The organism is Nakamurella leprariae, from assembly GCF_016918035.1.
GTDB lineage: Bacteria > Actinomycetota > Actinomycetes > Mycobacteriales > Nakamurellaceae > Nakamurella > Nakamurella leprariae.
The window spans coordinates 115,344-172,234 of sequence record NZ_JAERWK010000025.1 but is presented as its reverse complement, the minus strand read 5'-3'; the positions used below and the strand labels follow the sequence as shown (position 1 = coordinate 172,234).

General features: G+C 73.0%; 50 protein-coding genes, 1 pseudogene and 3 riboswitches (2 of these 54 cut by a window edge). Of the genes and pseudogenes, 16 read left to right on the top strand and 35 right to left on the bottom strand.

Annotated elements, in window-relative coordinates; genetic code table 11:
- On the bottom strand, positions 1 to 192 hold the 5' portion of the coding sequence (gene rpmB, locus JL106_RS18685) for a 50S ribosomal protein L28 (protein ID WP_205262267.1). It extends 45 nt beyond the left edge of the window; only the first 192 of its 237 coding nucleotides appear in the window; its start codon is at positions 190 to 192; its stop codon lies beyond the left edge, outside the window.
- Positions 193 to 354 carry a 50S ribosomal protein L32 gene (rpmF, locus tag JL106_RS18680; RefSeq protein WP_205262266.1) on the bottom strand — a complete coding sequence of 54 codons (162 nt, stop codon included), beginning with the start codon at positions 352 to 354 and terminating at the stop codon, positions 193 to 195. It abuts the gene before it with no gap.
- Between the two features lie 128 nt (positions 355 to 482).
- Here rpmF and rpmG point away from each other — a divergent pair, with 128 nt between their 5' ends.
- Both rpmG and rpsR read left to right on the top strand, forming a co-directional pair.
- Positions 483 to 647, top strand: a complete 165-nt coding sequence (rpmG, locus tag JL106_RS18675) for a 50S ribosomal protein L33 (RefSeq protein ID WP_205262265.1) — start codon at positions 483 to 485, stop codon at positions 645 to 647.
- The gene (gene rpsR / locus JL106_RS18670) at positions 647 to 904 is read left to right on the top strand and encodes a 30S ribosomal protein S18 (protein WP_205262264.1); all 258 of its coding nucleotides are present in this window, start codon (positions 647 to 649) and stop codon (positions 902 to 904) included. Before rpmG ends, rpsR begins: the two co-directional genes overlap by 1 nt.
- On the opposite strand, the gene JL106_RS18665 is transcribed toward rpsR, so the two are convergent.
- From JL106_RS18665 to JL106_RS18655, 3 genes are all read right to left on the bottom strand, one after another.
- A complete protein-coding gene (locus tag JL106_RS18665; protein WP_205262263.1) occupies positions 852 to 2,135 on the bottom strand; it encodes an MFS transporter in 1,284 nt (427 codons plus the stop codon). The two genes, rpsR and JL106_RS18665, sit on opposite strands and share 53 nt — an antisense overlap.
- A gap of 136 nt (positions 2,136 to 2,271) precedes the next feature.
- A complete protein-coding gene (locus JL106_RS18660; RefSeq protein ID WP_205262262.1) occupies positions 2,272 to 2,463 on the bottom strand; it encodes a hypothetical protein in 192 nt (63 codons plus the stop codon).
- 77 nt (positions 2,464 to 2,540) lie between these two features.
- Positions 2,541 to 3,227 carry an SDR family NAD(P)-dependent oxidoreductase gene (locus tag JL106_RS18655; protein ID WP_205262261.1) on the bottom strand — a complete coding sequence of 229 codons (687 nt, stop codon included), beginning with the start codon at positions 3,225 to 3,227 and terminating at the stop codon, positions 2,541 to 2,543.
- A gap of 110 nt (positions 3,228 to 3,337) precedes the next feature.
- On the opposite strand from JL106_RS18655, the gene otnK reads away from it, so the two are divergent.
- Positions 3,338 to 4,615 (top strand): 3-oxo-tetronate kinase, encoded by a 1,278-nt coding sequence (otnK, locus tag JL106_RS18650; protein ID WP_205262260.1) that lies wholly within the window; start codon positions 3,338 to 3,340, stop codon positions 4,613 to 4,615.
- 3 nt (positions 4,616 to 4,618) lie between these two features.
- Here the strand turns inward: otnK and JL106_RS18645 are convergent, their stop codons facing one another.
- The 3 genes from JL106_RS18645 to JL106_RS18635 all read right to left on the bottom strand — a co-directional run bounded on the left by JL106_RS18645 (position 4,619) and on the right by JL106_RS18635 (position 8,098).
- Entirely contained in the window at positions 4,619 to 6,856 is a 2,238-nt protein-coding gene (locus JL106_RS18645) for an MMPL family transporter (RefSeq protein WP_205262259.1), read from the bottom strand.
- A gap of 4 nt (positions 6,857 to 6,860) precedes the next feature.
- On the bottom strand, positions 6,861 to 7,454 hold the full coding sequence (locus JL106_RS18640; RefSeq protein WP_205262258.1) for a TetR/AcrR family transcriptional regulator: 594 nt from the start codon (positions 7,452 to 7,454) through the stop codon (positions 6,861 to 6,863).
- A gap of 125 nt (positions 7,455 to 7,579) precedes the next feature.
- Positions 7,580 to 8,098 (bottom strand): hypothetical protein, encoded by a 519-nt coding sequence (locus tag JL106_RS18635; protein ID WP_205262257.1) that lies wholly within the window; start codon positions 8,096 to 8,098, stop codon positions 7,580 to 7,582.
- Between the two features lie 161 nt (positions 8,099 to 8,259).
- On the opposite strand from JL106_RS18635, the gene JL106_RS22255 reads away from it, so the two are divergent.
- Positions 8,260 to 11,073, top strand: coding sequence for a helix-turn-helix transcriptional regulator (locus tag JL106_RS22255; RefSeq protein ID WP_205262256.1), 2,814 nt, complete (start codon positions 8,260 to 8,262; stop codon positions 11,071 to 11,073).
- Between the two features lie 15 nt (positions 11,074 to 11,088).
- Here JL106_RS22255 and JL106_RS18625 read toward each other — a convergent pair whose 3' ends face one another.
- Positions 11,089 to 11,694 (bottom strand): TetR/AcrR family transcriptional regulator, encoded by a 606-nt coding sequence (locus JL106_RS18625; RefSeq protein WP_205262255.1) that lies wholly within the window; start codon positions 11,692 to 11,694, stop codon positions 11,089 to 11,091.
- Positions 11,695 to 11,773: 79 nt separating this feature from the next.
- Here JL106_RS18625 and JL106_RS18620 point away from each other — a divergent pair, with 79 nt between their 5' ends.
- Entirely contained in the window at positions 11,774 to 13,309 is a 1,536-nt protein-coding gene (locus tag JL106_RS18620) for an MFS transporter (RefSeq protein ID WP_328842584.1), read from the top strand.
- Between the two features lie 19 nt (positions 13,310 to 13,328).
- Here the strand turns inward: JL106_RS18620 and JL106_RS22250 are convergent, their stop codons facing one another.
- Complete coding sequence (locus JL106_RS22250) at positions 13,329 to 15,416, bottom strand: S9 family peptidase (protein ID WP_328842583.1); 2,088 nt, start codon at positions 15,414 to 15,416, stop codon at positions 13,329 to 13,331.
- 116 nt (positions 15,417 to 15,532) lie between these two features.
- Between JL106_RS22250 and JL106_RS22625 the strand changes: the two are divergent.
- Positions 15,533 to 16,299 (top strand): annotated as a pseudogene (locus JL106_RS22625) (MFS transporter); the annotation flags it as partial.
- A 390-nt stretch (positions 16,300 to 16,689) separates the two neighbouring features.
- Positions 16,690 to 18,213: an HNH endonuclease signature motif containing protein gene (locus JL106_RS18600; protein WP_205262251.1), complete on the top strand. Its 1,524-nt coding sequence runs from the start codon at positions 16,690 to 16,692 to the stop codon at positions 18,211 to 18,213.
- Here JL106_RS18600 and JL106_RS18595 read toward each other — a convergent pair whose 3' ends face one another.
- From JL106_RS18595 to JL106_RS18560, 8 genes are all read right to left on the bottom strand, one after another.
- The gene (locus JL106_RS18595; protein WP_205262250.1) at positions 18,214 to 19,848 is read right to left on the bottom strand and encodes an ABC transporter permease; all 1,635 of its coding nucleotides are present in this window, start codon (positions 19,846 to 19,848) and stop codon (positions 18,214 to 18,216) included.
- On the bottom strand, positions 19,845 to 20,756 hold the full coding sequence (locus JL106_RS18590; protein WP_205262249.1) for an ABC transporter ATP-binding protein: 912 nt from the start codon (positions 20,754 to 20,756) through the stop codon (positions 19,845 to 19,847). The genes JL106_RS18595 and JL106_RS18590 overlap by 4 nt, the downstream gene beginning before the upstream one ends.
- Before the next feature lie 154 nt (positions 20,757 to 20,910).
- Positions 20,911 to 22,236, bottom strand: a complete 1,326-nt coding sequence (locus JL106_RS18585) for an NtaA/DmoA family FMN-dependent monooxygenase (protein ID WP_205262248.1) — start codon at positions 22,234 to 22,236, stop codon at positions 20,911 to 20,913.
- 6 nt (positions 22,237 to 22,242) lie between these two features.
- Positions 22,243 to 23,412 carry an MFS transporter gene (locus tag JL106_RS18580; RefSeq protein WP_205262247.1) on the bottom strand — a complete coding sequence of 390 codons (1,170 nt, stop codon included), beginning with the start codon at positions 23,410 to 23,412 and terminating at the stop codon, positions 22,243 to 22,245.
- Positions 23,413 to 23,464: 52 nt separating this feature from the next.
- Complete coding sequence (locus tag JL106_RS18575; protein ID WP_205262246.1) at positions 23,465 to 25,027, bottom strand: ABC transporter ATP-binding protein; 1,563 nt, start codon at positions 25,025 to 25,027, stop codon at positions 23,465 to 23,467.
- A 3-nt stretch (positions 25,028 to 25,030) separates the two neighbouring features.
- Positions 25,031 to 26,212, bottom strand: coding sequence for a BMP family lipoprotein (locus JL106_RS18570; protein ID WP_205262245.1), 1,182 nt, complete (start codon positions 26,210 to 26,212; stop codon positions 25,031 to 25,033).
- Between the two features lie 47 nt (positions 26,213 to 26,259).
- A complete protein-coding gene (locus JL106_RS18565) occupies positions 26,260 to 27,177 on the bottom strand; it encodes an ABC transporter permease (RefSeq protein WP_205262244.1) in 918 nt (305 codons plus the stop codon).
- The gene (locus JL106_RS18560; RefSeq protein WP_205262243.1) at positions 27,174 to 28,196 is read right to left on the bottom strand and encodes an ABC transporter permease; all 1,023 of its coding nucleotides are present in this window, start codon (positions 28,194 to 28,196) and stop codon (positions 27,174 to 27,176) included. Before JL106_RS18560 ends, JL106_RS18565 begins: the two co-directional genes overlap by 4 nt.
- A 152-nt stretch (positions 28,197 to 28,348) precedes the next feature.
- Between JL106_RS18560 and JL106_RS18555 the strand changes: the two genes are divergently transcribed.
- Positions 28,349 to 29,029, top strand: coding sequence for a GntR family transcriptional regulator (locus JL106_RS18555; RefSeq protein WP_205262241.1), 681 nt, complete (start codon positions 28,349 to 28,351; stop codon positions 29,027 to 29,029).
- A 12-nt stretch (positions 29,030 to 29,041) separates the two neighbouring features.
- Here JL106_RS18555 and JL106_RS18550 read toward each other — a convergent pair whose 3' ends face one another.
- Genes JL106_RS18550 through JL106_RS18540 form a run of 3 tightly spaced genes read right to left on the bottom strand, consistent with a single transcriptional unit; the run spans position 29,042 to position 33,951 of the window.
- Entirely contained in the window at positions 29,042 to 31,318 is a 2,277-nt protein-coding gene (locus JL106_RS18550) for an ABC transporter ATP-binding protein/permease (protein WP_205262240.1), read from the bottom strand.
- Positions 31,315 to 32,292 (bottom strand): ABC transporter permease, encoded by a 978-nt coding sequence (locus JL106_RS18545; RefSeq protein WP_205262239.1) that lies wholly within the window; start codon positions 32,290 to 32,292, stop codon positions 31,315 to 31,317. The genes JL106_RS18550 and JL106_RS18545 overlap by 4 nt, the downstream gene beginning before the upstream one ends.
- A gap of 27 nt (positions 32,293 to 32,319) precedes the next feature.
- Positions 32,320 to 33,951: an ABC transporter substrate-binding protein gene (locus JL106_RS18540; protein ID WP_205262238.1), complete on the bottom strand. Its 1,632-nt coding sequence runs from the start codon at positions 33,949 to 33,951 to the stop codon at positions 32,320 to 32,322.
- Positions 33,952 to 34,125: 174 nt separating this feature from the next.
- A riboswitch (cobalamin riboswitch) is annotated at positions 34,126 to 34,293 on the bottom strand.
- Positions 34,294 to 34,325: 32 nt separating this feature from the next.
- Here JL106_RS18540 and JL106_RS18535 point away from each other — a divergent pair.
- Together JL106_RS18535 and JL106_RS18530 are read left to right on the top strand one after the other, a co-directional pair.
- Positions 34,326 to 35,021 (top strand): dienelactone hydrolase family protein, encoded by a 696-nt coding sequence (locus JL106_RS18535; RefSeq protein WP_205262237.1) that lies wholly within the window; start codon positions 34,326 to 34,328, stop codon positions 35,019 to 35,021.
- A 57-nt stretch (positions 35,022 to 35,078) separates the two neighbouring features.
- Complete coding sequence (locus JL106_RS18530) at positions 35,079 to 35,900, top strand: spermidine synthase (RefSeq protein WP_205262236.1); 822 nt, start codon at positions 35,079 to 35,081, stop codon at positions 35,898 to 35,900.
- A 356-nt stretch (positions 35,901 to 36,256) separates the two neighbouring features.
- Here the strand turns inward: JL106_RS18530 and JL106_RS18525 are convergent, their stop codons facing one another.
- Positions 36,257 to 36,859 carry a TetR/AcrR family transcriptional regulator gene (locus JL106_RS18525; protein ID WP_268928282.1) on the bottom strand — a complete coding sequence of 201 codons (603 nt, stop codon included), beginning with the start codon at positions 36,857 to 36,859 and terminating at the stop codon, positions 36,257 to 36,259.
- 304 nt (positions 36,860 to 37,163) lie between these two features.
- On the opposite strand from JL106_RS18525, the gene JL106_RS18520 reads away from it, so the two are divergent.
- Complete coding sequence (locus tag JL106_RS18520; protein ID WP_205262234.1) at positions 37,164 to 37,682, top strand: hypothetical protein; 519 nt, start codon at positions 37,164 to 37,166, stop codon at positions 37,680 to 37,682.
- A gap of 121 nt (positions 37,683 to 37,803) precedes the next feature.
- Here the strand turns inward: JL106_RS18520 and JL106_RS18515 are convergent, their stop codons facing one another.
- Positions 37,804 to 38,259 (bottom strand): MarR family winged helix-turn-helix transcriptional regulator, encoded by a 456-nt coding sequence (locus tag JL106_RS18515; protein WP_205262233.1) that lies wholly within the window; start codon positions 38,257 to 38,259, stop codon positions 37,804 to 37,806.
- Between the two features lie 62 nt (positions 38,260 to 38,321).
- Between JL106_RS18515 and JL106_RS18510 the strand changes: the two genes are divergently transcribed.
- Positions 38,322 to 38,696: a VOC family protein gene (locus JL106_RS18510; RefSeq protein WP_205262232.1), complete on the top strand. Its 375-nt coding sequence runs from the start codon at positions 38,322 to 38,324 to the stop codon at positions 38,694 to 38,696.
- 22 nt (positions 38,697 to 38,718) lie between these two features.
- On the opposite strand, the gene JL106_RS18505 is transcribed toward JL106_RS18510, so the two are convergent.
- From JL106_RS18505 to JL106_RS18470, 8 genes are all read right to left on the bottom strand, one after another.
- Positions 38,719 to 39,063 carry a hypothetical protein gene (locus JL106_RS18505; protein ID WP_205262231.1) on the bottom strand — a complete coding sequence of 115 codons (345 nt, stop codon included), beginning with the start codon at positions 39,061 to 39,063 and terminating at the stop codon, positions 38,719 to 38,721.
- Between the two features lie 95 nt (positions 39,064 to 39,158).
- On the bottom strand, positions 39,159 to 40,238 hold the full coding sequence (locus JL106_RS18500; protein ID WP_205262230.1) for a DNA topoisomerase IB: 1,080 nt from the start codon (positions 40,236 to 40,238) through the stop codon (positions 39,159 to 39,161).
- 233 nt (positions 40,239 to 40,471) lie between these two features.
- Positions 40,472 to 42,439, bottom strand: coding sequence for an FAD/NAD(P)-binding protein (locus JL106_RS18495; protein ID WP_205262229.1), 1,968 nt, complete (start codon positions 42,437 to 42,439; stop codon positions 40,472 to 40,474).
- A gap of 8 nt (positions 42,440 to 42,447) precedes the next feature.
- Positions 42,448 to 43,629, bottom strand: a complete 1,182-nt coding sequence (locus JL106_RS22245; RefSeq protein ID WP_205262228.1) for a GNAT family N-acetyltransferase — start codon at positions 43,627 to 43,629, stop codon at positions 42,448 to 42,450.
- A gap of 54 nt (positions 43,630 to 43,683) precedes the next feature.
- The gene (locus JL106_RS18485) at positions 43,684 to 44,856 is read right to left on the bottom strand and encodes an FAD-dependent oxidoreductase (protein ID WP_205262227.1); all 1,173 of its coding nucleotides are present in this window, start codon (positions 44,854 to 44,856) and stop codon (positions 43,684 to 43,686) included.
- 1 nt (position 44,857) lies between these two features.
- Entirely contained in the window at positions 44,858 to 45,907 is a 1,050-nt protein-coding gene (locus tag JL106_RS18480; protein ID WP_205262226.1) for an ABC transporter substrate-binding protein, read from the bottom strand.
- A gap of 119 nt (positions 45,908 to 46,026) precedes the next feature.
- On the bottom strand, positions 46,027 to 46,815 hold the full coding sequence (locus JL106_RS18475) for an amino acid ABC transporter ATP-binding protein (RefSeq protein WP_205262225.1): 789 nt from the start codon (positions 46,813 to 46,815) through the stop codon (positions 46,027 to 46,029).
- A complete protein-coding gene (locus tag JL106_RS18470; protein WP_236007971.1) occupies positions 46,812 to 47,777 on the bottom strand; it encodes an amino acid ABC transporter permease in 966 nt (321 codons plus the stop codon). Before JL106_RS18470 ends, JL106_RS18475 begins: the two co-directional genes overlap by 4 nt.
- A 339-nt stretch (positions 47,778 to 48,116) precedes the next feature.
- A riboswitch (SAM riboswitch) is annotated at positions 48,117 to 48,230 on the bottom strand.
- Between the two features lie 150 nt (positions 48,231 to 48,380).
- Positions 48,381 to 48,493, top strand: a riboswitch (SAM riboswitch).
- Positions 48,494 to 48,694: 201 nt separating this feature from the next.
- Here JL106_RS18470 and JL106_RS18465 point away from each other — a divergent pair.
- Positions 48,695 to 49,816: an LLM class flavin-dependent oxidoreductase gene (locus JL106_RS18465; RefSeq protein ID WP_205262223.1), complete on the top strand. Its 1,122-nt coding sequence runs from the start codon at positions 48,695 to 48,697 to the stop codon at positions 49,814 to 49,816.
- Complete coding sequence (locus tag JL106_RS18460) at positions 49,813 to 51,186, top strand: NtaA/DmoA family FMN-dependent monooxygenase (protein ID WP_205262222.1); 1,374 nt, start codon at positions 49,813 to 49,815, stop codon at positions 51,184 to 51,186. Before JL106_RS18465 ends, JL106_RS18460 begins: the two co-directional genes overlap by 4 nt.
- Before the next feature lie 59 nt (positions 51,187 to 51,245).
- Here JL106_RS18460 and JL106_RS18455 read toward each other — a convergent pair whose 3' ends face one another.
- Complete coding sequence (locus JL106_RS18455; protein WP_205262221.1) at positions 51,246 to 51,878, bottom strand: NADPH-dependent F420 reductase; 633 nt, start codon at positions 51,876 to 51,878, stop codon at positions 51,246 to 51,248.
- Between the two features lie 384 nt (positions 51,879 to 52,262).
- The gene (locus tag JL106_RS18450; protein WP_205262220.1) at positions 52,263 to 52,931 is read right to left on the bottom strand and encodes a TetR/AcrR family transcriptional regulator; all 669 of its coding nucleotides are present in this window, start codon (positions 52,929 to 52,931) and stop codon (positions 52,263 to 52,265) included.
- 89 nt (positions 52,932 to 53,020) lie between these two features.
- Between JL106_RS18450 and JL106_RS18445 the strand changes: the two genes are divergently transcribed.
- Entirely contained in the window at positions 53,021 to 54,490 is a 1,470-nt protein-coding gene (locus tag JL106_RS18445) for an MFS transporter (protein ID WP_205262219.1), read from the top strand.
- 6 nt (positions 54,491 to 54,496) lie between these two features.
- On the opposite strand, the gene JL106_RS18440 is transcribed toward JL106_RS18445, so the two are convergent.
- Positions 54,497 to 55,453: a D-2-hydroxyacid dehydrogenase family protein gene (locus JL106_RS18440; protein ID WP_407940202.1), complete on the bottom strand. Its 957-nt coding sequence runs from the start codon at positions 55,451 to 55,453 to the stop codon at positions 54,497 to 54,499.
- A gap of 117 nt (positions 55,454 to 55,570) precedes the next feature.
- Entirely contained in the window at positions 55,571 to 56,050 is a 480-nt protein-coding gene (locus JL106_RS18435) for a winged helix-turn-helix transcriptional regulator (RefSeq protein WP_205262217.1), read from the bottom strand.
- A gap of 105 nt (positions 56,051 to 56,155) precedes the next feature.
- Between JL106_RS18435 and JL106_RS18430 the strand changes: the two genes are divergently transcribed.
- Positions 56,156 to 56,891 carry the 5' portion of an MFS transporter gene (locus tag JL106_RS18430; RefSeq protein WP_205262216.1) on the top strand. Its footprint extends 647 nt past the window's final position, so the window shows 736 of its 1,383 coding nt (coding positions 1-736); its start codon is at positions 56,156 to 56,158; its stop codon lies off the right edge, out of view.

The window sequence follows — 56,891 nt, the reverse complement described above, 5'->3', positions numbered from 1 at the left end:
GATACCCCGGGCGTCGATCACCTTCATGCCCTTGGCCGAGACGGTGAGCCGCACGGTGCGGCCGAGCGACGGCACGAAGTACCGCTTGTGCTGGATGTTCGGATCGAACCGGCGGTTCGTCCGCCGGTGCGAGTGCGACACCGACTTCCCGAATCCGGGCCGGGCTCCGGTGACCTGGCACGTGGCCGACATCTACAGACCTCCCACGCGGTGCGCGTACTTCACCAGACGTCGGGGGACCAGCTGCCGCCGGCCCTCGACGACGATCTCGACCAGGTCCGGCGCGGTGGCCTTCCACTGGGACCGTCGCGATCGGGTCCGCGATCGCGACATCCGGCGCTTCGGGACCGCCATCAGTGCCTCACCCCTTCGCCTGCTGTGTGCACGCCACTCACCTCTCCATCGACCGGCCGGGGAATCCCGCCGCGACGAGCGAGGTTACAGTATTGAGAATCATTCGCATCCATCCGGAGGGATCACCTGTGGCACGCAACGACGTCCGACCCATCGTCAAGCTGCGCTCGACGGCCGGCACCGGTCACACCTACGTCACCCGCAAGAACCGGCGGAACGACCCGGACCGCCTGGTGCTGCGCAAGTTCGACCCGATCGCGCGGGCGCACGTCGACTTCCGCGAGGAGCGCTGATGGCCGGCCGGTCCCGGGCCGAGTCCGGTGTTGCCGCGCGGCGGCCCAAGCGCCGGTCCAACCCGCTGATCGAACTGGGCCTCACCACGGTCGACTACAAGGACGTGGCGCTGCTGCGCCGCTTCATCTCCGACCGCGGCAAGATCCGCTCGCGCCGGGTCACCGGACTCACCGGTCAGCAGCAGCGGCAAGTGGCCGCAGCGATCAAGACCGCCCGCGAGATGGCCCTGCTGCCGAGTGCCCCGCACGCCCGCTGACGGCCCCGGCGGGACGGGTGGCCGGGCTGACCAGCACGGCCACCCCCAGCAGGACGGCGACCACCACGGTGGCCCGCAGCACGCCCCACTCGTGGCCGAGGAAGCCGATGAGCGGCGGCCCGGCCAGGAAGGCGCAGTAGCCGATCGAGGCGACCACGCTGACCCGGGTGGCCGCGCGCAGCGGGTCGTCCGCAGCGGCGCTCATCCCGACCGGGAACCCGAGGGACGTGCCGAAGCCCCACAGCAGACCGCCGACGGCGGCCAGCACCGGGGACGGGGCGAAGACGAACACCACGACTCCGGCGATGCCGACGAGCGACAGCACCCGCAGCACCGCCACCCGCCCCCACCGGTCGAGCCAGGCGGGTCCGAACCAGCGGCCGGCGGTCATGGCCGCCAGGAAGAGGGCGAACACCAGCGTGCCGATCGCGGCCGGGGCGCCGTAGCCGTCGATGAGCGCGACGCTGATCCAGTCGTTGCCGACGCCCTCGGCGAACGCGAAACACAGCACCAGCACACCGATGAGCAGCGTCCGCGGTTCCCGCCAGGCCTGCAGCACCGAGAACCGGGCCGCAATCTGTCGACCCGCGGCTGTGTCATCCGGAGCACCGTCGGGATCAGCGGCCGTGTCGGGCACGAATCGGCGGGTGGCCATCGGCACCACCACCGCGACCAGGCCGGCCACCACCACCAGGTGCAGCCACACCGGGACTGCCAGCGCCACCAGGCCGGCCCCCACCAGGGCACCGCCCACGGTGCCCACACTGAAGGCCGCGTGGAAGCGGGACATGATGGAGCGTCCGGAGAGTCGTTCCACGACGGCACCCTGGACGTTCATGGCCACGTCCCAGGCGCCGTTGCCGAAGCCGAGCAGCACCAGCCCGGCGACCACCGCCACGACGCTCACCTCCGCCCCGAAGGCGGCCACCACCAGGCCGGCGGCCAGCAGCAGGGACATCGCGGCGACGACCCGGCGGGAGCCGAACCGGGCCACGATGGGGCCGGCTGACGGCAGCGAGACGATCGAGCCTGCGGCGATGGCCAGCAACACCAGTCCGAGGGCGGACGAGCTCAACGACAGCTGGTCCCGGACCTGCGCGATGCGGGACGCCCAGCTGGCGAAGGCGAACCCGGAGGCGGCGAACACGGTGGCGGTGGCCACGGTGGCCGCACGGATCTCCAGGACCGCACCGGCGACCACCGGACTCGACGGCGGCGCTGGATCGGACACGTCGTCCACTCCTCGCTCCTCTGAGTTCGGTTGGCCCCGGCCGACCCGGGACCGCCCGAGCCTAGAGAACGACGACCCGCAGCCTGGTCGGCCGCGCGCCGCACTGCCCCGGGGTGGCTGCCCCGCCGGTACTCGTTCAACAGGTCCAGGAACGAGTGGTGCTCATGGACGACCACCCACGCCCGTCCCGCTTGACCAGACCAACGGTGACCCGGAGCCGCAGGTCCGGGTCCTGCTCGACGCCCTCGAGATCGTCCGACCGGATGGCGGCGACCCATCGCTCGATCAGCTCGCGGATGAGCTGTTGGTCCTGCAGTGACCCGGGCATGGCGGTTCCTGACGTCCGACGACGGTCCACCGGGACCGACCCACCCCGGCGCCGCAGGTCCTCGGTCCGTCACCCGTCTAGTGCCCGGACACCCCCCGCACCCGGTGCCCGACCACCAGCGACTCGCCCGACAGCACCGCACGCGGCGACACCAGGAAGGTGACCAGATCGGCGATCTGCGCCGGGCTGGAGTCGCCCGGCCGGCCGGCGTCGACCTCGGAGGCCGGTTCGTGCTTGACCAGGCCCGGATTCACCGTGTTCACCGTGATGCCGGTGCCGGCCAGCTCGTCGGCCAGGTTCTTGCCGATCAGGTTGAGCGCCGCGTTGCGCACCGAGCCGGTGATGTTGCCGGTCAGGAACGCGTTCTGACCGCTGATGCCGACGATGCGGCCGGACCCGGCCTCCCGCATCGCCGGGATCGCCGCGGCGGCGACCCGCAGGAACGACAGGGCCTTGGCGTCGAAGGCCTCGGCCACCTGCGCCGGGTCGGCGTTGCGAGCCGGGTCGAGGGTCTGCGCACTCGGCGCCGCCGTGACCACCACCCCGTCGAGCCGGCCGTGCTCGGCCACGATGCCGGCGACCCCGTCGCGGACCGAGGCCTCGTCCCGGGCGTCCATGACCAGACCACCGGTCGCGGGGTCGGCGTGCCGCGACGCCGGGACCACCACCGCGCCCTCCTCGCGGAGCCGTTCCACCACGGCGGTCCCGATCAGTCCGGTCCCACCGACCACCAGCACCACGCGGTCCGCCAGCATCAGGTCCACGGCGTTCTCCTTCGCACGAGCAACAGGTCGCCACATTCCAGCATCACCGGTGATCGGCGCCGGCAGTGCGCCCGTGTCGGTGGCGATCCGCGCGATGCGATGCTCACCGCGTGACTGCACCGCAGCTGGGCTGCATCGCCGACGACCACACGGGCGGCACCGATGTCGCCGCCGGGCTGCGCCGGGTCGGCATCCCGACCGCGCTGCTGTTCGGGGTGCCCGACCCGGACCAGCCGCTGCCGCGGTGCCGGGCCGTGGTGGTGGCGCTCAAGACCCGCACGGTGCCGCCCGCCGACGCGGTGGCGCAGAGCCTGGCGGCGCAGCGGTGGCTCGACGACCGCGGGGTCCCCACCACCTACTTCAAGTACTGCTCGACCTTCGACAGCACCGACGCCGGCAACATCGGGCCCGTCACCGACGCCCTGCTCGATGCGACGGGGTCCGGACTGACCCTCGTCTGCCCGGCGTCGCCCGAGCACGGGCGCACCGTGTACCAGGGCCACCACTTCGTCGGCGCCACGCTGCTGTCCGAGTCACCGATGCGGCACCACCCGCTCACCCCGATGACCGATCCTGATCTGGTCCGGGTGCTGGGCCGGCAGACGCCGCACCCCGTCGGCCTGCTGCCGCTGACCGTGGTCCGGGCCGGCGTCGCGGCGGCGCGGGAACACCTGGACGGGATGGCCGCCCGCGGCGTCCGCCATGTCGTCGTCGACGTCACCGAGGACGACGACCTGCTGGTGGCCGCGGCGGCCGGCCGGGACCTGCCCGTGCTGACCGGCGGGGCCGGGTTGGCCCGGGCGTTCGGCAGCGTGGTGCTCGGGGCCGACGCTCCCGTGCCCGCCCCGGACCTGCACGGGAGTCTGCCCGCCGGCCCGGGTCTGGTGCTGGCCGGCAGCTGCTCGGCCGCCACCCTCGAGCAGATCGACCTGGCCCGCGGCCGGTTCCCCACGCACCGCCTGGACCCGGTGGCCACCCCCGACCCGCAGCAGTTGCTGGAGACGGCCACGACCTGGCTGACCGAGCACCTGGGCCGCGGGCCGCTGCTCATCCACGCCTCTGCTCCCGCCGACGAGCAGCGGGCGGCCGTGGCCGCGATGGGGCCGGACACCGCGGCCGTGCTGGAGCGCACTCTGGGCCGGCTCGCCCGCACCGCCGTCGACCGCGGCGTGCGCCGGATCGTCGTCGCCGGTGGCGAGACCTCCGGCGCCGTCACCGCCGCGCTCGGCGTCCGCACCGTGCTGGTCGCCGGCGAGGAGGACGTGGGCGTCCCCTGGTGCCTGACCGAAGGCACGGACGGCGAGCCGGCCCTGGCCCTGCTGCTCAAGTCGGGCAACTTCGGCCGCCCGGACCTGCTGGTCCGGGCGATGGACGGCGCCACCCCCTGACCGTCAGCGGCTGCCGACCAGTTCCGGGTCCGGCACGTCGGCGGTCCGGTCGTTCCGGCCGCCCTGCCCGTCCAGCTCGCGCTCCAGGGCCGCGCCCTCGACGTCCAGCACCGGCAGCCAGCCGAGCCAGCGCGGCAGCCACCAGGCCTTCTCCCCCAGCAGCGCCAGCGCGGCGGGCACCAGGATCATCCGCACCACGAACGCGTCGAACAGGATCCCGGCGGCCAGGGCGAACGCGATCGACTTGAGCGTGGCGTCGTCGGAGGCGGCGAACCCGGCGAAGACGCCGAACATGATGAGCGCCGCCGCCACGACGACGGGCGCCGCCTGCCGGAAGCCCTTGCGGATGGCAGCGACAGGAGCTTCGCCGTGCGAGTGCGCCTCGTGCATGCGGGAGACCAGGAACACCTGGTAGTCCATGGCCAGGCCGAACAGGATGCCGATGACCAGGATCGGGGTCAGGCTGATGAGCGGGCCGGTGCTGTCCAGCCCGACGAGATCGGCCAGCCAGCCCCACTGGAACACCGCGACGGTGGCCCCCAGCGATGCCCCGAGGGTCAGGATGAACCCGACCACACCGACGAGCGGGACCAGCAGCGACCGGAACACCAGCACCAGCAGGATGAACGCCAGGCCGACGACGAGCACCAGGTAGACCGGCAGCGCGTCGTTCACGGCACGGCTGACGTCGACGCTGACCGCGGTCTGCCCGGTGATGGACACCTGCGCGCCCGGGGTGTCGGCCAGGGCTGCGCGCAGGTCGGTGACCAGTGCCTGGGTCTCGGGGGTGCTCGGGCCGGAGCGCGGGATGACGGTCATCAGCGCGGCCGAGCCGTCGGCGTTCGGCACCGCGGGCGCGACCGCGGCCACGTCGGTCAGCGCGGCGATCCGCTCGGTCGACGATGCGGCCGCCTCGAGCGCATCCGTCGATCCTGAGCCCTCGAACAGCACGATGAGCGGTCCGTTGAAGCCCTCGCCGAACGCACCGGCGAGCAGCTGCTCGGCCTTCGCCTGGGTGCTGTCGGCGGCGGGCCGCTGGGCCAGTGTGGTCTGCATCGAGAAGAACGGCAGGCTGATGACGCCGAGGGTGACGATGGTCAGCAGCAGCGAGAGCACCCGGCGCCGGGTCACCGTGGTGACCCAGCCGGCCAGGAATCCGGGGCCGGCCGGTGCGGCGTGCCGGCCGTACTCGGCCCGGCCCCCGGACACGGTCGGGTCCTGCCGCTGGCGCTTGGGCAGGGCGCGCACGCCCATCAGGCTCAGCACGGCCGGGACCAGGGTGATCGCCACGGCGACCGCCACCACGATGGTGGCCGCGGCGGCCAGGCCCATCTGGGTCAGGAACGGGATGCCGACCACGGCCAGGCCGGCCAGCGCGATGACCACCGTGACGCCCGCGGTGACCACGGCCGACCCGGCCGTGCCGACGGCGGTGGCCACGGCCGCGGGCACGGCCGCGCCGCTGCGCAGCTCCTGCCGGAACCGGTTGACGATGAACAGCGCGTAGTCGATGCCGACGGCCAGACCGAGCATGCCGGCCAGCGCGGTCGTGGTGGAGGCCAGGTCGACGAAGCCGGTGGTGATGGTGATGCCGATGACGCCCAGACCGACGCCGACCCCCGCGGTGACCAGGGTCATCCCGGCCGCGACCAGCGATCCGTAGGTGATGGCCAGCACCAGCAGCGCGACGATGACGCCGACGACCTCGCCGATCGGCTCCAGCGGGACGCCGCCCGCCACGGCCTCGCCCGTCACCTCGACGGTGAGGCCGGTGGCCCGGGCGTCGTCCAACGCGGCGAGCAGGGCGTCCTGGTCGGTCGCCGTCACCTCGCCGACTCCGGCCAGGTAGGTGACCGTGCTCGACGCGGTGCGCAGGGTCGGGTCGATGGACGGAGAAGTCTGCGACAGCGGGTCGGTGGCCGAGGCGACGCCCGACAGCTCGTTCAGGGCGGCGACGAGGTCCGCGACCTCCGCGGCGTGGGCCGGGTCGGTGAGCGTCTGGCCGTCGGGGGCCTGGACGACCACGGTGGCCGATGCCCCGCCGCCCGCCCCGAACTCGGCGTTGATCCGCTCCAGGGCCTCGGTCGACTCCTGCCCGGGGATGGAGAACGAGTTCGAGGTGGTGCCGGCCAGGGTCAGCGCCCCGACACCGCCGCCGAGCAGCAGCACCACCCAGACCACCACCACCCACCACCGGCGCCGGTGCGCGAACGCTCCGAGCCGGGCCAACACGCGTGCCATCTCGTCATGCCTCCAGATCGTCGACGGAGGCGCTGGGACGACGGTGGCCGAGCGCATCGGAACAGGTGGTGATCAGTGACCGCCGCCAGGCGGTGGTCCGGGCCTCGTCGGGGGTGGCCAGGCTCAGGACGGCGAGCCCGGCCAGGGCCACGCTCAGCCGGACGTGCCGGTCGGCGGACGCGGCTGTGGAGGCGTCGTCGAACAGCCGGAAGACGACGTCGGTGGTCATCTCGATCGGCGCGTGGCCACCCAGCGGGGACTCGCCGCGCAGTGCGGGCAGCAGCATGACGGCGACCAGGCCGGGGTGGCCCAGCGCCGCGTCGACCAGCACGGCGACGACCTCGCGGTCCCGGTCCGGACCGGCCGGCAGGTCGCGGACCTGCTCGAGCAGCGCGTCACCCAGCTGGTCGAGGCGGTCGGACAGGGCCCGATGCAGCGCATCCTTGGACGAGAAATGGTGCAGCAGGCCGGCCTTGGAGAGCCCGACGGCGTCGGCGATGTCCTGGACCGACGTCTTCGCCTCGCCCTGCCGGGCCAGCACCGCGGCGGCGCGATCGAGGATCGAGTCGTCGATCTGCTGTCGGAAGCGGGTGGACACCCGGCCGACGGTAGCAGCGTGTCCGACCGATCTGGTCGGTCACGCGACCACTGTGGTCCACCGCGACCGAGCAGCCGCCGTCCCGGTCAGTCCGGAACGGCGGCCGCGGGAACCCCGGCGCGCGGTCAGCTGCGCGGCTGGACCAGGTCCGGGGTGCCGGTGGGGTCGACCGGGTCAGTGCCGTGGTGTCGGGCACCCAGCGGCTCGGCCCGCCGCCAGATGATCTGCGCCTGGAACACCATCATCAGCGCCACCATCAGCAGGATCTCGCCGAACCCACCCGAGTCGGAGATGTCGGCGAAGTACGCCACGGTGCCCAGGCCCACCTTGGCCAGCACCATCAGCACGAACAGCGAGATCGTGAACGTGGTCCCCTGACTCAGCACCCGGCCGCCCTCGTTCCACACCTTGGTGTGGTTGCCGCGCAGCAGGCCGACGATCACCGAGAGCCCCAGGCTCGCCACCAGGAAGCCGATCTCCCAGCCGGTGTCGGGCACGTGGTAGCCGCCGACCACCAGCCCGACGATGCCGTAGACGATCGCCAGCTTGAAGCGGGTGTCACCGACCACCTCGTGGCGCTGGGTCTGGCGGTAGATGGCGTAGCCGACCATCAGGACCAGGATGATGATTTCGTTCACGGACATCGGGGACTCCTCGCCGGTCGAGCTTCGTGCGTGGCATCAGTCCATCGCGCCGGGCGCCGCCGGCGACTGGCCGGAATGGACAGTTCTGACCTGGCCTCCGACCTGGCCGTGAGCGCCGGGTCGGGCATGATCGCACCGACGCCGACGGAGGAGGTACGCACGTGCTCTGGGCCCCGGAGGTGCTCGGAACGGTCGAGGAGTCGCTCGCCCGGGCCCGCGCCGCCCACCCGTCGGTGCTGTTGGTCGAGGGCGGGTCGGGCTTCGGCAAGACCAGCCTGCTGGCCGAGGTGCGGCGCCGGGCGTCCGAGTTCCGGGTCTTGGCCGCCACCGGCGCCGAGACCGATCGGCAGCCGTACGCGACGTTGACCGGACTGGGACTGACCGTGGACCGCACGGCCGACGGCCGGTTCACCGATCCCTTCGTCGCCGCCCAGCAGCTGCGGCACGTGCTGGACCGGTACGCCGACGGGCCCGTGCTGGTCGAGGTGGACGACCTGCAGTGGGCCGATCCGGAGACCGTGGCCACCCTGCAGCAGCTGACCGCCCGGGCCGACGGCGATCGGCTGTTGCTGGCGGTCGCGACCCGTCCGGACCCCGCACAGTGGCCGCGCTGGTCGTCGATGGCACCCGAGGCCCGGCGCGTCTCGTTGGCCGGGCTGGACTTCACCACTGCCGTCGCAGTGGCCCAGCAGGCCCACCCGGGCCTGGACAGCGCGGCGGTGCGGGCCCTGTGGGAGCACACCGCCGGGCACCCGCTCTACTTCACCGCGTTGCTGGCCGAGCACGACGACGACGCCCTGCGCCGCAGCCGGGTGCTGCCCGCCCCGGCGCAGTTCGCCGCGGTGGTGCGCGCGCGGGTGACCCGGTCCGGGCCGGAGGCCACGGCGCTGCTGCGTGCGGTGGCCGTGCTCGGCACCGGCTGGGTGGCGCTGGTCGACGCCGCGGAGGTCGCCGAACTCGAGGACTCCTTCGACCAGGATGCCGCCGGCGCAGCCGCGCAGGCCCTGGCGGACGAGGGACTGGTCCGGCTCCGTGAGGTCGACGGAGCGGTGGAGCTGACCCCGGACCACTCCCTGCTCCGCTCGGCCGTCCACCAGGACACTCCGCTGCCGGAACGTCGGCGGTTGCACCTGCGGGCGGCGGCGGTGGCGCCGTCGCCGCTCGGGGCGCTGGAGCATCGCGCCGCGGCGGCGACCCGGCACGACCCGGCCGTCGCCGATCAGCTCGCCACGGCGAGCTGGGCCGCGTTCCGGGCCGGCGCCAGCCGGGAGGGGGCGCGCCTGCTGCGCTGGTCCAGCTCGATGACCCCGGACCCGGGCCTGCGCGAGGACCGCCGGCTCGACGCGATCTATCTGGGGGTGATGGCGCGCGACTTCGCCACCGTACGCAGCGATCTCCCCTCGGTGACCGCCGCGGCGCCGGGTCCGCGACGCGCCGCCGTGCTCGGCGCGTACGCAGTGCTGACCAGCGCACTGGCCGAGGCGGTGGCCGTGCTGGAACCCGCGGTGGCCGCCTGGCCGGTCGACCCGGATGCCGACACCGGCACCGGATCCGCACCGTCCGACGGCGGCGTCGAACAGGCCGTGCGGTACCGGTTGCGGGCACTGCTGGCCTGGGCCCGGGTGGGCCGCGGCAACAGCCTGGAGTTCCTCGACGGGCTGGCCGAGGTAGCGGAGCAGGGGGTGCTGGACGCGCCACTGGCCGGGGTCATCGGGTTCGCCCAGGGCCTGACCCGGGTCCGGCAGCACGGCGCCGAGGCCGAACTCGACCGGCTGGCCGGCCTACCCCGCGACCCGGCGCACGTCCCGCTGCCGTTGACCTTCGTCCTCGGGTGGCGCGGCCTGCTGCAGCTGGTCCTCGGGCTGTTCGACGACGCACTGGCCGACCAGTTGGAGGTGCAACGACGCGTCCGGGCCGGCCTGGTCACCGACACCACGGCCGGCGGCATCGGTGCCTACCTGGCCACCTCGTACTGGTCGATCGGCGAGTGGGACCTGGCCCGGGTGCAGTTCCGGGTGGCCGCCGACCAGAGCCCCGCCCTCGCCGTGTCACCGCTCATCGGACTGTTCGGCCTGGAACCGGCCGGACGGGGCGAGACCGAGGTGGCCGACCAGTGGTGCCACCGCGCCGAGCTGGCCGCCGGTGACTGGGGCTGGCCGGAGACCCCGCAGAACCTGCTGATGGCCCGGGTGGTGCGGCTGCACACCCGCGGAACCGACGCCGAGCGGGCCGAACTCTGGCCGTGGACACAGCGACGGTGGCCGGCGCCCTCCCGGGGCATCGGGCTGATCGGTGCGCCGTGGCTGATGTACGCGTCACTGGCGGCGATCTGGGCGGGTCAGCTGGACGTCGCGGACGGGTTCGTGGAGCGGATGCGGACCGCCTCCCCGCGACCGGTGTGGGCGACCGGGATCGCGCAGTGGATCAACGGTCTGACCGCCGAGGCGCGCGGTGATCGGGCCGGCGCGCGGGCGCTGGTCGAGCAGGCCGGAGCCGCCGACGCACTGCCACCGATGCACCGACTGTGGGTGCTCACCGATGTGCTGCGGCTCCGGGCGGGTGCCGACGGGCCGGCCGGCGCGGCGCCGACGGACCGGCTCTCCCGCGAAGCGGCCGAGCTCCGGCGCCGGCTCGGCGCACCGGCACCGACCGGTACGCCGCCGTCGGCGGGGCCGCAACGAACCCCCGAGCGGCCCGACGCGACCACGAGAGCTCATGTGACTGAGCCGGTTGCGGCGGATCCCGCCCCGTCCGGCCGGTATCAGCTGTCGGACCGGGAGCGGGACGTGGTCACCCTGCTGTCGGCGGGCATGAGCTACCAGCAGATCGCCCAGGAGCTGTTCATCACCCGGAGCACCGTGGCGTTCCACCTGAGCCGGGTCTACGCCAAGGCCGGGGTCACCTCACGTCACGAGCTGACCGCGCTGCTGCGGTCCGACCCGGCTGCGTTCGGCCTGGCGGCGGCCGCGAGCTGAGGCCGGCGCCGGTGGTCAGCGGGGAGCAGTGTCAGGTCCACCGTCCGGCGGGCCGCCCAGCTCGCCGCCCGGCTCAGCCATGCGCAGCAGCACGTCCCGGGCCCGCGCGATCGCCACGTCGTCGACGGTGACGTCCCACTGCTGCGCCGCCGCCAGGCCGTCCGCCGCGTACCGCACCAGCAGGATCCGGTCGGCGTCCAGCCCGTCCGCGGCGAGCAGCTCCTGCCACCGATGACCGTCCTGCTCGAGCAGCTCCGCAACCCCGGGGACGTGCTGCAGCGCGGTCCAGACCCCGCTGACCTCGAACACGTCGCGGACCAGCTGGTCGTTGCTGCTCAACGCGCGGACGTAGGCGCGCAGCGCTTTGCCGGGCCGGTTCTCGGCGAGATCGACGCTGTGCCGCACGATCTCGTGCAACTGGGTCAGCGCGTCGGCCGCCACGGCCAGCAGCAGCGCGTCCCGGTTGGGGAAATGGTGCAGCAGTCCGCTCTTGGAGACCCCGGCCGCGACGGCGATGTCGCCGAGCGCCACGCCGGTGCCGCTCTCACGCAGCAGACCCCGGGCGGCGTCCAGGATGGCGCGGCGGGTGCGCTCCGGATTCCTGTTCTGGGTGTCCGACACGAGGCCATTCCATCACGGAACACGGTCGATCGGACCAATCGGTCGCTTCGACCGACCAAATGGTCGGTACAGTGGGCCTGTGCCCACGCTGCCTACCCCCGAGCCCTCCGCCCCCCGTGCCGGCCGCCGCGAGTGGGCGGCCCTGGCCGCCGTGACGTTGGCGGTGGTACTGCTGGCGGTGGACGGCACCGTGCTGGCGCTCGCGGTCCCGTCGCTGACGGCGTCGCTGTCGCCGTCGTCCACGCAGCTGCTGTGGATCGGTGACATCTACTCGTTCGCCCTGGCCGGTCTGCTGGTGACCATGGGCAACGTCGCCGACCGCATCGGGCGACGACGCCTGCTGCTGCTCGGCTCGGTCGGATTCGGGATCGCCTCGGCCATCGCCGCGTTCGCCCCGACGCCGGAACTGCTCATCGCCGCCCGGGCGCTGCTCGGCATCAGCGGAGCGACGATCATGCCGTCCACCCTGTCGATCATCCGCAATCTGTTCGCCGACGCGCGGCAGCGCACCCGGGCCATCGCCGTGTGGTCGGCCGGCGCGACCGCGGGCGCCGCAGCGGGGCCGCTGATCGGCGGGTTCCTGCTGGAGCACTTCTGGTGGGGGTCGGTCTTCCTGATCAACGTCCCGGTGGTGCTGGTGATCGTCGCGGCCGGGATCTTCCTGATCCCGGAATCGCGGAACCCCGATCCGGGCCGCATCGACCTGGTCAGCGTGGCGCTGTCGATGGCCGCGGTCATCCCGGTCGTGTGGTTCGTGAAACAGACGGCGTCCGACGGCGTCTCAGTGATCGGCGTGTTGGTCGGGCTGGTCGGGGTCATCTCGGGGGTGCTCTTCGCGCGCCGGCAGCGCCGGCTGGACCACCCGTTGCTGGACCTGACCCTGTTCCGGCAACGCGCGTTCTCCGGGGCGGTGGCCGCCAACGGTCTGGCCATCTTCGCGTTCGTGGGAATGATCTTCTTCTTCTCGCAGTACCTGCAGCTGGTGCGGGACCTGTCGCCGCTGCAGGCCGGGCTGGTGGAACTGCCGGCCACGCTGGCGTCGATCCTGGTGATCGGATTCGTCGGGATCATCGCGGTCAGACTGGGCCGGGGACCGGCCATCGGCGCCGGCCTGGCCGTGGCCGGGATCGGCCTGGCGGTGATCGCCGTCGGCGAAGCGGTGCCCGGGCTCGCCGTGATGATCGCCGGGCTGGTCGTGGTCGGCTTCGGCAGCGCCGTCGCCATGACCGTCTCGACCGACGCGGTGATGAGCGCCGTGCCCAAGGAGCGGGCCGGTGCGGCGTCCGCCATCTCGGAGACCGCCTACGAGCTCGGCGTGGCGCTCGGCATCGCCGTCATGGGGTCGATCCACGCCGCGGTGTACCGGCTGCGCCTGGACCTGCCCGCCGACGCCGACCCTGCGGTCGCCGCCGGGCTGCGCGACTCACTGGCCGCCGGTCGGCAGCTGGTCGGGTCCGACAGCGCCGGCGCCGAGCTGCTCGAACACGGCCGGCACGCGTTCACGGTCGCCCTGCAGGCCACCTCGGTGGCCGCCGCGGTCATCGTGCTGGTCGCCGCGTTCATCGCCTGGCGCACGATCCCGGCCGACCGGCCCACCGCCCCTGTCCAGCACTGAGCCCGGCCGCCGCGGGGGCTCACCCGAGCACCTCGGGCGCCGGGCCGGGCTCGCGTCCCAGCACGTGCTCGCCCAGGAACGACTCGACCACCTGGTACCAGAGCTTCGCGTGCTGCGGCGCGAGCACCCAGTGGTGCTCGGTCGGGAAGTACAGGAACCGGTGCGGGCTGGTCCCCTGGTCGTCGGCGGGCAGTCCCGACGCGGACAGCAGCTCGTACCAGAGGCGCAGCCCCTCCCCGATCGGCACCCGGTAGTCCTTGTCGCCGTGGATGACCAGCATCGGCGTGCGGATGTCGGCGACGGAGCGGTGCGGCGAGAAGTCGTGCGCCATCTCCGGGGTCATCTCGCGCTGCCAGTAGTACGACGCATCCGTGGTCGGCCCGAACTGGTCGAGTGCCCACAGGCTGGCGTGGGTCACCACGGCCCGGAACCGGTCGGTGTGACCGGCGACCCAGTTGGCCATGTAGCCGCCGAACGACCCGCCCATGGCCGCCGTCCGCTGCTCGTCGATGTCCGGCCGGGCGACCGCGGCGTCCGTCATCGCCATCAGGTCGGTGAACGGGGCCGCACCCCAGGCACCCCAGCCGCGCTGGACGAACGAGAGCCCGTACCCGGTCGACAGGGCCGGGTCCGGCAGCAGCACCGCGTACCCGCGAGCGACCAGCAGCCACGGGTTCCACCGCCACGACCAGGCGTTCCACGAGTTCAACGGGCCGCCGTGGATCCACAGCAGCAGCGGCGCCGGCTCGTCCGGACCGGCGCCGTCCGGCAGGGCCAGCCACGCGCGCAGCGGCGTCCCGTCCTCGGCCGTGGTCCTGACCTCGGTGAGCACACCCGGCACCTCGGGCGCGGGCGCCGGCGCCGGCAGCGCTGTGACGGTGCCGCGCGCGTCACCGGACAGCTCGATGCGGACGGGATGCGGCGGGGTGAGCCAGGAGGTGCGCAGCGCGTACACCGCTGAGCCGTCCGGCGCGACCTGCAGGTCGGTGAACGTGTCCCCGGTGTCGACCGCCGGCGTCAGCCGCTGGACGGCGGCCCCGTCCACCGACACGACGAACACCGGCCCGCGGCCGTCGTCGTCGGCCGTGACCAGCAGCGCGGAACCGTCGGGCAGCCACCGCAGCGCGGACGGCCACCGGTCCCAGCCGCCGGCCAGGTCGCGCACCGACCCGTCGGCCAGGTCGACGAGGTGGAGCGTCATGGTCGGCGCCCGGTGCGGCGCCGCGTCGGTCTCCCGGACGAACGCCGCGGTGCGGCCGTCGGGGGCGATGCACGGGAGCGCCACCTCGGCGGCGTCGTCCCGCACCACCGTCCGCGGCGGCGCGCCGCGCTCGAGCACCACCAGTTCCGCCCGCTGCACGCCCCGCGCGCCCGGCCGCCGGAACGTGCTCACCACCGTCCGTCCATCGGCACTGACGTCGAACTGCACTTCGCGGTAGGCGGCGCCGGCAGCGCCGGTCAGGTCGACCGGAGCCGGGACATCGTCGGCGCGTCCAGCGGTCTCAGCGGGGTCGGTGAGGTCGACGGCCATCAGGCGCGGCTCGTCCGGACCGAGATCCTCGGCCCAGAACCGCACCGGGTACCCGCGGTGCAGGATGGCCGACACCTTGCCGTCCCGGCGCAGCTTCCGGAGCCGCGCGTCGTCGGCGAGGTCGGTCGCGTTCGGCGACACCGATGCCCCGAACACCACCGTGTCGGCGCGCCGCGCGGGGTGGACCTGGTCGACGCCCCCGGGCGGCGCGACCAGCACCCTGGCCTCACCGGAGGCCGGGAGCAGCCAGAGCGCCACGGGCTGGTCACCGTCGTCGGGCTTGCGATCGGGATCCGGGCGGGTCGCGGTGAACAGGACGTCACCGGTGGCGGTGAAGCCGGCGTGACGCTCCCCCTCCGCGCCGCGGGTGAGCCGGCGGGACGGGCGCGACCCGGTCGGGTCGACCTCCCAGACCGCGTTGCGGTACCCGGTGCCGTCGGCGTCCAGCGTCGCCACGGTGGTGACCAGCCGGGACCCGTCCGGCGACAGCGCGAGGCCGGACAGCCGGGGCATGGCCACGTACGCGTCGAGGTCGGTGAACGGGGCGGCGGTCTGGGTCTCGGGGCTCTCGGTCACCCGACGGGTCTACCACCCGGCTCCGACAGCCCGCTCGGTGCGCCGCCGCGCGATCCGGCCGACCCAGGCCGGGACCACACCGTGTCCGCCGTCGCGACCGTTGGAGGCGTGGCGGGCACGACAACGCTGATCCCGATCCGGGCGGCGCGTTCCTGTCCTGGGGATGGCGAGTGCCGTTCCTGCTCAGCGCCATCATGGTGATGATCGGCCTGTACGTGCGGTTGCGGCTGGAGGAGACCCCGGTCTTCGCCCGCGCCGTGGCCCGCGGCCAGAAGGTGAGAGCACCGCTGGCCACCGTGTTCCGCACCAGTCGGCGGCCGCTCATCCTGGGCACCTTCGTCATGGTCGGCACCTACACGCTCTTCTCCCTCATGACGACCTGGATCCTGAGCTACGCGACTGGGGCGACAGACGCCGGTCTGCTGGGTTGGAAGTACTCCGACTTCTTGGTCCTGCAACTGGTCTCGGTCCTGTTCTTCGCCGCGGGGGGTGCCGGTCTCGGGCCGGCTGGCCGACCGCTTCGGGCGACGGTCCAGTGTTCGGTCTGACGTTCGGGTTCGCCCTGGACCGGGACACCGCCAACGAGGGCACCATGCTGCTCTTCCTGTCCATCGGCATGGCGCTGATGGGGCTGACGTTCGGGCCGATGAGTGCGGTGCTGCCGGAACTGTTCCCGAGCAACGTCCGCTCGACAGGATCCGGCATCTCGTACAACGCGGCCAGCATGCTGGGCGCGGCGATCGCGCCGTTCATCCCGGTGTGGCTGGTCCGGGAGTTCGGCGTGGCCTGGGTCGGCGTGTACCTGCTCATCGCCGCCGGGCTGACGCTGATCGCGGTGCGCGTGATGAAGGAGACGCGGAACCGGGACCTCGACTCGGTCTGATCGACGGCCGCGACCGGCGACGGTCGACCTGCGGTGCCCAGCGGCGCTGGTGCGAAGGACGTGTCGCGCCGACGCCGCTGTCGTGCTCGGCGTGCCGTGACGCCGAAGGTGCGGCGGGGATTGGCGGTTCACCGAACGGCACGATCGGGGCGTCGCAGGCGGCGGTGGCGCCGTCACCGATCCGCCGCCCTGGGGCCGCGCGTCCGCCTCGTCATGCCGGTGCTCGGTGCTCACCGGTTCCACCGGTGGTGCCGCTCCGACCCTGTTCGGCGGCCCTGTCAAGCACTGCACCGATGGCTGTGCACAGTGCTGGAAGGTGTCGCTCCGTCCGATCATCTGCCACTCGATCGGCGACTGTGATCACCGCCCGCAGATGCATACGATTCGAACATGCCTCTAATCCTGGACCTCGAGTCGCGACCGTCCGTCGCGTTGCTCGAGGAGCTCACCGCGGCCCCGCCGCGGGCGCTGGCATCCGGAGACCTGGTCGCCGCGATCCGGGCCAGCGAACGCATCCTTTCCTGGCTCACCGGCCTGCAGATGCGGCTGCTGGCCGAGTTCGCCCGACCCGGCCGCGCCGGCGACCTCAGTGACATGGTCGCCGACCTCACCGACAGTCCGTTCCCCACCGCCGTCACCGGACCCCACGGCATCGACGTCGACCTGCTCGCCGCCATGGTGGCCGACAAGGCCGCCGACCTGGCCGCCGCCGAAGTCGGCGCTGCCCTGCACCTGTCACCGCTGACCGCCCGCCGCCGCGTCGACCGCGCCGTGGAACTGGTCACCGAACTCCCCGAGACCCTCGCCGCCCTGGAACTCGGCCAGATCGACCGCGCCCGCGCCGCCGTCATCGCCGACACCACCAATGGCCTGAGCCCGGAACATCGCTCGATGGTCGAACAGCAGGTGCTGCCCACGGCGACCGATCGCACCCCCGGCCGGCTCCGCCCGATCGTCGACCGCGCCGCCCTGGCCATCGACCCCGAGCTGGCCGAACGGCGCCGCAAGACCGCCCGGATCGGACGGGAAGTCACCGTCACCCCCGCCGCCGACGGCATGGCCTACCTCCGGGCCCACCTGCCCGCCGAAGCCGCCGCCACCATCATGACCCTCCTCGACGTCCTGGCCACCGGCCCCGACACCCCGGCCACCACCGCCCAGGTGGGCGGCCCGCTGGTCAAGGACGCGCGCACCGTCGGCGCCCGCCGCGCCGACGCGCTCACCGACCTCTGCGACGCGCTGCTCACCACCGGCCACGTCGACCTCCGCGGACTGCTCGACGCCGAACCAGGCCCTGCGAGCGATCCCAAGCGGCACGGCCGCCGCCCGCACCTGATCATCACCCTGCCCCTGTCCGCGCTGGCCGGCCTCGACGCGCTGCCCGGGGAACTGGCCGGGCACGGCGCCATCACCGCCGAAGTCGCCCGCGCCCTCGCCGCCTCCGCCGCCTCCCTGACCACCGTCGCGATCGACCCGGCCACCGGCACCGCCACCAGCGTCGGCGACCACGTGCCGATCAAGTACCGGCCCGGGCAACGCCTCCGCGACCGGGTCCTCATCGCGCAGGACACCTGCCGGTTCCCCGGCTGCCGCCAACCCTCCCGCCGCTGCGACCTCGACCACGCCACCGAGTTCAACCACACCGACCCCACCGCCGGCGGCCCCACCAGCGAGCAGAACCTGATCCCGCTCTGCCGCCGCCACCACCGACTCAAGACCTTCACCGACTGGACCCCACACCCCGAGAGTGCCGACGGCACCAGCGGTTCCGTCGGTCTCGTCACCTGGACCAGCCCCACCGGCGCCACCTACCCCTCACCCGCCCGCGAATTCACCCTGCCCGGCGAACTCACCGACCCGACCCTCGGCCACCCCCACCCGATGACCGGGGCGCTCGATGACTGCCCGTTCTGATCAGCTCACGTCCCGGCGCCGGAACCCGGCCAGTCCCGCCACGAACAGCGCGACGGCGATCGCGGTCAACCACAGCACCGGCGCCCAGGTCGCCGGGTCGATAGGCACCGCGGGCACGTGCGCATACGGCGAGAGGTCGATGACCGCGGTCGGCAGTTGCAGCACCGGGCCCAGCTGGCCCAGCAGCAGCGCCAGGGCGACGGCCGCCCATGCGACTCCGGTGGCCCGCGGCAGCCAGCCGAACAGGGCCGCGGCCAGCCCACCGAGCAGCGCCGCGGCCGGGGCCTGGACCAGCGCGGCGGTGAGGCCGTCCCCGAAGCCGCCGGCCAGGTTCCCGCTCACCACCCCGTGGACGAGCCCGGTCACCACACCGGCCAGCACCAGGCACAGCACCGGTCCGACCAGCACGATCACCAGGTGCCCGCCCATCCACCGGGACCGCCCCACCGCGGTGGCCAGCACCGGTTCCAGCCGCCCGGTCGTCTCCTCGGTGCGCATCCGCATCGCCAGCGACACCGACAGCAGCCCTGCCAGGATGCCCAGGAAGCCGGCCATGGCCGACAGGAACGCGTCGCTGAGCATGCCCGTGCCGCCCAGCTGCTCCAGCGCCCGGGCCATCTGGGAATTGCCCTCCAGCAGATCGCCGACGTCGTCGGCCAGGAACCCGGTGACCGTGCCGAACACCACGAACCCGGCCATCCACCCCAGCAGCGGACCGCGCTGCAGCCGCACCGCCAGCGCGAACGGCGAGCGCAGACGCGGCGAGCCGGACGGTCCCGACCGGACCGGCCACCACCCGCTGCCCAGGTCCCGCCGCGCCAGCAGGGCCAGCGCCAGCATCGTCAGGGCCACCGCCGCGGCCACGAACAGCAGCAGCACGATCCCGTTGTCGGCCCCGTACGCCCCGACGTGCTCCACCCAGCCGATCGGGCTCAGCCAGGTCAACCACTCCGCCCCGGACGCCACGTCGCCGATGGCCCGCAGGATGAACGCCGACCCGAGCACGCCGCCGGAGATCGCCACCGCCGTCCGCGCACTGTCGACCAGTTGCGCGGCGACCGCCGCCACCGCGGCGAAGACCAGCCCCGAGCCCGCCAGCATCGCGCCGAAACACAGTGACCCCGCGGCGGTCTCCCCCAGGCCGATGCCGGCGATCGCGACCAGCACCCCGGTGCCCAGCGACGCTGCCGCCGTCACCGCCAGTGCGGCGACCATCGGGGCCGCGCGGCCCACCACGGTCGACGCCAGCAGTTCGGTCCGCCCCGCCTCCTCGTCCGCGCGGGTCCGGCGCACCACGGTGAAGACCGCCATGAGACCGACCAACGTGGCTCCGAGCACGCCGAGCCGCCACGCCGTCAAGCCACCCACCGAGGTGTCCGACACCGGGCCGGTCAGCACCAGCACCGCCGGCGTCGACGCCACACCGCGGGCCAGGGAGACCCGCTCCTGCTCGTCCGGGTACAGCGACGCGAACGCCGAGATGGTGCCGGCCACCGTGCCCGCCAGGCCGATCACCCACAGCGCCAGCGACCGTCGCTCCCGGCGCAGGTCCAGCCGGACCAGCTCCCACCAGCCGGTCAACGAGCCCGCCGGGGTGGCCGACCGGAGCGCCGTCCGGTCCGCGACGGCGGTCACCGCGCCGCCGCCCTGGTGCCGTAGTGCCGCAGGAACAGTTCCTCCAGGGTCGGCGGTTGCACGGTGAGGCTGCGGATCCCGGCACCGGCCAGCAGGCCCAGCACCTCGGTGAGGGCCGCGGTGTCGACCTGCATCCGGATCCTGGTGCGGTCGACCACGAGGTCGTGGACACCGACGGCCGACCGCACCGCCTCCGGCACCCGGTCCAGCTCGCCGACCACCGCGGTCCGGGTCAGGTGCCGCAGCTCGGTCAACGTGCCGGACTCCACCACCCGACCGGCGCGGATGATGCTGACCCGGTCGCACAGCGACTCCACTTCGGAGAGCACGTGCGAGGACAGCAGCACCGTCCGGCCGCGGGCCCGCTCCTGCCGGATGCAGTCCTGGAACGCGGCCTCCATCAGCGGGTCCAGGCCGCTGGTCGGCTCGTCGAGCACCAGGAGCTCGACGTCCGAGGCCAGCGCGGCGACGATGGCCACCTTCTGCCGTTTGCCCTTGGAATACGTGCGGCTTCGCCGGCGCGGGTCCAACTCGAACCGCTGCAGCAGTTCGGCGCGCCGGGCCGGGTCCACCCCGCCACGCAACCGGCCGAGCAGGTCGATCACCTCGCCACCGGTCAGGTTCGGCCACAGCGACACGTCGCCGGGCACGTACGCCAGCCGCCGGTGCAGCGCGACCGCGTCCCGCCACGGGTCGCCACCGAGCACCCGGGCGGTGCCGGCATCGGCGCGCATCAACCCGAGCAGCACCCGGATGGCGGTCGACTTCCCGGCGCCGTTCGGCCCGAGGAACCCGTGCACCTCACCGGTGCGGACGGTCAGGTCCAGGCCGTCCAGCGCGACCACGTCGCCGAACGTCTTGACCACGTCGCGGGTCTCGATCGCGGATGTCGCGGATGCGGTCGTCACGGCGCCTCCTGACCTGGGTGGATCGGCGCTCGGCTCCGGACGGCGCCCGGACGCCGACCGGACGGATGGACAGCATGCTCCTCGCCGCCGGCCACGCAAGCGCGACGTCGCTCCCGGTGACCCGCTCCGCGGCCCCGACCGAACAGTCCATCCGTCAAGCGTTCATGTTCTCCCGCAGCGTGGTGCCCGCGTACTCCTTCTTGGACAGCCCGCGGCGCTGCAGCTCGGGCACGATGTGCTCGACGAAGTCGCGCATCTCGCCCGGCGCCTCGCCGCAGCCCTCCAGGATGAAGCCGCCGTTGGCGCCCGTCTCGTAGTGGATCCGCTCCAGCTCGTCGACGATCTCGGTGACCGACCCGGTGATGGTCATGGCCTGGTTGAGGATGTACTTGCGGCCGAACTCCTCCACCGTCATGTCCGGGCCCTCGGCCCGCACCGCGTCCTCGAAGAAGCCGAAGTGCCCCTGCTGCGCGCGCACCGCCTCGGTCACCTCACCCAGCGGCATCCGGCCGTCCAGCGTCGAGAAGTCCACGCCCAGCACGTTGGACAGCTCGATGAGCCCCGCGTTCGGCGGCACCGATTCCATCCAGCGCCGGTCCCGCTCGTCCGCGTCGCCCTTGGTCTCCTCGATCCGCGGCCGCACCGAGAACAGGCAGGCCAGTTCGCGCGGCGACCGGCCGTGCCGGGCCAGCGCTTGGTCCAGGATCGCGCGGTGCTGCTGCATGCCCTCCAGGTCGCGCCGGATGACGAACTGCAGATCGGCGAACCGACCGGCGAGATCCATGCCAGCGGCGGACATCCCGGCCTGCACCACCATCGGCCGGCCCTGTGGCGACGGCAGCACCGGCAGCGGGCCGCGCACGTCGAAGAACTCGCCGTGGTGGTGGATGAGGTGCACCTTGTCCGGGTCGGCGAAGCGTCCGGTCTCGGTGTCCAGCACGGCGACGTCCGGCTCCACCGACGACCACAGCTTGTCCACCACCGCCATGTGCTCGGCCGCCCGCCGGTACCGCAGGTCCTTGGGCTGGATCGGGTCGAAGCCCCAGTTGGCCGCCTCGTTCTTGTACCCGGAGGTCACCGAGTTCCAGGCCATCCGGCCGCCGGTGACCCAGTCCATCGACGAGAACAGCCGGGCCACGTGGAACGGATGGTGGTACGTGGTCGACATGGTCACGCCGAAGCCGACGTTCGGCGCCACCCGGGACATCAGCGGGATCATCGGCAGCATGTCGTGCTTGGGCCAGCGCACGCCCCACTCGACCGCGGCCCGGTGGTCGCCGCCGTAGTTCTCCGGGGTCTCCGCCGCCTCACCGAAGAACAGCAGGTCCAGCACCCCGCGCTGGGCCAGCCGCGCGATGTCCTCGTAGTAGGCCGGGTCCAGGTACCGCGGATAACCCCGCCAGCCGGCCCGCTGCCAGACGAAATCCGTGTGGTAGAAGGACAGGTCGACGGCCAGGTGGATCGTCTCGGACTCGGACATGTTCACTCACTTCCTGTTGGTGCTGCGGTGCTGGTTCTTCTCGGGAGAGGACGGGCGGAGCCGCGGCGGCAGTGCCGCGACCAGCAGGGCGGCGACCGCGATGGCGATGCCCAGCAGACACACGGCGGTCCAGCCGCCGGCGCCGTGGGCCACCCCGGCGGCGACCGACCCGAGGGCCGCGCCGGCGAAGTAGCCGGTGACGTACAAGCTGTTCAGCCGACCCCGCGACGAGGGATCCAGGGCCAGCGCGGCGGCCTGGTTGGCGGCGTGCGACAGACCGGTGCCGGCGTCCAGCAGGACCGCGCCGACGACGATGACGAACACGCTGGCGTGGCCCCACCAGAACAGCAGCGGCGCGGCCAGCATGAGCACCGCTCCGATGAGCAGCGCCCGGCGCAGGTGGCCGGCATCGGCCGCCCGCCCACCGAAGGGGCTGGCCAGCGCCCCGGCGATGCCGGCCACGGCCACGCCGGCCGCGGCCAGCGGCCCGAGGCCGAACTCGGCGTCCAGGTGGGCGGCGTAGGTGGTCCAGAAGACCATGAAGGCGGCTCCGGCCAGCGCGCCGGACAGCATCCGGATCCGCAGCGCGCCGACCCGCAGCATCCGGGCCAGCGAACCGAGCAGCGCGCCGTAGCCGAGCCGGGCACCGGCGGTCCGGCTCACCGGCAGCCGGAGCCGGAGCACCACCGCACACACCACCATGAGCACCGCGGCCCCGGCGTACAGCACCCGCCAGCCGACGGCCGCGGTGACCACCCCGGCCACCACCTTGCTCAGCAGCACACCCAGCAGCACCCCGCTGAGCACCAGGCTGGACGCCCGTCCCGCCGCGCCGGCCGGCGCCAGCACCGCGGCGAACGGCACCAGCAGCTGCGGGGCGATGGTCAGGATGCCGACGGCGAACCCGCTGACCATCAGCACCGGCAGGTTCGGCGCGAAGGCCGTCGCGGCCAGGGCCAGCGCCACCGCCGCCACGGTCAGCACGACCAGTCGTCGCCGTTCCAGCACGTCCCCGAGCGGGACGAGCAGCATCAGCCCGAGTATGAAGCCGATCTGGGTGACCGCCGGCAGCAGACCCATGGAACCGACGCCGACCCCGAACTGCGCGGCCATCACCGGCAGCATCGGCTGGGCGTAGTGCACGTTGGCGGCGACCACGGCCGCGGCGACGGCCATCACCGCGACCGGCGCACCGCTGCTCCTGCTGGGTCCAGCGAGCTGAGCACTGCTACGCGGCAACGCTTCCGCCGATCATGGCCAGGGCGAATCCGTCGTCGCGCAGCTCGGCCCGGGGCACGTCCAGGGTGATCCGGCCCCGGTAGATGACCAGCACCCGGTCGGCCAGGGCCAGCACCTCGTCCAGGTCCAGCGAGCTGAGCAGCACCGCGGTCCCGGCATCCCGGACGGCCCGGATGCGGTCGTGCACCGCTTCCACCGCGCCGACGTCCAGGCCCCAGGTGGGGCTGGACGCCACGACCACCCGCGGCCCGGCCGAGAGTTCCCGGGCCAGCACGAGTTTCTGCATGTTGCCCCCGGACAGCGACCCGGCGGTCGCGTCCAGGTTGCCGGGCCGGATGTCGTAGTCGGAGACCAGCTGCTGGGCCCGCCTGCGCATGGCCCGCCACTGCAGCACCCCGCCGCGCCGGTCGCGGCCGGCGGCCACCTCGTTCAGCGCCAGGTTCTCCACCAGCGTCATCTCCGGCACCACGCCCCAGCCGCGCCGATCGGCCGGGACCACGCCGAGGCCGGTGGCCCGGACCCGGCGCGGCGACCATCCGGTCACGTCCGTGCCGCCGAGCGCGATGCGGCCGGACTGCACCGGCCGCAACCCGGCGATCGCCTCGACCAGTTCGTGCTGGCCGTTGCCCTCCACCCCGGCCAGACCGACGATCTCACCGGCCCGGACGTGCAGCGAGAGGTCCTGCAACGCCGGGGTCCCGGCGTCACTGCGGGCGGAGACGCCGGACAGCTCGAGCAGCACGTCGCCGGCCGGGGCGACGGCACGGGGCGCCGTCACGGCACCACCGGCGGGCGCCCCCACCGCGGCCGGCTCGACCCGGTCCCGGCCGGTCATGGCCGCGGCCAGCACGCCCTCGTCGAACTCGCCGCGACCCAGCACCTGCCGGACCTGCCCGTGCCGGATCACGGTGACGTGGTCGGCGATGGCGGTGACCTCGCGGAGCTTGTGCGTGACCAGCACGATCGAGCAGCCGGAGGCGCGCAGCCCGTCCAGGGTCTCGAGCAGCCCGTCGATCTCGGTGGGCGACAGCAGCGCGGTCGGCTCGTCGAGCAGCAGGATCCGGGCGCCCCGGTGCAGCAGCTTGAGGATCTCCACCCGCTGCTGTCCGGACACCGCCAGCTCGCCGACCGGGCGACGGACGTCGAAGTCCCAGCCCACCCGGTCGGCGGTCGCCTGCACGGCCCGCTCCGCGGCGGCCGACTGGAGCAGGCCGCCGCGGGCGGGTTCGTCGCCGAGCACCACGTTCTGCGCCACCGTGAAGCTGTCCACCAGCGAGAAGTGCTGATGCACCATGCCGATGCCGGCCGCCAGCGCATCGGCGGGCGAGGCGAACGCGACCTCCCGTCCGTTCACCAGAATGCTGCCGGAGTCGGGACGCTGGTGCCCGTACACGGTGTTCAGCAGGGTCGACTTGCCGGCGCCGTTCTCGCCGAGCAGGACGTGCACCTCACCGGCCTCGACGCGGACGTCGATGCTGTCGTTCGCCGTGAACGAGCCGTAGCGCTTGGTGATCCCGATCAGTTCCAGCGCCAGGGGCGGACGGATGACCATGCGTCAGCAGCCGATCGAGGCCGGATCGATGGTGGAGCCGGCGCCGTTCTCGGACAGCGGCATGTCGGCACCGTCCTCGCCCGGGACGGTGATGGTGCCGTCGCGCAGCTTGCCCTCGATCTCGGCCAGCTTCGCCTCGATCTCCGGGGTGATGGCCGCGTTGCCGTGGAAGTCGGCCAGCTCGCCGACGTTGAGGTTGGCGTAGTCGTAGTTGAAGTACTGCTCGTCACCGCCGTCGGCGTCGCCCAGCTCGCCCTGCGCGCCCTTGGCGATCAGGTCGGCGGTGATGCCGTTGAGGTTGTAGAGCACGCTGGTCAGCACCGTCTCGGGGGCCTGCTCGTAGCTGTCGAAGTACGACGGGATGACGAAGGTCGGACGCGGCGCACCCTCGGCGGCGGCGTACAGGCCGCGGACCGCGGAGTCGACGGCGGACAGCAGTACGTCGGCGCCACCGGCGATCTCGGTCTGCGCCGCGGCCTGGGCCGCGCCCACGTCGGAGAAGCTGCCGGTGTACTGGATGTCGATCGTCACGTCCGGGTTCACGCAGCGCGCCCCGAGGATGAAGCCCTCCGGCTGGCGGACCACGGCCGGGAACTCGCCGCCGGCGACCGAGCCGATGACGTCGGTCTGGGTGACCAGGCCGGCGACCACACCGGCCAGGAAGGTGCCGTCCTGCTGCTTGAGGTTCCAGGCGCAGAAGTTGGACGGGAAGGACGCCAGGTCGTCCTCGGTGGGGCTAATCGGGCCCTGGCAGACGGTGACATCCGGGAACTGCTCGGCGATCTGCACCGCGGCCGAGGTCTGCCCGCCGTTGGTGATCAGGATCATGTCGAAGCCGTTGGAGGCGTACGAGGAGCCCTGCTGCTGGTACTCGTCGGCGGTGGTGAGCGGGCCGACGAAGTCCGATTCGACGTCCAGCGACGGGTCGATCTCGTTCAGGCCGTCGGCCACCGAGTTCGACCAGGACTGGTCGTTGGCGGCGCCGTCGGACAGCACCACCACCTTGAACGGCTCCCCGGAGCTCGACGAGCCGGAGGAGGCAGCCGAGTCGGACGACGAGCCGGTGGACCCGGCGTCGCTGCTGCCACCGCAGGCGGCCAGCAGCAGGGTGGCAGACAGGGCTGCGGCCGCGGCGGTCCCCCGCAGGGCTCGCCGGTGGGTGGGACGAAGACTGGTGCGAGACATGGTGATCCTCACTGACGTGGATGGAGGTGGGAGGAACTGCGGGGGGTTCAGTGGCCGGTCCAGGCGACGCCGACGGCCCTGGGGTAGCGGGTGCCGTGGGCGACGGCGACCGCGATGATCGCCACGACGTACGGGGCGGCGATCCAGACGTCGGTGGGGACACCGGAGAGCCAACCGATGGACTGGGCCTGGAACTGCAGCGCCTGCAGCAGTCCGAAGACGGCGGTGATGAGCAGGGCCAGCAGGGGGTTCCACCGGGCCAGCAGCACCACGCCCAGGGCGATGAAGCCGCGGCCGGCGCTCATGTCGAACACGAAGGATCCGGCACCCGAGGTGAGCACCAGGGTGGTGCCGCCCAGCGCGGCCAACGCCGAGCCGACCACCAGGCCACTGACCCGCAGCCGGCGCACGCTCACCCCGGCGGCGTCCAGCGCGGCCGGCGCCTCACCGGCCGCCCGCAGCCGCAAGCCCCACCGGGTCCGCTGCAGGACGAAGAACAGCGCCACCGCGGCCACGATCGAGGCGTAGACGAAGATGTTCTGGTCGAACAGCGCCTCCCCCACCACCGGGATGTCCGACAGCAGCGGGATGGGCAGTGACGGCGCGTTGCCGGAGGTCTCGTCTCCACGCAGCAGCGTCCACAGGGCGGTGGTCAGGCCCAACGCAAGCAGGTTGACCATGATGCCGCCGATGATCTGGTCGACCCGGCGCCAGACGTAGAGCACGGCCAGCAGGCCACCGGTCAGGACGCCCACGCCGATGCCGGCGACCAGCGCGACGAACAGGCTCTGCCCGTGCGACAGCACCAGCGCACTGGCCCAGGCCCCCAGCAGCAGGCAACCCTCGGTGCCGATGTTCAGCACGCCGCTGCGCTCGGCGACGATCTCGCCCAGTGACGCCCAGAGCACCGGCGCCATCAGCTGGATGGCGATGACCAGCAACGTGGCCAGCACGACGGTGTTCACGAGGCCCTCCCGCGCAGCCGGATGACGTGGGTGGCGAGCAGCGCGAGCACCAGGACCGCGACGAGCACCGAGCCCAGGTCCTTGGGCAGGCCGACGGCCACCTGCAGGTTGTTGCTGCCCACCGACAGCGCGGCGAAGAGCACCGCGCTGGGCAGGATGAACAGCGGCCGCAGCCCGGCGACCAGGGCGACGGCCACCCCGATGAAGCCGTAGTCGGCGCTCAGCCCCAGGGTGAGTTGCCCGGTGGCGCCGAGCACCAGGGCCGCGCCGCCGAGACCCGCGGCCGCACCGCCCACCGCGAACGTGCTGACCGTGACCGACCGGGTGCTGAACCCGGCCAGCCGGGCCGAGTCCCGGCCCAATCCGACGGCCCGGACGGCGAAGCCGAAGCGGGACCACCGCCACAGCACTGCGACCGCGGTGACGACCAGGACGACGAGGACCAGCGAGATGTTGACACCGCCCTCGGGCCAGATGGTCTCGAGCCGGGTGTCACGCGGCAGTCGCTGAGTTCCCTGACCGCTCGAGTCGGGCACCACGGTGGTGACGACGAACGACGCGGCGGTGATGGCGACGAAGTTGAGCAACAGCGACACGATCATCTCGCTGGCCCCGACGAAGGCGGTGAGCAGTCCCGGGATCATGGCCCAGACCGCGCCGCCGAGCGCCCCGGCCACCACGGCCAGCGCCACGACCACCCCTGACGGCAGCGAGTCGGGCAGCGACAGGCCGGTCAGCACGCTGGCCACCGCACCCATGTACAGCTGGCCCTCACCGCCGACGTTCCAGAGCTTGGCGGTGAACGGGACACAGGCGGCCAGGCCGGTGAAGGCCAGCACCGTGGCGATGGTGAGGGTCTGCCCGATCGAGTACGCGTTGCCGACGGCTCCCTGGGCCAGGGCCGAGATGGCGGCGAACGGGTTGACCCCGCTGGCCAGCAGCAACAGCACCACCAGGACCGCGCTCATCGCGACGGAGCCGACGACGGGCAGCGCCCGCGCCCTCAGCGCGTTCTCCAATCGAGGCCTCCTGACATTGTGCATAATGTTCAGGCCGGGATCCTGCCACGACGATCGGGCCCATCCAGCCGGCGAAACCAACCCGAAACACGCTGTTGCAAAGCCGAAACGACAGGCTCGATGATCAAGGCCCGCAACGGAGGGGAGAGCCCATGACAGGGGCAGCAGGGTCGACCGGATCGCTGGGCGCCGGATCGTTCGGGGCCATCACCACCCAGTCCCGCATCGTCGAGGCGTTGCGCGGCCGGATCATGTCCGGTGAGCTGCCGACCGGCGCTCGGCTGCGCCAGGTGGATCTGGCCGAGGAACTGGGCGTCTCGACCACGCCGGTGCGCGAGGCGTTCCGCACCCTGGCCGAGGAGGGACTGCTGCGCATCGACTCACACCGCGGCGCGGTGGTCCGCACCACCACCGCGGCCGAGCAGGTGGAGATCCTGGAGCTGCTGCGCGCCAACGAGTCCGACAACCTGGAACACGCCATCGCGCGGATGACGCCGGAACACCTGACCGAGGCAGGCACCGTGCACCAGGCCCTGCGCCGGGAACGCGACCCGTCCCGCTGGGCACTGGGCAACCGCGACTTCCACTGGGCGCTGGCCCGCGCCTCGCAGCGCCCGCTGGCGCTGGACATCCTGCGCCGGCTGCTGAACCAGTCGGCGTTGCACATCCGCACCGACATCGAACGCAGCCCGGCCCGGCGCAAGGAGGCACTCACCGAGCACGACCAGCTGCTGACCGCCTGCACCGAGCGGGACGTGCCGCAGGCCCGGGCCGTGCTGTGGCAGCACGTCACCACCGCGCTGGACAACGTGCGGGCGCAGGTCGGCGGGTGACCCGGCCGGCGGTCAGCGACTCGACGCCGGCCCGCCGATCGGCTCCGGCTCCGGCTCCAGCTGACCGTCACTGAGCCGCAGCACCCGGTCGGCCACCCGGGCCACCGCCCCGCTGTCGTGACTGATGAACAGCACGGCCAGGTCCCGTTGCCGACGCAGCCGGTCGAGCAGCTCCAGCACGGTGGCCTGCACGTCCGGGTCGAGGGAGGAGGTGATCTCGTCGCACACCAGCACCTGCGGGTGCGCGGCCAGCGCCCGGGCGATGGCCACCCGTTGCAGCTGTCCACCGGACAGCTCGGCGGGGCGGCGGGTCAGCAGCTCGGCGTGCAACCCGACCGCGGCGAGCAGCTCGGCCGACTCGCGTCCGACGGCCGCCCGGTCCGACCCGCGCAGCAGCCGGAGCGGGCGGGCCAGCTCGTGCGCCACCGTCCGACTGGGATTCAGTGAGCGGCGAGGGTTCTGGACGACGAACTGGACGGCCCGACGGTCCGCCACCGAACGCCGGGTGGCCCGCGGTGCCAGCGGGCGCCCGTCCAGCACCACCTGCCCGGTGCGCAGCGGGTGCAGCCCGACGAGACACCGCGCCAGGGTGGACTTGCCGGTCCCGGAGCGGCCCATCAGCGCGAGGCATTCGCCCGCGGCGAGCTCGAACGAGACGTCGCGCAGCAGCGGGTCGGTGCCGTACCCGGCGGTGAGCGCGGTGACCCGGAGCAGCGGCGCGCGCCCGGCGCGGACCACCGGGCGCCGGCGGGAGGGTCGAGCGGGAGCATCCGGCACCTGGACGAGGCGAGCCCGACCGTCCCGCACCTCGAGCACGCGATCGACCAGATCGGTCATCGCCGGCAGGTCGTGGGTCACCACCACCAGCGCGGTGCCGGCGTGCCGCAGTCGGCGCAGGACCGCCCGCAGCTCGGCCGTGGTCCGGTCGTCCAGCCCGGTGGTCGGCTCGTCGAGCACCACCACCGCCGGGTCGAGCAGCACCGCCGACGCGATCAGCACCCGCTGCTGCTGCCCGCCGGAGAGCTCGTGCGGGTAGCGGCGCAGGAACATGCGGTCACCGGGCAGCCCGACCGCGGTGAGCGCCCGGACGACGGCCTGGGCGGCGCCGACCCGGTCCCGCACCCCGTGCGCGCGCAGCACCTCGAGCAGTTGGGTGCCGATCCGCAGCGCCGGGTTCAGGCCGGTCGCCGGGTCCTGCGGCACGTACCCGAGCAAGCGGGTCCCGACCGCGCCGGCCGGCCGCGTGACCGCCACGGTCCCGGTGCGCCCGAACCCCGGCGGCACCTGGCCCAGCAGCGCCCGCGCCAGGGTGGTCTTGCCGGCCCCGGACGGACCGATCACCGCCACGCACTCCCCCGCGGCCAGGTCCAGGCCGACGCCGTCGAGCAGCACCCGGCCATCGACCGCGGCGACCCCGAGCCGGCGGACCGACAAGGCTCCGGTCGCCACCGCCACGTCCGGCGCCGCCGTCGGTCGCTCCGTGCGCGGCACCCGCGGGGTCCGGGCCAGCTCGACCCGGTCGGCCAGCAGGTTGACGCACACCACCAGCAGCATGATCAGCAGCGCCGGCGCCAGCACCGCCCACGGCTGCACGGCCAGGCCCTGCCGGTTCTCCGACACCATCAGCGCCCAGTCGGGAGTCGGCGGCGGCAGACCCAGACCCAGGAAGCTGCCCGAGGTCACGATGGCCACCGTGGCGGTGATCCGCATGCCCAGGTCGGCCAGCACCACCGCCCGCAGGTTCGGCAGCACCTCGACGAACGCGACCCGGTGGAACGGTTCGCCGCGCGCCTGCGCCGCCTCGACGTATCCGGCGCCGGCCGCGTCCTGGGCACTGGTGCGGACCACCTTGGTGATCCACGGCACCGCGGCCAGCAGCGCCGCGACCAGCACCGCCGGCGCGCCCCGGCCCAGCACGGTGGCCACCGTGGCCATCACCAGGAACCAGGGCAGCACGACCAGCACGTCGACCGGGCGCATCACCCAGCCGTCCAGTCGCCGGTGCAACCCGGCCACCAGGCCGGCGGTCACGCCGATCGCGCCGGCCACCACCAGCGCCGCCCCGGTCAGCAGGACCAGCCGCCACCCGCCGGCCAGCACCCGGGACAGCACGTCCCGGCCGACCGAGTCCAGCCCCAACGGGTGTGCCCACGACGGCGCGGCGAACGGCCGCCCGACGGACGCGGTGGGCGCGTCCGGGGCCAGGAACGGACCGGCCACCACCAGCACCCCGAGCAGCGTCGCGACGACCAGCGCCGCCCGGTCGACGCCCCGCCAGGAACGCGTCATCGCGACACTCCGTCGACCACGAGATCTCGGGCGCCCGGGGTGAGCCAGAGCGCCAGCAGGTCGGCCGCCAGGTACACCAACACCCCGAACGAGGCCATCAGCACCACGGCGGCCTGCACCACCGGGTGGTCCCGGTCGGCGATCGCCCGCAGCAGCTCCTGGGCCAGACCTGGGTAGGCGAACACTGTCTCGATCACGGCGATGCCGCCGACCAACCCCACCACCGCCCCGGCCATCGGCTGCAGCGCGGCGGCCACGGCGTTCGGGGCCGCGTGCCGCAGCACCACCCGACGATGGCTCACCCCGTTCAGCCGGGCCGTCGTCACGTACTCGGTCGTCATCACCTGGGCCATCCGGGCCCGGATGACCCGGACCGGGTGCGGCGCCAGGCCGGCCATCAGACACAGCACGGGCAGCACCAGCACCTGCGGCCGGGCGAAGACGCTCGTCCCGGTGGGCACCAGCGAGACCGCAGGCAACAGACCCCAACCCAGCGCGACCACCGCGATGAGCAGCACCCCGGCCACGAACGGCGGCACCGCCTGCACGGCCAGCACCACGGTGCTCACCGCGCGGTCCACCCGGCTGCCCGGCCGGGAGCCGGCCCACAGCCCCAGGCCGAGACTGACCGGCATGAGCAGCGCGACGGTCACCACGGCCAGCGCCACCGTGTTGCCCACCCGGGGCAGCAGGATCTCCGAGACCGGCCGCCGGGACAGCAGCGAGGTGCCCAGATCGCCCTGCAGCAGGCCGCTCGCCCAGTCCCCGAACCGCTCCACGGCGGGGCGGTCCAACCCGAGCTCGGCCCGCAGTGCCGCCAGCTGCTCCGGGGACGGCACCCCGGCTCCGGAGCGGGACAGCAGGTCCTCGGCGGCGTCGCCGGGCAGCAGCTCGAACAGGACGAAGGCGACCACCGCAACGAGGACGACGACCAGCGCAGCGCCGCCGAGCCGACGCAGCAGGTACCTGATCACCGGATCACTGCGGGATGGACGATCGGCTCACCGGTCGAGCCAAGCGGTCCGGTAGTTGCCCCAGTCGTCGGTGCCGGGCACACCCTCGGGCACCCCGCGGACGAAGGACCGGACCGCGGTGGGCTTCTTGGCGAAGCTGTGCAGCAGGATGCCGCCCTCGTGCCACAGCTCCTCCTGCAGCTCGAAGTAGAGCCGCTCCCGCTCCTGCGGATCGAGGGTGGCCCGGGCCCGGGCGAAGGTGGCGTCCCACTCCGGCCGCCGCCAGGCGGTGCCGTTGCTGGGCGCGTCCGAGGTGAGCGTCTGCCCGAAGTAGTACTCCAGGCTGTAGTTCCACCAGCCGGTGTGGGTGAACGCCGCCTTGCCCGCGACCTGCGAGAAGTAGGTGTCGGCCGGCACCGTCTCCAACTGGACGGTGATCCCGGCTGCCTCGGCCTGCTGGGCGAACAGGGTGGCCATCTCGATCATGCCGGGTTCGGCGTTGGCGGTGGTCAGCGTGACGGTGAGGTCCTCGAGACCTGCCTCGCGCAGCAGCGCCCGGGCCTGCTCCGGATCGCGGGTGCGTTGCGGCAGCCCGGCCGCGTAGTTCGGGGCGCCCTTGCCGTAGAGGTCGTTGCCGATCTCGGCGTAGCCGTAGTACACGGTGTCGACCATCGCCTGCCGGTCCACCACCAGCCGCAGCGCCTGCCGAACCCGCACGTCGTCGAACGGCGCCATGTCGGTGCGCATCTGGAACGCGCCCATGATCCCGGCCGGTGGGACCAGCAGGGTGATGTCCTCCTGGGCGGCGGCCGTCTGCGCCTGCAGGAACGAGATGTCGTGCACCAGGTCCGCCTCGCCGGAGGAGAACGCATTCATCCGGGCCTCGGTGTCGGCGACCTGGATGATCTCCACCTCGTCCAGCAGCGGCGCGCTGTCCCAGTAGCGGTCGTTGCGGGTCAGCAGCGCCCGGTCCCCCGGCGACCAGCTGGTCACCACGAACGGGCCGGTGCCCGGCGGCAGCGTCTGCGCGTCGAAGACGTCGGAGCCGTCCTGGACGATGTAGCAGTACCAGCCGGCCAGTACGGACCCGAAGTCCGCCAACGGCTCCCGCATGGCCACCACGACGGCCAGGTCGCCGTCGGCCACCGTCCGGTCCAGGTCGACCACGGCCAGGTCACCGGCGGACGGCTTGTCCTCGGCCAGCATCCGCCGGAAGCTGTACAGCACGTCCTGCGAGGTGAGCGGGGTGCCGTCACTGAACACCACCCCGTCCCGCAGGGTGATCCGCCACTGGGTGCCGTCCGCGTTCGGCTCGAGCGACTGCGCCAGCCGGTAGCGCAACGTCAGGTCGTTGTCGTAGGCGACCAGCTTGTCCCAGACGTTCTTGGACAGCGCGCCACCCGCGGAGGTGCCGATGACGTGCGGGTCGAGGCTGTCCGACGCCGCGGACGCGCCGCCGACGACGGCGCGCAGCCGGCCGCCGGAGCGGGGCTGGGCCTGGTCGGTGGCAGGGCCGGTGGACCCGGACTGACCGGCCGAGCCGGCCGGGGCGGTGGTGTCATCCCCGGTGCCGCAGGCGGCGAGCAGGGCCAGGCCGGCGGTGCCGGCGAGACCGGCGAGGAACCGGCGGCGGGACGGGCTGACCGGGGTGAATGGATCGGGTGCAGTGCTCTGGTGCATGTGGTCTCCGTCGGGCGGTCGCGTCCCGCGGCCGGGTGGCCGCTTCGACCGGTGCAGCGGGTGCCCGGACCAGCCCGGGAGCGCTGCCCGGCGATGCCGACGCACCAGTCACCGACGTGACCGACTCCCCTGCGACCGGCCCGTGCCGCGAGACCTCGCAGTGCTGCCCGGACGCCCTCGGCGCCGGTGCCAGCAGGTGTTCGGACTCGGGATCGACCGGTGCGGAACCCTTCCCAGATCGGTCGCCCGACCCAGTGGTGCTGTCCCGTCCGTACCCCATACCGCTGCGCGTCAGTTCCGGCCTCACACCGGATTCCCTCGACTGGCCCGGGAACTGTACCTGGCCCGTTCCGGGCGCATGTCACACTGCCCGGGTGGATCAGGACACGATCGAGCCGGCCGAGCAGAACGTCAGTTTCCCCCGTGGCGCCGGTACCGCGTACGGCTACCTGGAACTCCCGGCCGGAGGCTCCGGCCCCGGGTTGATCGTCATCCAGGAGTGGTGGGGGCTGACCACCCACATCGCGGAGCTGACCAAGCGGTTCGCCGCGGACGGGTTCGTCGCCCTGGCCCCCGACCTCTACGGCGGTCGCACCACGCACGACGGCGCCACGGCCATGCAGATGATGCAGGAGCTGCCGGTCGACACCGCGGTCCAGCAGCTCTCGGGTGCGGTCGACTTCCTGCTGCAGCACGAGGCGGTCACCTCGTCGGTGGTCGGGGTCGTCGGGTTCTGCATGGGCGGCGCGTTCGCGCTGCGACTGGCTGCGGGCGAGGGTGACCGGATCGGCGCGGCGGTGCCGTTCTACGGCATCCCGGAGCCGACGACCGACTGGTCCGGCGTGACCGCCGCCATCCAGGGTCACTACGCCACGATCGACCGGATCACCCCGGAGGCCGTGCAGGCCACCGCGGCGGCCATCCGGGAGCAGTCCGGCGTCGAGGCCGACATCCGCTTCTACGAGGCGCAGCACGCCTTCGTCAACGACGAGCGGCCGTCCTACGACGCGGCGGCGGCCACCACGGCGTGGGCAGCGGCGGTGGCGTTCCTGCGCGAGCACGTGGCCTGACCGGTGGGACGCGGGCGGTCCGGACGGCGCCTGGCCGCGGTCGGTGATGCCCGGCAAGTGACGCTGGGGCCGCATCCCATCGACACCGGCTCGGCCGAACTGCTGCAGGACCTGGACCGCCCGAACGCGCTCACCCTGCTGGTCAACGGCGTGCAGAGCTCGTCGCACGACCTGGACGACCCGACCTGGCTGGAGTTCGAGTACCTGCGCTGGATCGAGACGATCCTGCTGCGCCTGGGCGCCCCGGCACCCGACGCACGGTGGGACGTGCTGCATCTCGGCGGCGGCGGCTGTTCGCTGGCCCGGACGCTGGCCGCCGTGCGACCGCGCTCCCGGCACCTGGCCGTCGAGATCGACGGCGTGCTGGCCCAACTGGTGCGACAGTGGTTCCCGCTGCCCAGCGCGCCGACCCTGCGGATCCGGGTCGGCGATGCGCGCACCGTGCTGGACGGCCTGCCCGACGCCAGCCGGGACGCGGTGGTGCGGGACGCGTTCGCCGGGGCCACGGTGCCGGCGTCGCTCACCACCGTCGAGTACACCGAGCAGGTCGGCCGGGTGCTGCGGCCCCGGGGCGTCTCGGTGGCCAACTGCACCGGCGTGCTCAGCGACATCCGCGACGAACTGGCCACCGCCGCGGCGGTGTTCGAGCAGGTGGCGGTGGTCGGCCACGACGGCACGCTGCGCGGCCGGCACCCCGGCAACCTGCTGCTCATCGGCACCGACCGGCCGCTCGGGGCGCCGGAGATCGCCGCCCTGCGGGCGGAACTGCTGCGCGACCCGACGCCGGCCCACCTCTGGATCGACGACCAGCTGGCCGGGGTGCTGGCCGGCGGGACGGCGCGGCAGGACCCGCCGGCCGAGAACGGACCCAGCTGCTGATCTGCCAGGCCTGAGGGCACGCGGGCTTCGGCGGGCCGGGCTTCGTCGCACGGTCCTGACTCCCCGGGAGCGGGCCGGGTCGAGCCAACCCGCCGGGGTCTCCTCGATGGTCGGACATCATCGCGGCCGAACGGGGGCCGCCTGGGGTCAGTGCTCTGATCCGGTTCTCGACGTCACGATGGTCTCGAGCACGACTGCTCGGCGACGGCAGCGGCTCGTCGCGGAAGCGGCACGGTGCGGAAGCGGCACGGCGCGAGGTGCTCGTTGTCTTCCGCAACCAGAATGCTGTGCCACCTCGTCATGCCGTCGCAGACTGCCGGTAGCGCCACCAAGGAGTGCGACCTGTCCTCAGCTGGTCAGCGGCGTGCCCGCGCGTTCCGGATGGCGACGACGTTGTCGGCCAATCGCCGAAGCGCATCGTGCTCGGCGACCGCAGTGGTGGTCGGAATCGCTCCAAGGGAAGCCCAGACGACGATCGGAGCGACAACAAGATCGAAGATGTCGTTCACGGTGATCTCGACGGCTTGGCTTGCATCGAGAATCGCCGCGATCTGCTCGGCGCGAGGCTCGGCGAAGAAGCGGGCGGCGTCCACGCCGCGGGGATGGGTGCGGGCTGTGGCGAGCAGCGCGTGGACAACAGCGAGCCCGCCGGGACGCCCGAACGCGACCGCGACCGAGCGGGCGTATCGAAGGATGTCGGCGTGCAGATCGCCCGTCACTGCCAAGGGGGCCTGTGTGGAGATCTCCTCCGCGAGCACATCGAGCAGCAGCGCCTCCGCCGTCTGCCATCGGCGGTACACCGTCGTTGCATGGACACCGGCCCGCTCGGCCACCGCGGGAATGGTGAGCCGCTCCGGTCCGAGCTCTGACATGAGCTCGCGCGCCGCTGCATGCACTGCCTGACGGGTACGTGCTGTCCGTCCGCCAGGCCGGGTGGAGCCTGAACGCTGAACCTCCATCCTCATCATCAGCGCATACTACTGCAACCGAGTTGCATGAACGGGCTCCGGACGGTAGCCTTCTTATTGCAACTCTTGTGCAGTTGTACTGAACGCCCACGGAGCTGGGCCACCCGGGACGATCACCAGCCTCGGCATCGCGAACGCTGACATCGTCCGGACCCTCATGAGCAGCCCGAAGACGGCCGCACTCGAGATCACCCCTGGCACTCAACAAGCATCACCCCGACCGCGCTCGCAACGACGCCCACGCACCGACACCGGTTCTGAGCACCGGACGCCCACTCGAAAGGACGCATGCCACATGCCCGGTCCGCTGTCGATCATCCTGCTTGTTCTCGTCGCTGCGCTCGTCGTCTTCCTGCTCGGCCAGCAATTGTTCTGGTCACGCCTCGACCTTCACCGCCCCTGGCTCCTGCCTGTGATCCTCGCCGTGGTCGGGATCCTTCTCATGAGCCTGCGCCCGTTCCCGACGGCCCCGCTCGACCTCATCGCAAGCGGCATACTGTTCGTCGTCGCCTTCCTCACCGGGATCGCGATGGCCGCGATCACCCAGTTCCGGGCCGCCGTCTCGCCGCCCCCATCGCGAAAGATCGACACGCAGGTTGGCCAGCTCGACGAGAGGACAGGATGGGGCGGCGTCGCGATGCTGACCATTCTCGTGGTCGCGCGTGTCGCGCTCAGCATTGTCCTGAAGAACGACGGAGCGAGGTACCTGTCGACCAGCGGGATTCTGCTGCTCTTGTTCGCCGCGAACCGCGTGGCCTATGTGATCGCCATTCGACCGCGCGTCCGACAGGCAACTGTTCGACTGGGACACTGAACCACAAGACCCCTTCGACAACGGCGCCGGACGCCGCGCGTGGCGGACCCACGCCGGCTGCTGGCTGGCGGGACGATGCGGCGAGACATTCCGGCCGAAACACCGCCCGGCGATTGACGATTCAGGCGTCCGGGACGCCCGGATCAACGAGCGCCGCGACACAGGCGGCCAAGTCGGCGCGCAACCGGTCCAGGTGACCGGACGGCAGTCCGGCCAGCATCCGTCGTTCCACCTGGGCCACCACCCGGCTGGCCTGATCGAGCAGCGCTGCGCCGGCCTCGGTGAGCTCGGCGGGCAGCGCCCGGCCGGCGGGCGGGCTGTCCGGACGGGTCAGCAGGCCGCGGTCGAGCAGTCCCTGCAGCAGGGTCTGCATGGACTGACGGGTGACGAACACGCTGCGGGCCAGCTCGGACGCGGAGATGCCCGGGCGCTGGCCCAGCTGCTCCAGGCAGGCGTACTGGGACACGGTGAGTGCCAGCGGCCGCAGCGCCGCCTCCATCGCCCCGCGCAACGCGACCGAGGCCTGCTTGATCGCCAACCCGATCGACGACTCGACCTCGACCCGCTCTTGCTCCACGTCAGCATCCTGACATACAGTCGCAGTGTCAGAAACCTGACATACCGACCGAGGAGGATTCCGTGGCGACCGTCTCCGGCCCCGATTTCATCGCCCTGCAGGTGCGCGACGTCCCGGCGTCCGCGCAGTTCTACGAGTCCCGCCTGGGCCTGCGGCGGGCGCCGAGCGCACCGCCCGGCGCGGTGGTGTTCGCGACCGGTCCGGTCGCCTTCGCCGTGCGCGAGCCGCTGCCCGGGACCGACCTCGACCAGGTGACCCCGCGACCGGGGGCCGGGGTCGCGCTCTGGCTGGCCGCCGACGACGCCCAGGGTCTGCACGACGACCTGGCCCGGGCGGGCACCACGATCCTGGCACCGCCGTCCGACACCCCGTTCGGCCGGACCTTCACCTTCGCCGACCCGGACGGCTACGCCGTCACTGTGCACGGTCCGGCCTGACACCCGGATTCGAGATCTGAGATCAGCTGCGCCCGAACGGGTCCTGGGTGTCGCTGTCGAACTCGAAGGACAGCTGCGGGCCGGTGACCCGGAACCACCAGCCGCCCTGGGGGTCGCCGCCGGGCAGGCGCTCGAGTCGGGTCGTCTGCCAGCCCCGCCACACGTCGGACACACTCACCGACGTGGTGCCGGTCGCCCGGACCATCACTGCGACCACGCCGAGCAGGTCGACCTGGACGGACACCGGCAGTTCGGTGACCAGGACGCCCGGACCGGTGGGGATGGCGACCGGGGCGGCGGTGCGGTGCAGGCGCGACCGCTGGTCCGGGAGCAGAGGGATGCGGGGATCGGCGTGCAGGAGCGTCATGGGTCCAGTGGACGGCGAGAGTCTGTCGGTCGTGCCGGCGCGAGCTGAGCGGAGCCTGGCAGTGCCGTGTCAGTCGGCGCGGTCGGTCGGCTCGGTCAGGACCGGAGCAGCTTGAGCACGGCCCGTTCCACGGTCGGCGTGGCCGCGATGAGACTGAGCACCTGTTCGGCGCTCTCGTCGTCCACCGGATCGGGCAGCACACCGGCCAGGTCCCGGGCCGCCCGCTCGACGGCCGTGTTGATGGTCCGCTCCGACTCGAACGCCTCCACCACCCGCGGGTCGATGTAGGAGCCGCGGCAGACCGCCGGGGTGTTGCCCAACCGGGACGCCACCGCCTTGACCGCCTGACTGACCGCACGCTTGCGGGCGGTCGCGCTCCAGCGCTTGCTGGCCGGGTGCGCCGCCGACAGCTGGGCCAGCGCGACCGCGGCCAGCACCGTGCCGTGCCAGGTGCGGAAGTCCTTGGCCGAGATGTCGCCTCTGAGAACCTCTTTCAGGTACAGGTTGATGTCGGTGCTGCCGAGGTGCCGCCAGTCCCGGCCCACCCGGTAGGCCAGCAACCGGTCGTCACCGCCCCGCCGCCGGCGCATCGTCTCGATGCTGTCCAGCAGCTCCGGATCCTCGATCTTCTCGACGCGGTGCATGCCCGACTTGGCGATGTAGTCGAAGATGAGCACGCCGCGCTCCCGCCGGACGTGCGAGCGCAGCAGCGTGGACAGGCCGTAACTGCCGTTGGTCTCGGTGTAGACCTCGCCGCCGATGCGGAAGTGCCCGCGGTCCAGCAGCCGGAACGCAGTGGCCATCGCCCGCTCCTGCCCCATCCCGGGCAGGGCCAGGTGCTCGGACACCTGCCGCCGCCCAGGCGGCAACGCCGCTCCGAACTGCAGCACCCGCTCGAACTTGCGCTGGTGCCGGCGCAACGCCCACTCCGGGTGGTACAGGTACTGCCGTCGACCAGCGGCGTCGGTGCCGATGGCCTGGATGTGCCCGTTCGGGAACGGACTGATCCACACCTGCTTCCACGCCGGCGGGATGACCAGATCGTCGATGCGGCGGCGGATCTCCGGATCGGTGATCACCGCGCCGTCGGTGTCCAGGTACTGCCAGCCACGCCCGCGCCGGCGCCGGGTCAGTCCGGGTCGGTCGGGGTGGGAACGACGCAGCCGCGCCGGCATCGGGCCCTCCCTGCGCTGGACGACGAGTGGCCGACGGTGATCGGCGACCACGATGTGCGATCAGCGGTACCCGGGGTCGGATCAGGTCAAACCCGTACGACCTCGGTCAGAGCGTGACGCAGCGGAAGCCCTCGATCTGGACGTCGTTCCACCCGGTGAAGCAGAGCTGGTCGCCAGGCTTCCAGCAGGAGATGTCGGCCTCTCCCGACGCCCTTCGGGTGCACTTGCGCTGATCACTCGTGGGCCGCGCCGACCCACACGGGCGCTCCGTCCAGTCCGTCGTCCAGTTCGTCCCGCTCGGCCACCAAGCGCAGGATGTCCCGGGCCACCTGATCGTTCTGCCGCAGGTTTGGTCCGTTGAAGTGCGGGCGTGCGAACCCACCGGAGCCGGCCGACCCGGACACGGACGGACCGAGCAGGAACCGGGCCGGGTGCACGGACCCGTCGGCGCGCACGGCGCGGCAGCGCGCGTCGGCCAGCACCTGGCCACCACCCAGCGACCGACCGGTGGCGTCGAACAGATCCTCGGCGGCCAGTTCGCCGCGCTGCAGCAGCCCGCGGATGATCGGGTCGGTCGCCGCCCGGACGTCCGGTCGCGGCAGCCGGGCGTCGACCAGCGCGGTGGCCACCACCGGCTCGTCGACGACGGACGACCGCCCCACGAAGCAGTCACCGTCCACCTCGACGCGCAGGTCCGGCCCGGCGAACTCGACGACCCCGGCATCGACCAGCGCCAGCAACTGCCGGAGCCGGGCCGGCGGCGGACCACTGGCCAGGAACGAGAACAGGCCGAGGAAGTGGCCTTCCACGTTAAGCACCCGGTCCGGGCCGCTGATGTGACCGGCGGTGATGGCGACGCTCAGGGCGAAGTACACGCTCAGCAGCGCGTTGAAGACCGCGCGGTCGGCGGAATGCTCCGGGTCCGCGCGCCGGTCCAGGTCGTCGCGGACGTACTGCTCGACCGCCCGTGACAGCGCCGCCCGGTCCTCGAAGTGCCGCCCGGCCAGCGGCCGGTCGATCCGCGGCAGGTCGAAGCGGTCCCGTGGGTCGGGAACCGCCCGCTCCGCGATCCGCGCGAACTCGGGCTGCAGCACGTCGAGTCGGTCGATCGCGGCGGCGAGATCGGCCCAGTCGCCCACGGTGCGCTGCGGATGGGCGCCGAACAGCCGCGCGTAGTGCGCGTGGGCCAGCTCCTTGGCCACCAGCGGCCAGATCTGCGTGGCCCAGTCGACCGTGCCGGTCGGCGCCATGCCGGCCAGCTCGCCCAGCCGGGCCGGCGTCAGGTACCGCGGCGGCACCGGGCCGAGGCCGGGCAGGTCGTAGCCGAGTTTGGCGTGGTACGGCACACCGCGCCGTGACCCCACGATGAGCACCGGCTCATCGCCGCTGGGCAGATACCGCAGCCCATCGGTTCGGCCCGGATCCGGGACGAACCGCCCACCGCGACCTTCGCAGGTCAGCACCATCAGGTCGATGAAGGCCAGCCCGAACCCCCGGACCAGCACTCGCTCCCCCGCCCGCAGCGGCGAGAGGTCGATGTCAGCAGTGTATCCCGGCGGCAGATAGGTCAGATCAGCCGCCCTGGCAGCGATGTCGAGAGCGGCCTCATCGTCGTCCAGCTCACGATCGAGGTAGCCCTGGGCCAGCACGACCACGTCCGCGGTCAGCTGCCGGCCGTCGGCCAGGGTGACCAGCTGACGGGCGGCGGGCGTGTCGTCGACCGCGATGGCGGTCTGCTCGATCACCTCGACCGGCACCGCGGACGCCGCCAGCGAGCGAACGGCGCTCTGGAAGACGAAGTCCAGGTAGGCGGCCTGGACGGAACGGCTGGCGAAGTCGTCGGGACCCAGCTGGTCCGCGGGGCTCTCACCGGTGATCAGGTCCCGCCCCTCGCCGGCCACCCACTCGTCCAGCGCCGGGCCGGGCACGATCGGCCCCTCGCAGGTCACCGAGGCATCGGTGAACATGGTGACGTCCTTGGCCACCGAATTCATCCAGAGCAGCGGCGACTGCCGGTCCCGCCACACCCGGCCGCCGCCGGCGGGGTGCGGGTCGACCACGGTGATCCGCACCGGCCGGCGCACCTGGGCCAGCAGCTCGGGGGCGCTGGCGGCCAGCCGCTCCAGCAGCGACGTGGTCCGCGGACCACCGCCGACGAACACCAGCTCCAGCGTCGGGTGCCCGCTCACGGTGTCGCTCACGATGTCGCTCACGATGCGGCGACCGGACGCAGCGACGGCGGCAGGGACTCGTCGTGGACGGGCGCTCCCGGCCAGAACGGCAGCCCGGCGCCCGGCACCAGCTCGCGGGCGAACGCCAGCGGACCGATCGTGGCCGGGTCCGCGGCCACGTCGAACCTGGGCGTGTAGCCGGTCGACAGGTACAGCGCCCGCGCCTCCGGCTGCCGGGGACCGGTGGTCAGGTGGATCCGGGTGTACCCGAGCTGCCGTGCGGCCGTTTCCAGCTCGGCCATCAGCCGGCGGGACAGGCCGCGGCGGCGGTGCCGGGACGCGGTCCACACCCGCTTCACCTCGGCGGTCAGCGCGTCGTCCGTCCGGTACCGGCGCAGCGCACCGCCGGCCACCACCTCACCGTCCTCGGACAGCAGCAGGAAGGTGCCATGCGGCGGCAGGAAGTCGGTCGGGTCGACCTCGGTCAGGTCGGTGAACTGGTTGTCCATCGCGTACCGGGTGCTGTACTCGACGATCAGGTCCTGCAGCAGCGGGCGGAGCCGCGGATCGTCGACGTGCACCTGCTCGACGAGCAGGTCCGGGGCGCCGGCGACCGGCGAGATCCGGGTCGGCCGGCGCTCGGCGGCGCGGGCCGCGGCCGGGGCGTCGGGGCGCAGCGCACCGACGAAGGCGCTGATCGCGTGAGTGACATCGGCGGCGGCGTCCGGATCGATGAGGAGACCGCCGTCCGGGAACACCGAGAGAACACCGGTGACGAGCTGCGCGCTCAGGCTGACCGAGCGGGCCCCGGCCGCGGTCAGCCGCGCGGCCACCGGCTCGCGGACGGACGGATCCGAGGCGGCGGCGCCGGTGAGGAACAGCAGCACGGGCTTGTCCCGCAGCACGCCGGTCCGGTCCAGGGCGAGCAACCGGTCGAGGGTGTCGGCCGAGCGGGGCGCGGCGACGACCACGGCGTCGGCCTCCGCGACCGAGGTCAGCGCCGCGGTCACGGAGACACCCGCGTGGTCGGCCGGCTCGGCGCTCGGGTCGGGCAGGTGACGCACCGTCAGCGACTCCACCGAGTGGCCCAGGACGGCGAACCGACGGCGCACGTAGGTGGCCAGGGCATCGACGTCCGGGTCGCCGGCCGGGCCGGCGGCGACGGACAGCATCCTCAGGACGGGCGAGGTGTGGGCTGACTGGCGGGGCTGCGCGGGCACGGACGCTCTCCTCCTCCGCCGACGACCGGCGGACCGATGGTGCAGGGGTCGGGGTCAGCCGACCCGGGACAGTGCTGGGCGCGACAGGGAGAACAACTCGCGGGCCGCAGAGATTTCTTCGGATCGGATGACGCCGATGCCGGCGGGCACCCGGTCACCGCCGACCAGCCCGGCGATGAGCTCGCCGATGACCGGGGTGAACTTGAAGCCGTGCCCGGAGAAGCCGGCGGCCACGGTGATCGGCCCCTGGCGGTCGATGATGAAGTTGTGGTCACCGCTGGTCGTGTACAGGCAGCTCATCGGGGCCGCGGTGGCCGGCTGGACGCCGGGCAGCCAGGTGGCGACGTACTCCTGCAACCGGGTCAGCCGGGCCGGGTCGACCGGGATGCGGTGATCGGGATCGACGACCGGACCGGTGCCGTGCTCCCCCACCTTCACGCCCTCGACCGCGCCCAGCCCGTAGATGCCGGGACCGTCGTACTCGAGGCCGGGGTGGTGCAGGAACGCCGGCCACTCGTCGGTCGGCGCCTGCCCGGGGCGGGCCAGGAAGTGCGCGGGCTGCTCCTGGGTGGTGACCAGCGGCGGCAGGCCCTCCGGCAGGAGCGACGCGGCGAGCCGCGGGCTCCAGGCGCCGCCGGCCAGCACCACCTGGTCGGCGTCGATCCGCTCGTCGGCCAACTGCACCCGTACCCCGGAGCCGGACCGGCGCACCGACACCACCGGCGTCGAGTGCCGGACCACCGCACCGAGGCGGGCGGCCTCCTGCTGCAGGGCCCCCACGGACGCGTCCGCGTCCACCCCACCGGCGGCCGGATGGTGCAGCGCCACCGTGTCGAACCGCAGGCCCGGCCAGCGGCGGGCCGCCGCGGCCGGGCTGAGGATGTCGTGCTCGACCCCGCGGGAGCGCAGCACCCGGGCGATGTCGAGCACGGACTGCGGATCGCCGTGGTCGACGGCCCCGGTCCAGCGGAGCAGCCGCGTCCCGGAGGAACGTTCCAGCGCGCGCCACAGGCCCGCCGCCCGGACGGCCAGATCGACGTACCGCGGGTCGGCGTAGCCGTGCCGGAAGATGCGGGAACTGCCGTGGCTGGCGCCCCGGTCGTGCCCGGGACCGAACTGTTCCAGCAAGGTGACCCGGTACCCGTGCCCCGCCAGCCGCCAGGCGGCGGCGCTGCCCATCGCGCCGCCGCCGACGACCACCACGTGGTCCGCGTTGCTGCGACTCATCTCAGCTCGCGGTCTTGGGCAGCCCGGGCGGGTTCAGCTCGGAGCTGTCCACGGCCTCGCTGGTCAAGTTCCACCGCTCGAGAACCTGCTCGTAGGTGCCGTTCTCGATCGTCTCGTTGATCGCCGCCTGGAACGCCTCGGCCAGGCCATTGCCCTTGAGGGTCAGCGTGGCGATCTCGCCCTGCAGCGCGTCGCCCGCGCCGGAGAAGACGCCGGTCACCTCGGTCTCGCCGGTGGAGGCCGCGTGGTACTGGGCCGTCGGGTTCGGGCCGAAGTAGGCGTCGATCCGGCCGGAGCCCAGTGCCAGGTAGTAGTCCGAGGCGTTCTGGTAGTACTGGATGTCCGTCGGCTCCAGGCCGGCGGCGACGTTGGCGTCGCTCCAGTCCACCAGCAGCTTCTCCTGGTTGGTGCCGGACCCGACGCCGATCTTCAGGCCGGCGACGTCCTTGGGCTCGGTGATCGAGACCCCGGAGTCCTGCTGCACCTCGAAGGCCAGGTTGTCGTTCCGGTAGGTGGCGAAGTCGTACTTCTCCTTGCGCTCCTCGGTGACGGTCACGTTCAGGATGAACACGTCCGCCTCCCCCGAGTCGATGCGCACGAAGTTCTGCGCCCAGTCGGCCGCGGAGTACTCGACCTCCAGGCCCAGCACGTCGGCGAACAGGTACGCGAAGTCCGGCTCGGAGCCGATGATCGTCTCGTCGTCGTCGGCGTAGAAGGCCAACGGCGGGGCGGTGCCCACGGTGCCGGTCACGTGCAACGTGCCGCGATCGCGGATCTCCTGGGGCACCAGCGCGGCGATGGCGTCGACCTTGGGCGTGGTGATCCGGTCTTGCTCGGGGGTCAGGTTGAAGGTGACCGCGGCCTGGGCGTCGGTGGTGCCGGCCGTGCTGCCGGCGGTGCTGCCGGCGGTGCTGGACGAACCGGCCGCGGAGGAACCGGTGCTGCTGCTCTGCTCGCTGCCGGACGACGAGCCGCCGCAGGCGCTGATCGCCAGGGCAGCCGCGGTCAGGACCGCGCCGACGGCGAAGAGGCGACGAGGACGGGATGACATCGGGTGGGTCCTTCCGGGGGATCCGGGGGTGAGCCGGATACGGGCGCGGCCGTCCGAGCGGACGGTCACGGGCGGGGATGGTGAGGTGGCGACCGGGACCGGCCGCGGGACGGCGTGCGTCAGAGCACGCGGGAGATGAAGGTGCGGGTGCGCTCGTGCTGGGGGGCGTCGAGCACCTGCTGCGGCGGGCCCTGCTCGACGATCACGCCGGCGTCCATGAAGACCACGGTGTCGGCGACCTCACGGGCGAAGCCGATCTCGTGGGTCACCACGATGAGCGTGGTGCCGTGGTGGGCGAGCTGTTTGATGACGGCGAGCACCTCGCCGACCAGCTCCGGGTCGAGCGCCGAGGTCGGCTCGTCGAACAGGATGACCTTGGGGCGCAGGGCCAGCGCCCGGGCGATGGCCACCCGCTGCTGCTGGCCACCCGAGAGCTGACGCGGGTAGGCGTCGGCCTTGTCGGCCACGCCCACCCGCTCGAGCAGGGCCCGGGCCTCGGTCTCGACCTCGGCCCGGTTGCGCTTCTGGGCGGAGACGGGCGCCTCGACCACGTTCTGCAGCACCGTGAGATGCGGGAACAGGTTGAAGTTCTGGAACACGAACCCGATCGACGAACGCTGGTGCAGGACCTCCCGCTCGGAGAGCTCGTGCAGCCGGTTGCCCTTCTGCCGGTAGCCGATCAGCTCGCCGTCCACCTTGATCAGGCCGGTGTCGACCCGCTCCAGGTGGTTGATCGCCCGCAGCAGGGTCGACTTGCCGGAGCCGGACGGACCCAGGATCACCGTGACCTCGCCGCGGCGGACCTGCAGGTCGATGCCGCGCAGCACCTCGAGGCTGCCGAAGGTCTTGTGCACGCCGAGGATCTCGACGGCGTACTCGCTCGTCACCGCGGTCGCTCCGGCGCTCATCGGGCGTCACCGGCCCGGGTCGGGGTGCGACCGGTGGTGGCGGTGTCCAGGAAGGTCCGGATCCGCGTGCGGGCCTTCTGCCAGGGGGTGAGCGGCAGCGATCGAGCCGACCCCCGTGCGTAGTGCCGCTCGATGTAGTACTGGCCGATGGACAGCAGCGTGGTCAGCACGATGTACCAGACGGTGGCCACCATGAGCAGCGGCACCACCCGGCCACTGCGGCCGTAGATGACCTGCACCTGGTAGAAGAGCTCGGCGATGGCCATGGTCGAGACGATCGAGGTGCCCTTGAAGAGGCTGATGACCTCGTTGGCCGCGTTCGGCAGGATGGCCCGCATCGCCTGTGGCATCACGATCTTGAAGAACTGGCGTCGCTTCGGGATGCCCAGTGCTGCAGCCGCTTCCAGCTGTCCCGCGTCCACCGAGATGATGCCGGCCCGAATGATCTCGGCAGAATACGCCGCCTGGTGCAGGGCCAGACCGATGACCGCCGCCATCATCCCGCTGATCACGTCGTTGACGTCGAACTCGACGAACGCCGGACCGAACGGCACGCCGATCGACAGTGTCTTGTACAGGTAGGCGATGTTGAACCAGAACAGCAGCTGGACGATCAGCGGGATCGACCGGAACGCCCAGATGTAGGTCCACGAGACCACCTGCAGCACCGGGTTCTTCGACAACCGGGCCGCGGCCAGCCCGATGCCCAGGGCGAAGCCGAGGACGGTGCCGTAGACCGTCAGCTGCACCGTCATCCACAGCGCCTTGAGCACTGATGCGGCCGTGAAGTACTGGGCGAAGGTGCCCCAGTCCCAGCCGGGGTTGGTGACCAGCCCGTGGATGAACTGGGCGACCACGATCGCCACGGCGACCGCGGCGACCCAGCGCCACGGGTGCCGCGAGCGCACCACGACCAGGTGTTCAGGCTCGACAGCGGCGCCCGGCGGACCGGACGGCGCCAGGCCCGGGCTGGGTGACGCCGGTGCCGCAGACTGCGGCGCCGGTATGGTTCGACTCACGATGCGGTCCTTGGGGTTCCGAGCGCCGACCGGCGACGTGCGCGCACGGGTCGGCTGCCCTGATCAGGCGGAGGAGACGGTCACGGACGCCGGCGTACGGGCCGGCGCTGACAGTGCAGGTGCAGGAGGGCAGTCAGACGCGACAGAGCGCGCTGTCACTGCGGCAGAGGTCGATGTGCCGACAGCTCACACCGAGCAGGTCCTGCGCCGTCCACCGCTGGGCGGTGCCCACGGTTCGTGCCACGTCGGATCCGTCCTCGTTCCAGGGACCCGAGGGCTTCGGGTCCGCGCTTGCGGCGCGCGAGGCGCGACCGCCCGGTCCTCACCCGGAGCACCCCGCCGCGGAAGGAGGGTTGCCGTCCAGCGAGCCGGGGCTGTGCGCTGGAACTCATGACCTGGACAGGACAGTAGGTCGCCGCGGCGACGACGTCAACCGGGCACCGGGCACAGCCCGGTGGCACCGGTGGCGAGAGCGGTTGTGACGCTGCCCATCACGCGGCCATCACGGGTTGACGCGATCGACTCCTGCGCTCTAGCTTCCGACTCGGTCATGAGTTCCGGCCCACAGCCCTGGCTGGCCGGACGGCAACCCTCCGGTGGTGGTGGGGTGCCCCAGGTGAGGACCCGGCGGGATCGCCCTGATCCCGCAAGCACCCGTCCGGCCGCCGGCCGACCCGCGAGAGGGAGCCCGATGGCTCGCTGCACGATCCGCCAGCTGACCGTGTTGGTCCGTCGCCGCCACGTCGATCTGCACCTGGTGGACAGCGCGCTCTGTCGCGCCTGAGTCGGACCCACCACAGCCCGGGCGCGAGCACGCCCTCATCCCGCCGGTCCGGCGGACGATCCCGAACGGATCCCCCATGCATTCGCCTGCCCTGTTCCTCGCCCTCGAGCTGGACGGTCCGGGTGCCCACCCGGCCGCCTGGACCGCGGCGTCCGGTCCACCCGACCAGCCGGTGCGGCCCGGTGCGCTGCGTGCCGCCGTCCGCGCCGCCGAGACGGCGGGCTACGACCTGATCACTCTCGACGACTCGGCGCTGCCGCCGACCGGATCGCCGGAGGTCCCCGCCCGGCTCGAGGCCGGCACCCGGGCCGCATTCGTGGCCACCACGACCGAGCGGATCGGGCTGGCGCCGACGCTGGCCGTCACCGTGACCGAGCCGTTCCACCTGGCCACCCAGCTCGCGTCGCTCGACCACGCCTCCCGCGGGCGGGCCGCCTGGGTGGTGGCCGCCCCGGCCGACGCCGCCACCCTGGCCACGATCGGGGCCGACCCGCTCACTCCCGCCGAGGTGCAGCGCGAACTGGCCGACGTGATCGCCGTCGCCCGCGACCTCTGGGACTCGTGGGAGGACGACGCGGTCATCAAGGACGCCGCCACCGGCCGGTACCTGGATCCCGACAAAGTCCACCACGTCGACTTCCGCGGCGGCCGGTTCGGCGTCAAGGGCCCGCTCATCACGCCGCGGCCACCGCAGGGACAGGTGCTGGTGCTCGGCGCCGACGATCTCGGGGTCACCGACCAGCTCGACGTCGCGCTGATCGCCGCGGCGGATGCGACCGGCGTCGGCCGCCGCGCCGACGCCGCCCGCCGGGCCGGAGCGCCGTTGGTCTTCGCCGAGGTGGAGGTGGTGCTGGACACCGAGGCCGGACCGGCGACCGCGCGGCTGGCGGCCCTCGACGCGACGACCCCGTGGCCCGGCGGACGACGGCTGCGGCACGTGGGCTCGGCGGCCGCGCTGGTCGACCTGCTCCGCACGCTGGCCGAGCACGTCGACGGCGTCCGGCTGTTCCCGGCCGTGCACGACCTGGACGGCGCCGAACTGGCCGCCCGGGTGCTGCCCGGGCTGGCCGCGGCCGGTCTGCACCGGCCGGACCGGGCCGGCGCCACCCTGCGGGAACGGCTCGGCCTGCCCCGCTCCCCCAGCCGCTTCGCGGCCGACCACCGGACCGACCGCGACCTGGCAGGAGCCCACCGATGACCGGCACTGCGACGACTCCGACCAGTCCCTGGTACGACCCGAACGCCCAGGTCCACCTCGGCGTCTTCTACACGGGCGTGGGGCCGCAGACCATCTGGTCCGATCCGACCGCGGCGGAACAGATGGACATCTCGACCTTCGCCGACCTGGCCCGACTGCTCGAGCGCGGCCTGTTCGACGCATTCTTCCTCGGCGAGGGCCTGCGGGTGCGCGAGAACCGGGGCAGGGTCCATGCGCTCGATGTCGCCGGCCGACCGGACGCGATCACCGTGTTGTCAGCGCTGGCCGGCGCGACCGAGCGGATCGGCCTGGTCGCGACGCAGAACGCCACGTACAACCAGCCCGCCGATCTGGCCCGGCGGCTGGCGTCGCTGGACCTGCTGTCCGAGGGTCGGGCCGGCTGGAACGTCGTGACCACCGACAACGCCTGGACCGGCGAGAACTTCCGGCACGGTGGCTGGCTCGAGCACGACCGGCGCTACGACCGGGCCGCGCAGTTCGTGGACGCGGCCACGGAGCTGTGGGCGAGCTGGGCCGGTGCGCAGACCGCGGCCGTGCAGCGGGACACCGACCTGGTCCGCTTCACGTCCACCGCCACGGTGCCGGGCAGTGCCCAGGGCCGGCCGGTGCTGTTCCAGGCCGGCGACTCCGCCGGCGGCCGGGACCTGGCCGCCAGGCACGCGGATGTCGTGTTCTCGGCCAACACCGACTACGCCGCCGCGCTGGCCTACGCCACCGATCTCCGGGCCCGGTTGGCCGGGTACGGCCGTTCACCCGACTCCGTGCGGATCCTGCCGGGCGCGATGCTGGTGCTCGGATCCACCCCCGCGGAGGCCCGCGACAAGGCCGAGTGGGTCCGCCGCGAGCACATGAACCCGCAGCGCGCCATCGCGTTCTTCGAGCAGTACTGGGGCAAGGACCTGTCGGCCTACGACCCCGACGGGCCGCTGCCCGACATCGACCCGGTCGAGAACGAGCTGGATCCGTCCCGCGGCACCCTGGCCATCGACCAGCGGACCGGCAAGCTGGCCCAGATCGACCGGTGGCGGGCCCAGGCCGCCGAGCAGGGCCTTTCGATCCGGGAGCTCGCGCTCAGCATCGCGGGCGGCCACCGCACCTTCGTCGGCACGCCCAGCGAGATCGCGGACACCTGGACACATTTCGTCCGCACCCGGGTGGTCGACGGGTTCAACCTGGTGCCGTACTTGGTGCCGACCCAGCTGCAGGAGGTCGTCGACACGCTCATCCCCGAACTGCAGGAGCGCGGTGCCTACCGCACCGGGTACACGGGCACGACGCTGCGCGAGCACCTGGACCTGCCGGCAGTGTCCCGCCAGGCGCCCATCGGGCGAGCGGCCGCGACGGTCTGAGGGACGCCCAGCGGGGGCCCGGCGGCGAGCGTGATGGCGCCGCCGGTCCCGCCGTCGGGTCACTCCGCCGCGGCCAGCGCCTCCCGGGTGGCGTCCGCGGTCAGCTCGGCGCCGTACGCGGGCCGGTCCCGGTCGAACCGGCGCCCCTCGCGCAGCGGCCCGGCGTCGACCGTGTCGAAGCCGAACGAGTCGATGAGCGCCGCGACGGTGGCCTTGGCCTCGGCGTCATCCCCGGCGATCGGAATGGCGCGACGGGCCGGGTCGCCAGCCGGCTTGCCCTCGCTGACGATGTGCAGCGCCTGGATCGCGTTGAACGCCTTGACCACTCGCGCGCCGGTCAGGTGGTCGGCGAGCAGCTCGCTCGGCGTGGTGCTGCCGTCGTCGATCTGCGGGAAGCGGCCGTCACGCTCGAAGTAGTAGTTGTTGGTGTCGATGACCACCTTGCCGGCCAGTGGCGCCGTCGGGACCTGGTCGTAGGCCTTGAACGGCACCGTGACGACCACGATGTCGCCCGCCTCCGCCGCCTCCTGGGCAGTCGCCGCGCGCGCCGGGTCGCCGAGCTCCGCGACCAGGTCGGTCAGGGTCTCCGGACCTCGACTGTTGCTGAGCACCACCTGATGCCCGTTCGCGATCGCCTGCCGGGCGATCGCCGTGCCGATGTTGCCACTGCCGATGAGTCCGATCGTCGTCATGACCGGAGCAACCCACCCGGGCGTGATCCGATTCCCGAGCCGGTGCCGTCGCGGGCACCATGGTCGGCGGGAAGCACCGTCGGAGGAGTCGGGTCCTGGTCGAGCAGCTCGACGTACTGATCATCGGGGCCGGGCTGTCCGGCATCGGGGTCGCCGCACCCTGACGACGCCCCTGCCGGGGAAGCGCATCGCCGTGCTGGAGGCCCGGGGCGTCTCGGGTGGCACCCGGGACCTCTTCCGCCACCCGGGCCGTGCGGTCCCACTCCGAGATGCGGGCCTACGGGTTCGACTTCACGCCGTGGCGGGACGAGCGGTCCTCGCCGACCGGGCTCGCATCCTGGCCTCGCCGCCGCCGGGCGCGTGGAACCCCGACCTCGCCGTCCGTCAGGACGTGCGCCACTGCCCCGTCACCGGGGCGAGCCACACGCCGACCAGCGCATCGGTGACGCCGTCGGCGCACTCGGCCCAGGTGGCACGCGGCGTCGGCAGCCCCCGGGCCACCGCCGCCTCCCGTTCAGCGAAGGCCTGTACCACCAGCAGCCGCGCCAGGTCGCTGCGCTCCGCCCGGACCGGCTCCGGCAGATCGGGCACGCACCGTCCCAGGCCCTCGACCAGGACCGCGATGGTCCGCGTCCCCGAGGCCGCCTCCAGCACGGCGGCGCGACGCCGCGGGTCCGTGGTCAGTTGCGCGGCCAGGCGGGCGTACCAGGTCGGGACGCCCAGCTGCTCGAGGTGCTCGGCCAGCGGCCGGACCAGGCAGTCCAGCCAGCTCCGGATGTCGGTCGGGTCGCCCATCCCGGCCAGCGATCGGCGGCGGATGTCGTCGATGGGCACGGCGTGCCGCAGCACGACCGCCCGCACCAGATCGGCCGAGGTGCCGAAGTGGTAGGCGATCGCCGCGTTGTTGCCCTGCCCGGCCCCCGCGGTGATCTGCCGGTGCGAGACGTTGTCGATGCCTTGCTCGGCGTAGAGCCGTTCCGCCGCATCGAGCAGCGCGTCACGGGTCGCCCGACTGCGCCCGGAGTACGGCTCGGCGGCTGTGCCGGTCGTCACCCGGACCCCGACTTGTCTCGCATGGCGAAAGATCTTACCGTCAGGCCCGCCATTCCAGACAGCTGACTTACTTCGCCGAGGACCAGACGATGACCACTGCCAGCCCGCCGGCCGACGCCGCCCGGACCTCCCGGTCGTCCGGCGCGATCGTCGCGATCCTGGCGTTGGGCGGGATCTCGGTCTCGCTCATGCAGACGCTGGTCATCCCGATCGTCGGCCAGCTGCCGGCACTGCTGCACACCTCGGCGGCCAACGCCGCCTGGGCGATCACCGCCACCCTGCTGGCCGCCGCCGTGGCCACCCCGATCTCCGGCCGCCTCGGCGACATGATCGGCAAACGGCCGCTGCTGCTGGTCAGCCTCGGCATGATGGTGGCCGGCTCGGTGATCTGCGCGTTCAGCGAGAGCCTGCTGCCGATGGTGATCGGCCGGATCCTGCAGGGCTTCTCGTCCGGCGTCATTCCGCTGGGCATCAGCCTGATGCGTGACGTGCTGCCGCTGGAGAAGCTGGGGTCGGCGACCGCGGTGATGAGCGCCTCGCTCGGCGTCGGTGGCGCGCTCGGCCTGCCCGCCGCGGCCCTGATCGCCGACCACCTGGACTGGCACATGCTCTTCTGGGTCGCCGCCGCACTGGGAGCGGTCGTCTTCGTCCTGGTGCTGACGCTCATCCCGTCGGCCGGCCCGGGCCGCGGCGGGCGGCTCGACGTGACCGGGGCGATCGGCCTGTCGGCCGCGTTGATCCTGTTGTTGCTCGGCATCTCCAAGGGCAAGGACTGGGGCTGGGGCGAGCCCGCCACCCTCGGCTGCCTGATCGGCGGCCTGGCCCTGGCCCTGGTCTGGGGCTGGTACGAGCTGCGCACCGAGCAGCCGCTGGTCGACCTGCGGACCACCGCACGCCGGCAGGTGCTGCTGACCAACTTGGCCTCGGTGATGTTCGGCTTCTCCATGTTCGCCCAGTCACTGGTCTTCCCGCAGCTCATCCAGTTGCCGGCCGAGACCGGGTACGGACTGGGCCGGTCCATGCTGACCGCGGGCGTGGCCATGATCCCGGGCGGCGTGGTCATGCTGCTCACCGCGCCGATCTCGGCCATGGTCTCCCGCCGGTACGGCGCCAAGATCAGCCTGATGATCGGCGCGGTCGGAGTGGCCGCCGGCTACGCGCTCGGCCTGGTCATGATGGACGCCGTCTGGCAGCTGTCCGTCGTCAGCGGCGTCATCGGTGCCGGTGTCGGCTTCGCCTACGGCTCGATGCCGGCCCTCATCATGGGCGCCGTCCCGATCAGCGAGACCGCGGCCGCCAACAGCTTCAACACCCTGGTCCGGTCGATCGGCAGCTCGGCGTCCAGCGCCGTGGCCGGCATGGTCCTGGCCTCCTCCGCGGTGATCGTCGGCAGCGTCAGCATCCCGGCCGAGGGCGGGTTCCGGGTGATCCTGGCGTTGGCGTCCGGCGCCGCTCTGGTCGCGCTGGTCGTCGGCGTGTTCCTGCCGGGGCCGGCACGCCCGGGCGCCGTCGCCTCCGGACGGCACCGCGCCGGTCGGGTCGGGTCCGGGGCGCGCTGACCCCGGTCAGGCCGGTCCGGCGAGCACCCGGACCGGCCGGCCCATCATCCAGGCCATCACGTCCTCCACCGCCTGCCCGTACCCGATCGCGTAGGCCTGGCGGGAGACGAACCCGAGATGCGGGCTGAGCACCGTGTTCGGGGTGGTGAGCAGAGGGTGGTCCGGCGGCAGCGGCTCGGTGTCGAAGACATCCAGGGCCGCCCCGGCGATGCGGTGCTCGTGCAGCGCCAGGACCAGTGCGGCCTCGTCGACCACCGGGCCGCGGGAGGTGTTGACCAGGAACGCGTCCGGCCCGAGCAGGTCGAGCTCGCGGGCGCCGATGAGGCCGCGGGAGTCCTCGGTGAGCGGGACGTGCACGGTGAGCACGTCGCTGCGCCGGCACAGCTCGTCCAGCTCCACCCGGGTGGCGCCGTGCTCGGCGGCCCGGGCGTCGGTGAGCGAGCGGCTCCAGGCCAGCACCTGCATGCCGAAGACCTGCCCGATGGCGGCGATCCGGGCGCCGAGCCGGCCCAGCCCGACGATGCCCAGCGTGCTGCCGTGCAGCTCCAGCGGCAGCCCGACCTGCCAGCGGCCGGCCCGGACCGCGCGGTCCTCGGCCGGGACGCCCCGGACGACGGCCATGATGAGCGACCAGATCCCCTCGACCGTGCCGGTGGGTGTCAGTTCGGCGCCGCAGACGGTGATCCCGCGGGCGACGGCCGCATCCAGGTCGATGGACCTGTTCTGCATGCCGGTGGTGACGATGAGCCGCAGCCGCGGGAGCCGGGCCAGCAGGTCCGCGGGCAGCGGCGTCCGCTCCCGCATCAGCACCACCGCGTCGAACGCGGCCAGCCGCTCGGCCACGGCGTCCGGATCGGCCAGGTGGTCCGCGAACGCCACCACCTCGACCTCGTTGCCCAGCGGCATCCAGTCGGCGATGTCGAGGGCGACGCGCTGGTAGTCGTCCAGGACGGCGACGCGCAGCGGCGCGCTCATCCGGCTCGATGGCAGATCGGCAGCGGGATCGGCGGGGTTCGTGCCGGCATCGGTCATCACTGCACCGTGCCACGCTGACACCGGCGCGGCCTGGGCAGGCCCGGGTCAGACCCCGACCAGCGCCGTGTCGCCCGCCCAGCTCTTGCGCCAGGTGACGTCGCCGGCGGCGAGCTCGGCGCCGCACGCGGTACACCGGTCCGGGCCGGCGGTGACCGCGCCGCAGGCGGTGTGCACCACGTCCATGTGCACGGCGGGGTCGGCGTGCGGCCGGTGCCGCTCCCCCCACTGGGCCAGGGCGTTCAGCACCGGGAGCAGCTCCGCGCCCGCCTCGGTGAGCCGGTACTCCTGCCGGGTCCGCCCGCCGTCGCGGTACGGCTCCCGGCGCAGCAGCCCGGCCTCGACCAGGTGCGCAAGCCGCCGGCTCAGCACGTTGTCCGCCACGGACAGGCTGCGCCGGAAGTCCTCGTAGCGACGGGCGCCCTGCAGCGCCTGCCGCAGCACCAGCAGCGCCCAGGGGTCCCCCACCACGTCGAGCGAGCGGGCGATCGGGCAGCGGTCACCGGACCAGTCCGAACGCAGTGGCATGGGTGTCTCCTCCGGTCGACGCATCTGGCTTGCTCCAGAGAAGCCAGCCGTCCTATCGTACGGCCGCGCGGCCCTGACCGGACCGCCGAGTGCTGAGGAGACCGCATGGCCGGAGCAGGGACGTCGACGGTCCGGACGGCTGGTCGCCGCCGCCGTCGCGTGCATCCGGCGATCGTGGTCGCCGTCGTGGCCTTCGTCGCCCTCATTGGTGCGGCCGGGTTCCGGGCGGCGCCGGGCGCGTTCATCGTGCCGCTGCAGGAGGAGTTCGGCTGGTCCCGCAGCGTGCTGTCGCTGGCGGTCGGGGTCAACCTGGTGCTGTTCGGGCTGACCGCGCCGTTCGCCGCCGCCCTGATGGACCGGTTCGGCATGCGTCGCGTGGTGGCGATCGCCCTCACCTGTGTCGCCGCCGGCAGCGCGGCCAGCATCGCGGTGACGGCCAGCTGGCAGCTGGTGCTGCTGTGGGGCGTGCTCATCGGGCTCGGCACCGGCAGCATGGCCCTGGTCTTCGCGGCCACGGTGGCCAACCGCTGGTTCCACACCGGCCGCGGCCTGGTCATGGGCGTGCTCACCGCCGGCAGCGCCGCCGGACAGCTGATCTTCCTGCCCGTGGTGGCCACGGTGACCGAGCAGGTCGGCTGGCGCTGGGCGTCCCTGGTGATCGCCGCCGCGGCCCTGGCCGTGGTCCCGCTGGTGCTGCTGTTCCTGCACGACCGTCCCGCAGACCGCGGTCTGCAGCCCTACGGTGCACCGGAACCCGCGCCGCCGACACCGCTCTCGGCCGCGACACCGGCCGACTCCGCCGAGATCCCGATGACGGCCGACGACGTCGCGGCGCCGGAAC

Bases quoted from the DNA above. Each gene is read 5' to 3' on its own strand.
- JL106_RS18460 (WP_205262222.1), top strand. From the start codon at position 49,813: ATGACCGGCACTGCGACGACTCCGACCAGTCCCTGGTACGACCCGAAC.
- JL106_RS18660 (WP_205262262.1), bottom strand. From the start codon at position 2,463: ATGCCCGGGTCACTGCAGGACCAACAGCTCATCCGCGAGCTGATCGAG.
- JL106_RS18520 (WP_205262234.1), top strand. From the start codon at position 37,164: ATGCCCGGTCCGCTGTCGATCATCCTGCTTGTTCTCGTCGCTGCGCTC.
- JL106_RS18455 (WP_205262221.1), bottom strand. From the start codon at position 51,878: ATGACGACGATCGGACTCATCGGCAGTGGCAACATCGGCACGGCGATC.
- JL106_RS18480 (WP_205262226.1), bottom strand. From the start codon at position 45,907: ATGTCATCCCGTCCTCGTCGCCTCTTCGCCGTCGGCGCGGTCCTGACC.
- JL106_RS18555 (WP_205262241.1), top strand. From the start codon at position 28,349: ATGACAGGGGCAGCAGGGTCGACCGGATCGCTGGGCGCCGGATCGTTC.
- JL106_RS18585 (WP_205262248.1), bottom strand. From the start codon at position 22,236: ATGTCCGAGTCCGAGACGATCCACCTGGCCGTCGACCTGTCCTTCTAC.
- JL106_RS18485 (WP_205262227.1), bottom strand. From the start codon at position 44,856: ATGAGTCGCAGCAACGCGGACCACGTGGTGGTCGTCGGCGGCGGCGCG.
- JL106_RS18475 (WP_205262225.1), bottom strand. From the start codon at position 46,815: ATGAGCGCCGGAGCGACCGCGGTGACGAGCGAGTACGCCGTCGAGATC.
- JL106_RS18635 (WP_205262257.1), bottom strand. From the start codon at position 8,098: ATGTCCGTGAACGAAATCATCATCCTGGTCCTGATGGTCGGCTACGCC.
- JL106_RS18600 (WP_205262251.1), top strand. From the start codon at position 16,690: ATGCCTCTAATCCTGGACCTCGAGTCGCGACCGTCCGTCGCGTTGCTC.
- JL106_RS18645 (WP_205262259.1), bottom strand. From the start codon at position 6,856: ATGGCACGCGTGTTGGCCCGGCTCGGAGCGTTCGCGCACCGGCGCCGG.
- JL106_RS18435 (WP_205262217.1), bottom strand. From the start codon at position 56,050: ATGCCACTGCGTTCGGACTGGTCCGGTGACCGCTGCCCGATCGCCCGC.
- JL106_RS18500 (WP_205262230.1), bottom strand. From the start codon at position 40,238: ATGCCGGCGCGGCTGCGTCGTTCCCACCCCGACCGACCCGGACTGACC.
- JL106_RS18540 (WP_205262238.1), bottom strand. From the start codon at position 33,951: ATGCACCAGAGCACTGCACCCGATCCATTCACCCCGGTCAGCCCGTCC.
- JL106_RS18550 (WP_205262240.1), bottom strand. From the start codon at position 31,318: ATGACGCGTTCCTGGCGGGGCGTCGACCGGGCGGCGCTGGTCGTCGCG.
- JL106_RS18570 (WP_205262245.1), bottom strand. From the start codon at position 26,212: ATGTCTCGCACCAGTCTTCGTCCCACCCACCGGCGAGCCCTGCGGGGG.
- rpmF (WP_205262266.1), bottom strand. From the start codon at position 354: ATGGCGGTCCCGAAGCGCCGGATGTCGCGATCGCGGACCCGATCGCGA.
- JL106_RS18575 (WP_205262246.1), bottom strand. From the start codon at position 25,027: ATGGTCATCCGTCCGCCCCTGGCGCTGGAACTGATCGGGATCACCAAG.
- JL106_RS18445 (WP_205262219.1), top strand. From the start codon at position 53,021: ATGACCACTGCCAGCCCGCCGGCCGACGCCGCCCGGACCTCCCGGTCG.
- rpsR (WP_205262264.1), top strand. From the start codon at position 647: ATGGCCGGCCGGTCCCGGGCCGAGTCCGGTGTTGCCGCGCGGCGGCCC.
- JL106_RS18465 (WP_205262223.1), top strand. From the start codon at position 48,695: ATGCATTCGCCTGCCCTGTTCCTCGCCCTCGAGCTGGACGGTCCGGGT.
- JL106_RS18505 (WP_205262231.1), bottom strand. From the start codon at position 39,063: ATGACGCTCCTGCACGCCGATCCCCGCATCCCTCTGCTCCCGGACCAG.
- JL106_RS18580 (WP_205262247.1), bottom strand. From the start codon at position 23,412: ATGGCCGTCGCCGCGGCCGTGGTCGCCGCCAACGTGCACTACGCCCAG.
- JL106_RS18525 (WP_268928282.1), bottom strand. From the start codon at position 36,859: ATGGAGGTTCAGCGTTCAGGCTCCACCCGGCCTGGCGGACGGACAGCA.